General features: G+C 43.5%; 38 protein-coding genes. 23 read left to right on the top strand and 15 right to left on the bottom strand.

Translation table 11 applies throughout. The features are described 5' to 3' along the window. Nucleotides 1-204: 204 nt before the first annotated feature. Entirely contained in the window at nucleotides 205-1251 is a 1047-nt protein-coding gene (locus WR49_RS15245; RefSeq protein WP_046224577.1) for a lactonase family protein, read from the top strand. A 69-nt stretch (nucleotides 1252-1320) separates the two neighbouring features. On the opposite strand, the gene WR49_RS15240 is transcribed toward WR49_RS15245, so the two are convergent. Next, nucleotides 1321-2496 carry a 2-octaprenyl-3-methyl-6-methoxy-1,4-benzoquinol hydroxylase gene (locus tag WR49_RS15240; protein WP_046224576.1) on the bottom strand — a complete coding sequence of 392 codons (1176 nt, stop codon included), beginning with the start codon at nucleotides 2494-2496 and terminating at the stop codon, nucleotides 1321-1323. A gap of 308 nt (nucleotides 2497-2804) precedes the next feature. Between WR49_RS15240 and miaB the strand changes: the two genes are divergently transcribed. From miaB to lnt, 5 genes are all read left to right on the top strand, one after another. Beyond that, nucleotides 2805-4229, top strand: coding sequence for a tRNA (N6-isopentenyl adenosine(37)-C2)-methylthiotransferase MiaB (miaB, locus tag WR49_RS15235; protein WP_046224575.1), 1425 nt, complete (start codon nucleotides 2805-2807; stop codon nucleotides 4227-4229). Between the two features lie 163 nt (nucleotides 4230-4392). After that, nucleotides 4393-5514: a PhoH family protein gene (locus tag WR49_RS15230; protein WP_017056795.1), complete on the top strand. Its 1122-nt coding sequence runs from the start codon at nucleotides 4393-4395 to the stop codon at nucleotides 5512-5514. Then, nucleotides 5515-5976 carry an rRNA maturation RNase YbeY gene (gene ybeY / locus WR49_RS15225; protein WP_017056794.1) on the top strand — a complete coding sequence of 154 codons (462 nt, stop codon included), beginning with the start codon at nucleotides 5515-5517 and terminating at the stop codon, nucleotides 5974-5976. Nucleotides 5977-6096: 120 nt separating this feature from the next. Then, nucleotides 6097-6987: a CNNM family magnesium/cobalt transport protein CorC gene (corC, locus tag WR49_RS15220; protein WP_017056793.1), complete on the top strand. Its 891-nt coding sequence runs from the start codon at nucleotides 6097-6099 to the stop codon at nucleotides 6985-6987. A 32-nt stretch (nucleotides 6988-7019) separates the two neighbouring features. Next, complete coding sequence (gene lnt, locus WR49_RS15215; RefSeq protein WP_046224574.1) at nucleotides 7020-8537, top strand: apolipoprotein N-acyltransferase; 1518 nt, start codon at nucleotides 7020-7022, stop codon at nucleotides 8535-8537. Between the two features lie 79 nt (nucleotides 8538-8616). Here the strand turns inward: lnt and WR49_RS15210 are convergent, their stop codons facing one another. Beyond that, a complete protein-coding gene (locus WR49_RS15210; RefSeq protein ID WP_017056791.1) occupies nucleotides 8617-9087 on the bottom strand; it encodes a zinc ribbon-containing protein in 471 nt (156 codons plus the stop codon). Between the two features lie 266 nt (nucleotides 9088-9353). On the opposite strand from WR49_RS15210, the gene leuS reads away from it, so the two are divergent. From leuS to lipA, 12 genes are all read left to right on the top strand, one after another. Then, the gene (gene leuS / locus WR49_RS15205) at nucleotides 9354-11930 is read left to right on the top strand and encodes a leucine--tRNA ligase (RefSeq protein WP_046224573.1); all 2577 of its coding nucleotides are present in this window, start codon (nucleotides 9354-9356) and stop codon (nucleotides 11928-11930) included. A gap of 215 nt (nucleotides 11931-12145) precedes the next feature. Further along, entirely contained in the window at nucleotides 12146-12802 is a 657-nt protein-coding gene (locus WR49_RS15200) for an LPS-assembly lipoprotein LptE (protein ID WP_046224572.1), read from the top strand. Nucleotides 12803-12811: 9 nt separating this feature from the next. Next, nucleotides 12812-13837 carry a DNA polymerase III subunit delta gene (holA, locus tag WR49_RS15195; protein WP_046224571.1) on the top strand — a complete coding sequence of 342 codons (1026 nt, stop codon included), beginning with the start codon at nucleotides 12812-12814 and terminating at the stop codon, nucleotides 13835-13837. Nucleotides 13838-13903: 66 nt separating this feature from the next. Then, the gene (rsfS, locus tag WR49_RS15190) at nucleotides 13904-14221 is read left to right on the top strand and encodes a ribosome silencing factor (RefSeq protein WP_017056787.1); all 318 of its coding nucleotides are present in this window, start codon (nucleotides 13904-13906) and stop codon (nucleotides 14219-14221) included. A 3-nt stretch (nucleotides 14222-14224) separates the two neighbouring features. After that, on the top strand, nucleotides 14225-14695 hold the full coding sequence (gene rlmH / locus WR49_RS15185; protein WP_017068506.1) for a 23S rRNA (pseudouridine(1915)-N(3))-methyltransferase RlmH: 471 nt from the start codon (nucleotides 14225-14227) through the stop codon (nucleotides 14693-14695). A gap of 6 nt (nucleotides 14696-14701) precedes the next feature. After that, complete coding sequence (mrdA, locus tag WR49_RS15180) at nucleotides 14702-16594, top strand: penicillin-binding protein 2 (RefSeq protein ID WP_029627041.1); 1893 nt, start codon at nucleotides 14702-14704, stop codon at nucleotides 16592-16594. Beyond that, nucleotides 16594-17715 carry a rod shape-determining protein RodA gene (rodA, locus tag WR49_RS15175; protein ID WP_017056784.1) on the top strand — a complete coding sequence of 374 codons (1122 nt, stop codon included), beginning with the start codon at nucleotides 16594-16596 and terminating at the stop codon, nucleotides 17713-17715. Before mrdA ends, rodA begins: the two co-directional genes overlap by 1 nt. Before the next feature lie 3 nt (nucleotides 17716-17718). Next, complete coding sequence (locus tag WR49_RS15170; RefSeq protein ID WP_046224570.1) at nucleotides 17719-18558, top strand: septal ring lytic transglycosylase RlpA family protein; 840 nt, start codon at nucleotides 17719-17721, stop codon at nucleotides 18556-18558. A 93-nt stretch (nucleotides 18559-18651) separates the two neighbouring features. Continuing rightward, complete coding sequence (locus WR49_RS15165; protein WP_017056782.1) at nucleotides 18652-19833, top strand: serine hydrolase; 1182 nt, start codon at nucleotides 18652-18654, stop codon at nucleotides 19831-19833. Nucleotides 19834-20063: 230 nt separating this feature from the next. After that, entirely contained in the window at nucleotides 20064-20342 is a 279-nt protein-coding gene (gene ybeD / locus WR49_RS15160; protein WP_026084358.1) for a DUF493 family protein YbeD, read from the top strand. Between the two features lie 195 nt (nucleotides 20343-20537). Next, nucleotides 20538-21197, top strand: coding sequence for a lipoyl(octanoyl) transferase LipB (lipB, locus tag WR49_RS15155; protein WP_046224569.1), 660 nt, complete (start codon nucleotides 20538-20540; stop codon nucleotides 21195-21197). Nucleotides 21198-21201: 4 nt separating this feature from the next. Next, entirely contained in the window at nucleotides 21202-22167 is a 966-nt protein-coding gene (gene lipA / locus WR49_RS15150; protein ID WP_046224568.1) for a lipoyl synthase, read from the top strand. Between the two features lie 157 nt (nucleotides 22168-22324). On the opposite strand, the gene WR49_RS15145 is transcribed toward lipA, so the two are convergent. The 3 genes from WR49_RS15145 to WR49_RS15135 all read right to left on the bottom strand — a co-directional run bounded on the left by WR49_RS15145 (nucleotide 22325) and on the right by WR49_RS15135 (nucleotide 25283). Continuing rightward, a complete protein-coding gene (locus WR49_RS15145) occupies nucleotides 22325-23686 on the bottom strand; it encodes a sodium-dependent transporter (protein WP_046224567.1) in 1362 nt (453 codons plus the stop codon). Between the two features lie 281 nt (nucleotides 23687-23967). Next, on the bottom strand, nucleotides 23968-24726 hold the full coding sequence (locus WR49_RS15140) for a YggN family protein (protein ID WP_017056778.1): 759 nt from the start codon (nucleotides 24724-24726) through the stop codon (nucleotides 23968-23970). Between the two features lie 83 nt (nucleotides 24727-24809). After that, nucleotides 24810-25283, bottom strand: coding sequence for a GreA/GreB family elongation factor (locus WR49_RS15135; protein ID WP_017056777.1), 474 nt, complete (start codon nucleotides 25281-25283; stop codon nucleotides 24810-24812). 144 nt (nucleotides 25284-25427) lie between these two features. Here WR49_RS15135 and WR49_RS15130 point away from each other — a divergent pair, with 144 nt between their 5' ends. Beyond that, a complete protein-coding gene (locus WR49_RS15130; RefSeq protein ID WP_017056776.1) occupies nucleotides 25428-27362 on the top strand; it encodes a RecQ family ATP-dependent DNA helicase in 1935 nt (644 codons plus the stop codon). 96 nt (nucleotides 27363-27458) lie between these two features. On the opposite strand, the gene dinB is transcribed toward WR49_RS15130, so the two are convergent. The 10 genes from dinB to bolA all read right to left on the bottom strand — a co-directional run bounded on the left by dinB (nucleotide 27459) and on the right by bolA (nucleotide 36844). After that, on the bottom strand, nucleotides 27459-28535 hold the full coding sequence (gene dinB, locus WR49_RS15125; protein WP_046224566.1) for a DNA polymerase IV: 1077 nt from the start codon (nucleotides 28533-28535) through the stop codon (nucleotides 27459-27461). A 191-nt stretch (nucleotides 28536-28726) separates the two neighbouring features. Next, the gene (nqrM, locus tag WR49_RS15120) at nucleotides 28727-28981 is read right to left on the bottom strand and encodes a (Na+)-NQR maturation NqrM (RefSeq protein WP_004735214.1); all 255 of its coding nucleotides are present in this window, start codon (nucleotides 28979-28981) and stop codon (nucleotides 28727-28729) included. Nucleotides 28982-28997: 16 nt separating this feature from the next. Then, nucleotides 28998-30002, bottom strand: a complete 1005-nt coding sequence (locus tag WR49_RS15115; RefSeq protein WP_046224565.1) for an FAD:protein FMN transferase — start codon at nucleotides 30000-30002, stop codon at nucleotides 28998-29000. Between the two features lie 173 nt (nucleotides 30003-30175). Then, on the bottom strand, nucleotides 30176-31402 hold the full coding sequence (gene nqrF / locus WR49_RS15110; RefSeq protein ID WP_046224564.1) for an NADH:ubiquinone reductase (Na(+)-transporting) subunit F: 1227 nt from the start codon (nucleotides 31400-31402) through the stop codon (nucleotides 30176-30178). Between the two features lie 29 nt (nucleotides 31403-31431). Then, the gene (gene nqrE, locus WR49_RS15105) at nucleotides 31432-32028 is read right to left on the bottom strand and encodes an NADH:ubiquinone reductase (Na(+)-transporting) subunit E (protein WP_046224563.1); all 597 of its coding nucleotides are present in this window, start codon (nucleotides 32026-32028) and stop codon (nucleotides 31432-31434) included. Between the two features lie 7 nt (nucleotides 32029-32035). Beyond that, nucleotides 32036-32668, bottom strand: a complete 633-nt coding sequence (locus tag WR49_RS15100) for an NADH:ubiquinone reductase (Na(+)-transporting) subunit D (RefSeq protein WP_017056771.1) — start codon at nucleotides 32666-32668, stop codon at nucleotides 32036-32038. Beyond that, nucleotides 32668-33435, bottom strand: a complete 768-nt coding sequence (locus WR49_RS15095) for a Na(+)-translocating NADH-quinone reductase subunit C (RefSeq protein ID WP_046224562.1) — start codon at nucleotides 33433-33435, stop codon at nucleotides 32668-32670. Before WR49_RS15095 ends, WR49_RS15100 begins: the two co-directional genes overlap by 1 nt. Beyond that, nucleotides 33425-34669 carry an NADH:ubiquinone reductase (Na(+)-transporting) subunit B gene (locus WR49_RS15090; RefSeq protein WP_017056769.1) on the bottom strand — a complete coding sequence of 415 codons (1245 nt, stop codon included), beginning with the start codon at nucleotides 34667-34669 and terminating at the stop codon, nucleotides 33425-33427. The genes WR49_RS15095 and WR49_RS15090 overlap by 11 nt, the downstream gene beginning before the upstream one ends. A gap of 5 nt (nucleotides 34670-34674) precedes the next feature. Continuing rightward, on the bottom strand, nucleotides 34675-36015 hold the full coding sequence (locus WR49_RS15085) for a Na(+)-translocating NADH-quinone reductase subunit A (RefSeq protein WP_046224561.1): 1341 nt from the start codon (nucleotides 36013-36015) through the stop codon (nucleotides 34675-34677). Between the two features lie 517 nt (nucleotides 36016-36532). Next, nucleotides 36533-36844, bottom strand: a complete 312-nt coding sequence (bolA, locus tag WR49_RS15080) for a transcriptional regulator BolA (protein ID WP_017056767.1) — start codon at nucleotides 36842-36844, stop codon at nucleotides 36533-36535. A 173-nt stretch (nucleotides 36845-37017) separates the two neighbouring features. Between bolA and WR49_RS15075 the strand changes: the two genes are divergently transcribed. The 4 genes from WR49_RS15075 to WR49_RS15060 all read left to right on the top strand — a co-directional run bounded on the left by WR49_RS15075 (nucleotide 37018) and on the right by WR49_RS15060 (nucleotide 40766). Beyond that, nucleotides 37018-38169 (top strand): methyltransferase, encoded by a 1152-nt coding sequence (locus WR49_RS15075; protein WP_046224560.1) that lies wholly within the window; start codon nucleotides 37018-37020, stop codon nucleotides 38167-38169. Between the two features lie 66 nt (nucleotides 38170-38235). Further along, nucleotides 38236-38805, top strand: a complete 570-nt coding sequence (locus WR49_RS15070) for a YajG family lipoprotein (RefSeq protein ID WP_046224559.1) — start codon at nucleotides 38236-38238, stop codon at nucleotides 38803-38805. Further along, nucleotides 38805-39353, top strand: coding sequence for a peptidylprolyl isomerase (locus WR49_RS15065; protein WP_046224558.1), 549 nt, complete (start codon nucleotides 38805-38807; stop codon nucleotides 39351-39353). Before WR49_RS15070 ends, WR49_RS15065 begins: the two co-directional genes overlap by 1 nt. Nucleotides 39354-39407: 54 nt before the next feature. Beyond that, nucleotides 39408-40766, top strand: coding sequence for an AmpG family muropeptide MFS transporter (locus WR49_RS15060; protein WP_046224557.1), 1359 nt, complete (start codon nucleotides 39408-39410; stop codon nucleotides 40764-40766). Nucleotides 40767-41075: the final 309 nt, after the last annotated feature.

The raw sequence follows: 41075 nt of genomic DNA, 5'->3' as shown, positions 1-41075 counted from the left end.
GTTCTGGCGCCGAGAGGTGTGAGAGTTCAAGTCTCTCCGACCGCACCATCATTTATAAAACCCAGCTTTTTAGCTGGGTTTTGTTTTATCTGGAATATGAAAATCTGCTAACCAAATCACCAAATATTTCCCTCTCACTCCTCACTTTTTCGTTCTTTTTATAAGACAATGTCAGCTCCATTTTCTAACTGAGTCTGACTGCTAATGAAAATCCTCCCTTTAACGATCGGTTGCTACACGGACACACCAAGTAAAAGCCAAGGTGTTTATCAAACTCAGTTAGACTTAGGTACAGGAAAACTATTACCTTTTAAGCTTGTCGCCGAGTGTAATAACCCCTCTTTTGTCGTAGCGACAAAACTTGGAATTTATACCGCATCTGAAGTCGAACAACCAAAACAACCCCAGCTATTTCATATTCCTAATACATATTCAAAGACAACGACCAATTCAGGAGTTATCTCGGGCAGCCACCCCTGCCATGTCGCAATTGCTCCCAACAATAAATTTGCTATTACGTCGCAATACTCATCAGGCACATTCGATATTTTTAGTCTAAGTATCAATGGCAATATCGATAAGCGACTCAAAACAATCAAAATGGTCGGTTCGGGGCCGAACAAAGATCGACAAACTGGGCCTCATGCTCATCAGTGCCTGTTCTTACAAAACTCACCACAGCTTGTCACCGTCGATCTAGGAGCTGATAAAATCAATTTCTATTGCTTTGACGAAGAACAGGAAGAGTTTCTAGACGAACCAATGCAAGCCATTAAAGCGCCAGCAGGTAATGGGCCTCGCCATTTGGTTTTCAATAAGGCTGAAGATAAGGCCTACGTACTCTGTGAGCTCTCTGAAACGATACTCATGTTGGAAAAAGTTTTAGGTGTGTGGAGCATTGTGGAGGAAATAGATGCCCTTCCGAATATGGAGAAGGGAGAAGCCGCAGCTGCAATTAAGTTATCGCCAGATGAGCAATTCCTATATGTGTCTGGTCGATATCAATCAAGGATCAGTAGCTTCAAAATAGATTCTATGACTAAAATACCAATTTTTATTGATAGCTATAGCACTGAAGGTAACTTTCCTCGCGACTTTCATATCACTGACTGTGGACAATGGCTTATCGCCGCAAACCAGCACTCCAACAACATCACATCATTCAAGCGAGATAATGAGGACGGGTCTTTGGTTTATACAGGGTACTCTTTAGAGATCGATACACCTGTTTGTATTACACAGCAGTTATAGCATCCAACGCCATACAAAAAAGGAGATCATCAACTCTCCTTCTCTATGTAAATAACCTTATGTAACCGTTTAAAGGCCCAACGCGTATTTCAATACTTGAGCTTTAATCGGCCCTGAGTTTTCTGCTAGCTTTAGTGCAGCATTACGTACAAACTTTAGAGGGCCAATGTCGTTGCTGAATGTCTTGTAGAAGAAATCCATGCCACTCTGCATCATCAAGTTGTCGCCTCTTCTCATAACCTCATAGCGTCTTGCTACAGAATGATTCAGCTCACGTTTTTCTTTAGTCACATCCAATAGAGCGGCAACATCTTTAAAGCCTAAATTTACGCCCTGCCCTGCCAAAGGGTTAATCGTATGCGCAGAGTCCCCGACTAAAATACAGTTATTCTTCGAGTATGATTGAGCATGACGTCGTGTCAGAGGAAAAGAACCCGAATTCAAGACTTTGATATCACCTAACTCTTTAGGAAAGTGAGTAAGTACTTCATTTCGTAGTTTTTCAGGAGTCATTGCTGACAGTTGCTTAATACGCAGCGGAGAATCATACCAAACTAACGAGCCCTGCCCGACTTCTTGATCGTCAGAGGTTAGAGAACACAAAGGCAAAAATGAGCGAGGGCCACTTGGTAGAAATTGCTGCCAAGTAATATCTTGCTGAGGTTGTTCTGTTTCTACGTTGATAAGCATACAGTGTTGTCGATAATCCCAAGCCGTGATACCAATTCCAGCTTGTTGACGGACGGCTGAATTCGCCCCATCAGCACCAACCACCCACTTCGCTGATAACTCAGCTCCTGATTGAAGCTTAACGATATTGGTTTCACCAAACTCAATCTCATCCAGCTTTTCTGGGCATAACAGTTCGAGATTGTCGTAGGCATCGAATTGAGACCATAACCCTAGTTGAATGAGCCTATTCTCAACGATATAGCCTAGACGAGGTAAATCGAGAGAAGCAGCATCAAATCGAGTACGACACTCTGGGTGCTCCCACGTTTCTAAACGCTTGTAAGAACACACTCGCATCGCTGCAATACTTTGCCATGCACCAAGATCTTCAAGTAAATCGACCGATGCTTGAGAAATCGCTGACACACGAATGTCCATCGCTTGTGACTCATCAAAAGCTTGTGGGGCAAAACCTTCGATCACCGCAACACTCAGCCCTTGCTTTGCAAAGCCGACCGCTGTTGCGGCGCCAACCATGCCGCCACCGACTACCACAATATCGTAACTGTTCATATTTTGTACTTATCAGTTTGATTCTTTGACTGTTTTTGATTGTACTTTTTCATAACTAACTTGTAACCAAAAACCTTATTCGAAAAAAGGGTTATCCCTTATGGTATATGGCGTTAACAATAATAAAAACCACTACATAAGAGATTTGTTCAGACTACTAGTCAGTCGGTTTTGAAACCAGTACAATACGCCGCTTGCCGCTAGAGCCAGTCATAAAATTGAATACCTAATTATGACAAACAATGCTGGCGGATGAATAATGGGCGATTTGCTCCCTTAAATTAAACTAACGATCGAGCGAACATATAATGAGTAAGAAACTGCTAATTAAAACTTGGGGCTGTCAGATGAATGAATACGATTCATCAAAAATGGCCGACCTGCTTAACGCTGCAAATGGCTATGAGCTAACGGAAGTACCTGAGGAAGCAGACGTACTACTATTGAATACTTGTTCTATCCGCGAAAAAGCGCAAGAAAAAGTATTCCACCAGCTTGGTCGTTGGAAAACGCTTAAAGATAAAAAAGAAGGTGTGGTGATCGGTGTGGGTGGCTGTGTAGCAACTCAGGAAGGCGACCACATTCGTCAACGAGCACCGTACGTAGACGTTATCTTTGGCCCACAAACTCTACACCGTCTGCCAGAGATGATTAAGTCATCACTATCTAACGAGAAGCCTGTAATGGACATCTCGTTCCCTGAGATCGAAAAATTCGATAATCTTCCTGAGCCAAAAGCAGACGGTGCAACTGCATTCGTTTCAATTATGGAAGGCTGTTCTAAGTACTGTACTTACTGTGTTGTTCCATACACACGTGGTGAAGAAGTTAGCCGTCCAATGGATGATGTATTGTTCGAAGTTGCACAACTTGCAGAACAAGGTGTACGTGAAGTTAACCTACTTGGTCAGAACGTAAACGCATACCGTGGTCCAACACACGAAGGTGATATCTGTTCATTCGCAGAACTGCTTCGTCTTGTTGCTTCTATCGATGGTATCGATCGTATTCGTTTCACAACAAGCCACCCGCTTGAGTTTGGTGACGACATCATTGAAGTTTACAAAGATACCCCTGAACTAGTGAGCTTCCTTCACCTACCAGTACAAAGTGGTAGTGACCGTATTCTTACGATGATGAAGCGTCCACATACGGCTATCGAGTACAAATCTATTATCCGTAAACTGCGTAAAGCTCGTCCTGATATTCAAATCAGTTCTGACTTTATTGTTGGTTTCCCTGGTGAATCTAAGCAAGACTTCCAAGATACAATGAAGCTAATTAAAGAAGTTGATTTCGATATGAGCTTCAGCTTTGTTTTCTCTCCACGTCCAGGTACGCCAGCGGCAGATTACCCATGTGATGTACCAGCACAAGAGAAGAAAGATCGTCTGTACGAACTGCAACAAACGGTAAACACACAAGCTATGCGCTTCTCTCGTCTAATGCTAGGCACCGAGCAACGTATCCTTGTTGAAGGCCCATCAAGAAAGAACCTAATGGAACTGCGTGGCCGTACAGAAAACAGCCGTGTTGTGAACTTCGAAGGCTCTGCAGACCTAATCGGCCAGTTCGTAGATGTGAAGATCACTGAGGTTTACACCAACTCACTACGTGGCGAATTGGTTCGAACAGAAAAAGACATGGGTCTACGCGTTGTTATGACTCCAGCAGAAATGATGGAAAAAACAAAACGCGAAGACGAGCTAGGCGTAGCAACCTTTACGCCATAAGCAATACAACTGTTTGAGCACAAAGCACAAACACAAAGCTTGAAATTACCTAACTAAGTGACCATCTTAGAAATAGGGAATATCACCATCAGAAGCCCGGTCTATATCGGGCTTTTTGCTCTTTTTGTATTTAAGAGTGAGTGGCACAAAATGAGAGGCTAATTTGAGCAATAAAATCGTTACCTTAGAGATAAATCTAGAGCCAGCAGATAACAAGCGCTTGGCAAGCTTATGCGGACCATTTGACGACAACATCAAGCATCTTGAGCGTCGTCTGGGGGTTGAGATTAATTACCGTAGCAATTTTTTCACGATTGTCGGTAAGCCTCACACGACAGCCGCAGCTTTAGACATCATCAAACACCTCTATGTTGAAACGGCTCCAGTTAAAGGCAACATAATCGATATCGAACCAGAGCAAGTGCACCTGGCGATCACCGAGTCTGGTATTTTGGAACAACACGTCGAGTCTGAAATTGACTACGGCAAAGAAGTCACCATTAAGACTAAAAAAGGCGTCATCAAACCTCGTACGCCAAACCAAGCACAGTATCTAATGAATATGGTGACTCATGACATCACTTTTGGTATCGGTCCAGCAGGAACTGGTAAAACATATTTAGCCGTTGCGGCAGCTGTCGATGCACTCGAACGCCAAGAGGTTCGCCGTATTCTACTGACTCGCCCTGCTGTTGAAGCCGGTGAGAAACTTGGTTTCCTTCCTGGTGATTTAAGCCAGAAAGTCGATCCATATTTGCGTCCACTTTACGATGCACTCTTCGAAATGCTTGGCTTTGAACGTGTTGAAAAGTTGATTGAACGTAACGTGATTGAAGTTGCGCCACTGGCTTACATGCGTGGCCGTACACTGAATGATGCGTTTATCATTCTTGATGAGAGCCAAAACACCACGGTTGAACAGATGAAAATGTTCTTAACCCGTATCGGTTTTAACTCGCGCGCTGTGATCACGGGTGATATAACGCAAATCGATTTACCTCGTGGTGCAAAATCAGGCTTACGTCATGCAACCGAAGTGCTCAGTGAAGTTGATGACATTAGCTTTAACTTCTTCATGTCTGAGGACGTCGTTCGTCATCCAGTGGTTGCTCGTATCGTCAACGCATACGAGAAGTGGGAAGCGAAAGACCAGAAAGAACGCAAAGAGTTTGAAAAGCGTAAACGTGAAGAGCGCGAAGCCAAACTTCTTGAGGCTCAACAAGTAGCGACGACACAACTAGCAACACAAAATAGTTCAGCGGTTACAGGGCAAGGTGATAAATAGATGTCTATTGAACTAGACTTGCAATTAGCGGTCGAAAATGAGCAAGGTCTCCCAACCGAACAAGATATTCAGCTTTGGTTAGACAAGACAATTCCTCAGTTTCAAGAGAACGCCGAGTTGACAGTTCGTATCGTAGATACAGAAGAAAGCCACCAGCTCAATCATGAATACCGTGGAAAAGACAAACCGACTAACGTGTTGTCTTTTCCATTCGAGGCTCCTCCTGGGATCGAGTTAGATCTACTGGGCGACCTTATTATCTGCCGCCAAGTTGTCGAGAAAGAAGCAGAAGAGCAAAATAAGCCTCTGTTAGCACACTGGGCTCATATGGTTGTACATGGTAGCCTCCATCTGCTAGGTTATGATCATATCGAAGATGATGAAGCTGAAGAGATGGAGTCACTCGAGACAGAAATCATGCAAACTATGGGCTTTGAAGACCCTTACATTCTAGAAAAGTAAATTGATTCTAGTAAAGTAGATTGCAGAGAAACAAGAACTCATCGAACCTGTTGTTTTCACAGGAATCTGAGTTTTAATGTGTGCTATCACACTTCTGGTAGCGTTATTTTTTGAGAAATCATGAACGAAGGTAACCCCCCCACTTCTGAGGGAAGTAAAAAATCTGAAGGTCCGAGTAGAAAGTCCTTCTTTGAACGCCTAGGCCAACTATTTCAAGGCGAAATGAAAGACCGCCAAGAGCTCGTAGATATTATCCGCGACTCAGAAATTAATGACCTAATTGACCACGACACTCGCGACATGCTCGAAGGTGTTATGGAGATTTCAGAGATGCGAGTACGCGATATCATGCTGCCTCGCTCTCAAATGGTTACAGTTGAACGCACCGATGACTTAGATACATTGACTGCGCTTATTACTGATGCTCAACACTCTCGCTACCCAGTGATCAGTGAAGATAAAGACCATGTTGAAGGCATTCTATTAGCGAAGGACCTACTTAAGTATCTAGGTTCAGACAGTGCCCCATTTGATATCGAACAAGTGATTCGCCCTGTAGTGGTCGTTCCGGAAAGTAAGCGAGTTGATCGCCTACTTAAGGAGTTCCAAGAAGAGCGTTACCATATGTCTATCGTAGTCGATGAGTTTGGCGGTGTTTCAGGCCTAGTCACCATTGAAGATATCCTCGAAGAAATCGTTGGTGAAATAGAAGACGAGTTTGACGATGAAGAAGAGCTAGATATTCGCAAGCTGAGTAAGCATACCTATTCGGTTAAAGCTTTAACTACCATTGAAGAGTTTAACGAAACGTTTAACACAACCTTCAGTGATGATGAAGTGGATACTGTGGGTGGTATGGTGATGACAGCCCTCGGTCACCTGCCTGTTCGTGGAGAAGTAGTAGAAATCGACAACTACCATTTCAAAATAACATCAGCGGATAATCGTCGCGTGATCCAGCTACAGGTAACCGTTCCTGATGAGCAACCTCTTCCGACTACCGAAGAATAACAACCTCTCTCTAAAGAGATGACAGAAATTAGATGACTAAGACCTTTATTCATCGCCTATTACGGCCGCTTGCGGCCGTTTTTGTTGGCGCTATAACAACCTTTTCGTTTGCACCATACTCGATATGGTCTCTTGCTATTCTCAGCCCAGCCTTATTGCTTTTGCTGATCCACAACCGATCACCTAAAAGTGCGCTTTGGATTGGTTATGCATGGGGTTTAGGCCAATTTACAACAGGTATCAGTTGGGTATATGTCAGCATTGATGGCTTTGGTGGAATGCCACTGGCAGCCAACCTGTTTTTAATGGCATTGCTTGTTGGCTACCTAGCTGTTTATTCGGGTCTATTTACTTGGAGTCTAAACAAGTTTTTTCCTGCCAATAGTCTCAGTCGGTATTTCCTCGCGGCGCCAGCATTGTGGTTAATCAGTGATTGGCTGCGTGGATGGGTAATGACTGGTTTCCCTTGGTTATGGTTAGGCTACAGCCAAATCGATTCTCCGTTAGGCTCATTCGCACCTATTGGCGGTGTAGAGCTGGTCACTCTAGCGATCATTACTTCAGCCTCCGCACTTGCCTATACGGTTATCAACAAGGCATGGAGTGTCAGCATCATCCCTGCCATCGTGTTTAGTGCAGGTTTCGGTATTCGAAACATCGATTGGGTGACACCGAACCCAGAAAAAACAACATCAGTCGTATTAATCCAAGGTAACGTCGCTCAAGACAGTAAATGGCTACCCAGTCATCGCTGGCCAACTATGATGAAATACACCGACCTGAGCAGAGAAAACTGGGGAGCTGATATCATCATCTGGCCTGAAGCGGCGATCCCTGCATTTGAGGTTGAGATCCCTTCTTTCTTACGCAACTTAGACAGCGCAGCCAAGATGAACAACAGCTCAATCATCACCGGTGTGCTAAATCAGTCTGAAGATAAGAAGTACTACAACAGTATTCTGTCACTAGGAGTAAACCCATACGGCGAATATAGCTACGATCCAAACGAACGCTACCATAAACATCACCTATTACCATTTGGTGAGTTCGTTCCGTTTGAAGATATCCTTCGTCCATTGGCACCATTATTCAACTTACCAATGTCATCGTTCAGCCGCGGCGATTTCGTCCAGCCAAACATAGTGGCAAATGGTCGTCACCTTGCACCTGCGCTGTGTTATGAAATAATCTTTAATGAACAAGTAAGGCGAAATGTTACCGATGAGACAGACTTTATCTTAACGCTCTCTAACGATGCGTGGTTTGGTCGTTCAATTGGGCCTCTGCAACATATGGAAATCGCTCAAATGCGTGCTCTAGAGCTCGGCAAGCCTCTTATTCGCTCTACCAACAATGGCGTAACGGCTGTGACAGATCACAAAGGTAAGATCATCAAACAGATACCTCAGTTTGAAACCGCAGTACTAAAAGCTGAACTCGTTTCAACAGATGGTCAAACCCCCTATCGCGTGTTTGGTACTTGGCCATTGTATATCTGGGTTCTATTGAGCTTGGTGGTCGGTTGGCTAGTGAGAAGACAAAAAGACTAAAGACAAGATGCAGGTTGATGTGAGTGCATCAACCTGCATCTTTATTATATAAGCAGTTTAGAAGAGGCAGCAGCTAAAGCTAAGGTTTCAATGCCTTTCGGCTAAATCCAGTCGAACCGCACTTAATACAAGGGATGATGGTTGTTGGGTGGTTATATTCCGTTTGATTCCCACACTCATCACATACGAGTGTACCTAAACCAATAACTTCACCAGCTTGGTATAGACCTTGGTGCTCCAGGTCTTGGAACAGTTCAACCCACTCCACTTTAGTTCGATCAGTGATATCTAACAGACCTTGCCAAATAGAGTCTGCAATCATCAAATAAAATGGACCGCTTTTACTCTCTTCGTAACTTTCAGAAAACTCTTTCAAGTCCGACTTAACATACGCTGAAATCAATGATAACTCGTCTTTGGTCATATCATTGGCTGCTTTAGCAAACTTACCTGACGTTTCAATTTTATTGTTGAACTCTTCGGGGCTATGCTTCAGCGTTTCAATTACCTCTTCGACGACTTCTTCATAGAGTGCTTTTTTCTTCGGCATAAACAACCTCCTTAAGATTACAAACCTTTATCTTAGGTAACTGGTATACAGCTAAGCAAGCAATCCCTCACAAACAAATGCAATTCATCCCCTTAAGCATAGCTGTCTTAAGTAATACGGTTGAATTTACGCAATCAACCATGGTGCAACTGCAAGTATGAAGGGTATAACTATTGTTGTACTAAGCTCCTTTAGGTATTCTATGACGATCTGTAAGATTCTGTTCTAACCGAACTCACAAATTCCAAGATAACCGGATACCATCGATGCAAGAACAATATAACCCGCAAGAGATTGAACAAAAGGTTCAACAACACTGGGATGACAGCGAGACTTTCGTTGTAAGTGAAGACCCAAACAAAGAAAAATTCTACTGTCTGTCTATGTTCCCGTACCCAAGTGGCCGACTGCACATGGGTCACGTGCGTAACTACACCATCGGTGATGTGGTATCTCGTTTCCAACGTCTACAAGGCAAAAATGTAATGCAGCCAATCGGTTGGGATGCATTCGGCCTACCTGCAGAAAACGCAGCTGTAAAAAACAACACAGCGCCTGCACCATGGACTTACGAAAACATTGAGTACATGAAAAACCAACTTAAGCTTTTAGGCTTTGGTTACGACTGGAACCGTGAATTCGCAACGTGTACGCCTGAGTACTACCGCTGGGAACAAGAGTTCTTCACTAAGCTTTACGAAAAAGGCCTAGTTTACAAGAAGACTTCTTCTGTTAACTGGTGTCCGAACGACCAAACGGTACTAGCAAACGAGCAAGTAGAAGATGGCTGCTGCTGGCGTTGTGATACCCCAGTAGAGCAAAAGAAAATCCCACAGTGGTTCATTAAGATCACTGAGTACGCACAAGAGCTACTCGACGATCTAGACAACCTTGAAGGTTGGCCTGAAATGGTTAAGACCATGCAGCGCAACTGGATCGGCCGCTCTGAAGGTGTTGAGCTATCTTTCGCTGTTAACGGTGAAGAAGCGCCACTGGAAGTTTACACAACGCGTCCAGACACACTAATGGGTGTTTCTTACGTGGGTATCGCTGCAGGTCACCCTCTTGCAGAGAAAGCATCGCAAAACAACCCAGAGCTTGCTGCATTCGTTGAAGAGTGTCGTAACACTAAAGTGGCTGAAGCTGAACTCGCAACAATGGAAAAGAAAGGTATGGATACTGGCTTAACGGCTATCCACCCTCTTAACGGTCGTGTTGTTCCTGTATACGTAGCAAACTTCGTTCTTATGGATTACGGCACAGGTGCGGTAATGGCGGTTCCTGCTCACGATCAACGTGACTACGAATTCGCAACGAAGTACGGCATCGACATCATCCCAGTAATCAAGCCTGAAGATGGTTCTGAGCTAGACGTGTCTGAAGCAGCTTACACAGAGAAAGGTATTCTGTTCGATTCTGGTGAGTTCGATGGTCTTGCTTTCCAAGATGCATTCGATGCAATCGCTGCGAAGCTTGAAGCTGAAGGCAAAGGTAAGAAGACAGTAAACTTCCGTCTACGTGACTGGGGGGTATCTCGTCAACGTTACTGGGGTGCGCCAATCCCAATGGTAACCACTGAAGACGGTGAAGTTCACCCAGTACCAGCAGACCAACTACCCGTTATTCTTCCAGAAGACGTGGTAATGGATGGCGTAACTAGTCCAATCAAGGCAGACAAGTCTTGGGCAGAAACAACCTTCAACGGCGAACCTGCGCTACGTGAAACTGATACATTCGATACGTTCATGGAGTCTTCTTGGTACTACGCTCGTTACTGTTCACCACAAGCTGACGATATCTTAGATCCAGAGAAAGCAAACTACTGGCTACCAGTGGACCAATACATTGGTGGTATTGAGCACGCGTGTATGCACCTGCTTTACTCTCGCTTCTTCCATAAATTGCTACGTGACGCAGGTTACGTAACGTCTGATGAACCGTTCAAGCAACTTCTATGTCAAGGTATGGTTCTAGCTGACGCGTTCTTCCACACGAATGAGAAAGGCACGAAAGAGTGGATTGCTCCTACTGATGTGACTATCGATCGTGACGGTAAAGGTCGCATCGAAAAAGCAGTCGACAACCAAGGCCGCGACGTTGAACACTCAGGCATGATCAAGATGTCTAAGTCGAAAAACAACGGTATCGACCCACAAGAGATGGTAGACAAGTACGGCGCTGACACAGTACGTCTATTCATGATGTTTGCTTCTCCTGCAGATATGACACTTGAGTGGCAAGAATCTGGCGTTGAAGGCGCAAACCGCTTCCTTAAACGTGTTTGGAAGCTAGTTCACGCTCACTCTTCTAAGGGTACTGCTGAATCTGTTGATGCTTCTGCTCTGTCTGGTGACCAAAAAGCACTTCGTCGTGACATCCACAAGACTATCGCGAAAGTAACGGACGATATCGGCCGTCGCCAAACGTTCAACACAGCAATCGCTGCGATCATGGAACTGATGAACAAGCTAGCGAAAGCACCTCAAGAGTCGGTACAAGATCGTGCAATCCTTGATGAAGCGCTAAAAGCTGTCGTTCGCATGCTTTACCCAATGACGCCACACATCTCTTACGAAATGTGGGTTGCTCTGGGTGAATCAAACGTAGACTCAGCAACATGGCCAACTTTCGATGAGAAAGCGCTAGTGGAAGACGAGAAAACTATCGTTGTCATGATCAACGGTAAGCTACGTGCGAAACTGACTGTTGCTGCTGACGCGACTGAAGACCAAGTTCGTGAACTTGGACTAAACGATGAGAACGCTAAGAAGTTCCTAGATGGCCTAACTATCCGTAAGGTTATCTTCGTACCTGGTAAGCTTCTAAACATCGTAGCTAACTAATATTGGCAAACTAACAGTTGCAGGCTAAAACTGGCTAACTAGTTTTAGCCTGCATATATAACTGTTGTAACGAACTTACTTCGTTTTTAGTAGTCTCTAGACAGGGTGACAAATTACCCTGTCTACTTATTTAAGCGCTTTAGACTTGAGCCTAATGACTCAAACGAACTAAAGCCTTTAAATAAGTATTCTACCTTCATGAGAGCCATCAAATAATGCGCCTGATTTCACTATCTTCCTTGAAAGTTACTATTGTTGTTTTAACCGTTAGCCTACTGAGTGCGTGTGGCTTCCACCTGCGTGGTGATTACTCCGTACCAGAAGAACTCAACAAGATCTCTGTGACCAGTTACGACCAATACAGTACATTTACACGTATGATGAAAAGTCAGTTACGCATGAATGATGTAGAAATTGTGCCACCTGCGCAGAACACTCCTAACCTGCACATTATTCGCGAGAGTGTTGGCGAGCGCACTCTGTCTCTTTACCAAAATACACGTGCGGCAGAAAAAGAACTCACATTCCGCGCTTCTTATCGCGTAACCATCCCTGAGATTGGTTCAAAAACGTTCTCAACGAGCGTAACCCGTAGCTACCTAGATAACCCGTTAACAGCATTAGCAAAATCGGTTGAGCGAGAAATGATTGAAGATGAGATGCGTAAGCTTGCAACCAGTCAGATCCTTCGCCAAATGGCTCGCCTAAAAGCGACTATTGCAGCAGGTAGTATGGACCTAGAAGCCTTAGGTAATGTCCAAGTGAAAGAGCTTGAGAAACAGTACAACATCAAGAACATCGAAATTGACGACGTTGAGATCGACGCCAGTGCAGCTCCTGATGCTGAGCCCAGCGTAACTGTCGAGCAATAGGTTTATTTAATGCGTATTTTTGCTGATCGTTTACCTGAGCAACTTGCTAAGCAGTTAAGCAACGTTTACCTCATTTTTGGTAACGAGCCTTTGTTGCTGCAAGAAAGCCGAGAAGCGATTCAAAAGACAGCCAAAGAGCAAGGCTTCGAAGAACGTCACCGTTTTGTGATTGATAATAGCCTCGACTGGAATCAAGTCTATGACTGCACTCAGGCATTGAGCCTGTTCTCTAGCCGTCAAATCATCGAGCTGGAACTGCCAGAATCAGGTGTGAATGCTGCAATAGCGAAAGAACTGTTCGCCATCTCTGAGCATATTCACAGCGATATTCTGTTAATTTTAATTGGAACTAAGCTAACCAAAGCTCAAGAGAATGCTAAGTGGTTTAAAGCGCTCTCTAATCAAGGCCACTGGGTCAGCTGTTTAACTCCTGATATCAGCCGATTGCCTCAATTTGTTCAGGCTCGTTGTCGTCAAATCGGTTTATCGCCAGATCCTGAAGCCATTCAAATGCTGGCTCAGTGGCACGAGGGGAACCTTTTTGCACTGACTCAGAGCCTAGAAAAACTGGCACTGCAATACCCGGATGGAAAGCTCACTTTAGTACGCTTAGAAGAATCGCTGAGTCGACACAACCACTTTACTCCTTTCCACTGGAGTGATGCATTGCTGGCGGGTAAAGGCAATCGCGCACAACGAATCTTAAGGCAACTCGAAGCGGAAGGTGTTGAGCCAGTCATTTTACTGCGCAGCGTACAACGTGAACTTTCTTTATTGTTGCAAATGCAGCAACAAATGAAACAGATGCCGATTGGTCAGATCTTCGAAAAACACCGCATCTGGCAATCTAAAAAGCCGCTTTATAACGCCGCGCTAACAAGAGTTTCGATTTCTCAATTACACTCCCTGTTCGCGCTGCTCACTCAAGCTGAATTGATGACAAAAACCCAATATGAGCAATCGCCTTGGCCACTAATTCATCAGTTAAGCGTAGAGTTTTGTATCCCTTCAGCTTCAATACCATCTCACGCATAAAAGCGTGTTATATTCTAAGGTCAATAGACCCTAAGCAAAGCTACATTCAGATTAAAGGAACACCCTGTGTTACGTGAAGAACTAAAAGATTTTCTTGCAGACAAAGCCGACGACATGAAAGCAGAATCGATAGTGACTATCGATGTAGAAGGCAAATCAAGTGTGACTGATTACATGATTGTTTGTACTGGTACCTCTAAACGCCATGTTGCCTCCATTGCACAGCACGTTGCAGATGAAGTGCGTAAAGCAGGTATGCAACCACTCGGTATTAATGGTCAGCAAGAAGGTGAATGGGTCGTTCTCGATATGGGTACAAGTATGCTACACGTTATGCAAGAAGAGCATCGTGAGCTGTACCAACTAGAAAAACTTTGGGGCTAAGCTTTGAAGATCCAGTTAATCGCAGTTGGTACAAAAATGCCAAAGTGGGTTGAAGAAGGGTTTCAAGAATACAAACGCCGCTTCCCTCACGATATGCCATTAGAACTCATTGAAATCACTGCGGGGAAACGCGGTAAAAATGCGGATATTGCACGTATTCTTCAAAAGGAAGGCGAAGCGATGTTGGCTGCGGTTCCAAAAGGCAACCGCATTGTCACGCTCGATATCCCAGGACGAAAGTGGGATACCCCTCAACTAGCTGAGCAATTAGAAAGTTGGAAGCTGGATGGACGTGACGTTTCAATCTTAATTGGCGGGCCTGAAGGGTTAGCCCCTGCATGTAAAGCAGCTGCCGACCAAAGCTGGTCTTTGTCAGCACTTACTCTGCCTCACCCATTAGTACGCGTTATCATGGCTGAAAGCTTGTATCGAGCTTGGAGCATTACCGCTAACCATCCGTATCATCGAGAATAAGTGTTAATGTTACGTAAACGTAGCCAAATCCGTGATTACAAAGCAGAAGCACGACTATTTACTAGTCGTGCTTTTGTTGCGTTTATAGGGATCATCGTGATGATGTCGATGTTGGTTGTTAACCTGTATAACATTCAGGTCAACCAGTATCAGGACTATAAGACTCGCTCCAACGACAACCGTATCAAGGTCGTTCCAATCGCCCCCAATCGCGGTTTGATTTACGATCGCAATGGCATCCTCCTTGCTGAAAACCGTCCTGTTTTCAACTTAGAAGTTACACCAGAAAAAATTAAAAATATGGATGATACTATCGTCCGTTTACAAACTTTAATCGATATTCCGCCAGAGCGTATCGAGCGCTTTAATCGTGATCGCCGAAATTCACGACGTTTTAAATCCGTTCCAATTTTAAACCAACTGACTCAAGAGCAAGTGGCGGTTTTTTCCGTAAATCAGCACAAGTTTCCGGGCGTTGAAGTGACGGGTACACTAAAGCGTTTTTATCCGTATGGTGATGTACTGACCCACGTTATTGGCTACGTATCTCGTATCAATGACCGAGACATACAACGACTAGAGCGCGAAGAGAAATACGCCAACTATCAAGCGACTCGTGACATTGGTAAACTAGGTATTGAAAGGTACTACGAAGATACGCTGCATGGGACAGCAGGTTACCAAGAAGTCGAAGTTAACAGCCGTGGTCGAGTCATTCGCACATTAAAATTTGTTCCTTCCATTCCAGGTAAAGATATTGTTCTCAACCTCGATATCAACCTACAACTTTATGTGCATAAAATACTTGATGGTCGTCGTGGTTCAGCTGTTGTTCTCGATCCGAAAGATAACGGTGTACTGGCTATGGTTTCCAGCCCAAGCTATGACCCAAACGCCTTTGTTCATGGTATATCTTCAAAAGGTTATAACGCCTTATTACAAAACAAAGATAGGCCTTTGGTTAACCGTGCAACGCTAGGTATTTATCCACCAGCTTCTACTATCAAACCGTTCATTGCCGTTGCAGCTCTTCAAGAAGGCGTAATAACTCCGAATACAACGCGTAATGACCCCGGTTATTGGAAGATACCAAACTCGAAAACAAAACCGTTCCGTGATTGGCGTCGCTGGGGACACGGTGAAGTTGATATTGTCCAAGCCATTGAAGAATCTGTTGATACGTTTTTCTACCAAATATCCTTTGATCTAGGCATAGATCGTTTATCTAAGTGGATGATGCTATTTGGCTTTGGGGACTACACTGGAATCGATATTTACGAAGAAAGTAAAGCCAACATGCCTACTCGTGAATGGAAGATGGCAAGGCACCGTGTGCCTTGGTATCAAGGTGATACCATTCCTGTTGGTATTGGCCAAGGCTACTGGACAGCCACACCTATGCAAATCGCCAAGGCCACCTCTGTATTAGTCAACGAAGGTAAAGTGACAGCACCTCACTTGTTGCGCTCGACGATTGAGAATGCCCAGCCGTTCGATGAACAAACAATATCAGAGATCGTAACTTACCCCCCTATTAACGGTGTTAAACAAAAGTACTGGGATATAGCGCAAGAAGGTATGAGGTTGGTAAACCACGGGCGTAAAGGTACGGCAAGACGCTCATTCCGAAATATGTCTTACCAAACCGCGGGTAAGTCAGGAACAGCACAGGTCTTTGGCTTGAAGGAGAATGAAGAATACAACGCTGACGAGATTGCCGAGCACTTACGCGATCACGCTCTATTTACTGGTTACGCTCCTTTTGAAAACCCCGAAGCAGTAGTCACCATTGTTTTAGAAAATGCAGGCGGCGGTTCATCAAATGGTGGGCCAGTAGTAAGACAAATTCTAGACCATATTATCCTTGCAGAAGATGACGACAGTAAGGCAACAAAATAATGAAACTTGATCCTTCAACAGGGAGAAACAGAGCCTTATTTGAAAGGCTACATATCGACCTAACACTATTACTCGGTATCCTAGCTTTAATGGGCTTCGCCTTACTGATAATGTACAGCGCGAGTGGTCAAAGCCTCGCAATGATGGATCGCCAGGCCATGCGCATGGCACTCTCCTTGGGGGTTATGATTTTCTTAGCGCAAATTTCGCCTCGCACCTACGAAACCTTAGCTCCACTGCTGTTCGCTGTTGGTGTCATTCTGCTATTGGGTGTGTTATTTTTTGGTGAAGCTTCTAAAGGTGCACAGCGTTGGCTAAACTTCGGCTTTGTTCGATTCCAGCCTTCTGAACTATTGAAACTTGCGGTACCTTTGATGCTGGCACGGTTTATCGGTAAGCGCTCACTTCCGCCCACCTTACAGACCTTGACACTCTCTTTAGTCATGGTTCTTGTACCGACTATTTTAATCGCTAAGCAACCCGATTTAGGAACATCGATACTCATCGCTGCGTCAGGTATCTTCGTAATATTCCTTTCAGGTATTAGTTGGAAGATCATCGCCAGTGCCGCAATTGCTCTTGGCGCGTTCATTCCAATTCTGTGGTTCTTCTTGATGCGCGAATATCAAAAAGTACGGGTAAGAACCCTTTTTGATCCTGAATCCGATCCATTAGGTGCGGGTTACCACATCATTCAGAGTAAGATTGCGATAGGTTCTGGTGGGATATCAGGAAAAGGTTGGCTGCAAGGCACGCAGTCTCAACTGGAGTTTATCCCAGAACGACACACCGACTTCATTTTTGCAGTAATTGCCGAAGAGTGGGGCATGATTGGTATTTTGTTTTTGCTTGCTATTTACCTGTTTATTATTGGACGCGGATTAATACTTGCGAGCCAAGCTCAAACGGCATTTGGCCGAATGATGGGCGGCAGTATTGTATTGAGCTTCTTCGTCTATATTTTTGTAAACATTGGCATGGTAAGTGGCATCCTTCCAGTTGTAGGTGTACCCCTTCCTCTGGTTAGTTATGGCGGTACTTCAATGGTTACCCTTATGGCTGGTTTTGGTATTTTAATGTCTATCCATACACATAGAAAAGCATTCTCAAAGGCGACCTAATCGATGACTATTACAACGTTTCCAAAAAAAGCACCCTTGGTTGATGAACTGCCAATCAAAAAAATAGTCTCTATCTTAGGGCTAGCGATTTTAATTAATGGTTGTTCTTCACAGCAGCCAACAGGCCGCTACGATATTGATTCAGACATTGCACCAGACGCACCTATCTCGGTAGAGCATTTAGAGGACGCTCACCCTCAGTATGAACCGTACAGCTTAGGTGGTAACACGGATTACACTCTGCGTGGCGAAAACTACAAAATAGTACAAAAGACCCAAGGGTTTACTGAGAAAGGCAAAGCCTCTTGGTACGGTAAGAAATTTCATGGTCATTTAACGTCTAATGGCGAGATCTACGACATGTATTCGATGTCTGCAGCGCACAAAACATTACCCATTCCAAGTTATGTAAAAGTGACGAATACCGACAATAACAAAACCACGATTGTTCGTATCAATGACCGTGGCCCATTTCATGAAGGCCGAATCATTGACCTTAGTTATGCGGCGGCTTACAAGCTCGATGTTTTGAGAACGGGCACGGCTAATGTGGAGATTGAAGTCATCACAGTCGCTATGCCGACCGATGCGAATAAAAAAGCCACTTTACCGCAATTTATCATTCAGGTTGCCACATCTCGGCACAAAGACAGAACTGAGAACTTAGCCAAAGATCTAGGTGGAAAGCTTGCAGTAGCAACCTTCTTACAGTCAAATGATGATAACTACCGTCTGATGCTTGGGCCATTTCATGACTATGCGCTGACTCAAGAGAAATTAAAACAGGTTAAGCTTATGGGTTACCCGTCAGCTTATATAAAAAAACACACACTAACTCGCTAATTAATCTAACAGTTACTTCTGGTAATCAGCGCTCTGGTGTGACAGAGTGATTCTGTTAAGATATGAATAGTTAACCAAATAATTGCATTCAAAATGATTAAATCTAATAAACTTGTTAAATCGATTTTTGCTACTTCTGTTGCGCTTTCAGCAACAATAGCTACATCATCATTCGCCGCTCCTATTGTTGTTCCTGACGCACCCCAAATCGCCGCTAAAGGTTTTGTTCTAATGGATTACCATTCGGGCAAAGTACTAGCCGAGAAAGAGATGAACACTCAGCTTTCTCCAGCAAGTTTAACCAAGATGATGACGAGCTACGTGATCGGCCAAGAGCTTGATCGTGGTAACATCAACCTAAACGACGACGTTGTAATCAGCGAAAATGCTTGGGCTAAAAACTTCCCAGACTCATCTAAAATGTTCGTTGAGGTTGGTACAACGGTTAAAGTTGAAGAACTGAACCGCGGAATCATCATTCAATCAGGTAACGATGCTTGTGTTGCTATGGCCGAACACATTGCCGGATCTGAAGACGCATTTGTAGACCTCATGAACGCATGGGCAAGCTCTATCGGCATGAAAGACACCCACTTCGCTAACGTGCACGGTTTAGATAACCCGAATCTATACTCAACGCCTTATGATATGGCTCTACTTGGTCAGGCGCTGATTCGCGACGTTCCTGATGAGTATCGTATCTACTCAGAGAAAAAGTTCACTTACAATGGCATAACCCAATACAACCGTAACGGTCTGTTATGGGACAAGAGCATGAACGTTGATGGCATTAAAACTGGCCACACGAACAACGCAGGTTACAGCCTAGTAAGCTCAGCAACAGAAGGAAAAATGCGCTTAGTTGCTGTTGTTATGGGCACTAAGAATACAAACGCTCGTAAGACCGAAAGCAAAAAACTACTTAGCTACGGTTTCCGTTTCTTCGAAACAGTTGCACCACATACAGCTGGTGAAACCTTCGTAGAAGAGAAAATCTGGATGGGTAGCCAAGATACCGTTGCTTTAGGCGTAGACGAAGATACTTTCGTTACTCTTCCTCGTGGTCAAGCGAAGAACCTAAAGGCAAGCTTCGTTCTTGAAAAAGAGCTAGAAGCGCCAATCAGTAAAGGCGATGTTGTAGGTAAGCTGTTCTATCAAGTAGACGGTGAAGACGTTGCTGAATACCCACTGCTTGCACTTGAAAATGTAGAGCAGGGCAGCCTATTTAGCCGTCTGTGGGACTACTTGGTACTGCTTTTCAAAGGTTTCTTCTAACGAGTTAAAGGTTTGCTCTAAACAATACCTAAACTTCTTACAAAGCTAACCTAATGAGTAAATTCATAATTTACTCATTAACGAAAAAAAGCCGCTATGTGCGGCTTTTGTTGATCTTGAGTTCGATGATATTTACACGTAATATTCCGCCTTATTACTCGTGTCTATTAACCGAACACGCTTTTTATCGACATATCGCCAATTTGCGAGAGTCTAGCCTTTTGGAGCTAATCATGAACATCAATTCTGATGCAAAACTAAAAGACCTCTTAGAGTTCCCTTGTTCATTCACTTACAAGGTAATGGGCCACGCTAAGCCAGAACTGACTGAGCTAGTGCTAGAAGTGATCCAGCGTCATGCTCCTGGTGACTACAGCCCAACGCTAAAACCGAGTGCGAAAGGTAACTACCACTCTGTTTCTATCAATATTACTGCGACGTCAATCGAACAAGTAGAAACACTATATAAAGAACTGGGCGAGATCGAAATCGTTCGGATGGTTCTGTAGTTTTCGATTACGCATGAATAACAGCGGCTTATTGCCGCTGTTTTTATTTAAAGCTTTCTATCAATACCGAATTCATTCAACTTAATTTTAAATAAATACAAAGAAAGTTGAAAAACCTTGCAGTCCGTCTGTAGTTAGAATCATGTTTCGCGTTTATAATGCGTTCACTTTGTTAATCCTTGAGGGAGTGCTGATTTGCAAAATAAGCTAATTGTAAAAAAATTAGGTCGTCAGGATTACGAACCTGTATGGAAAGCCATGCATAAATTCACAGACGAACGCACAGAAGAAGATGTAGACCAAGTTTGGTTAGTTGAACACAACCCTGTCTTCACTCAAGGACAAGCAGGTAAAGCTGAGCATGTATTAAATGCTGGTGATATCCCTGTGGTACAAAGCGATCGCGGTGGCCAAGTGACTTATCACGGCCCGGGTCAGTTAGTCGCTTACTTTTTGATTAATATCCGCCGCAAGAAATTCGGAGTACGTGATTTGGTGACTCATATCGAGAACCTCGTAATCAATACTATGAAAGCTTACAATATAGATTCAGCTGCCCGACCTGACGCTCCTGGTGTTTATGTCGATGGCAAGAAGATCTGTTCACTCGGATTACGTATTCGACGCGGCTGCTCCTTCCACGGGCTAGCACTCAACGTTAATATGGATCTGTCTCCTTTCCTACGCATTAACCCATGTGGTTACCAAGGTATGGAAATGGCACAAGTAAGCCAACTCGGTGGACCAAGTGAACTAGAAAACGTTGAGCAACAGTTAATACAAGAGCTTGTAGAATTACTCGATTATGACCAAGTAGACATTCAAGCCATCAGTAACATTACAGCAGAAGCATAAAATCATGAGCAAACCAATCCAAATGGAAAAAGGCGTTAAATATCGTGACGCTGACAAAATGGCATTAATTCCCGTAAAGAATATGCCTGCTGAACAGAAAGAAGTTCTACGCAAGCCTGACTGGATGAAGATTAAACTGCCTTCAGACAGCCATCGTATCCAAGAAATCAAATCTGCAATGCGCAAAAACAACCTACATTCAGTTTGTGAAGAAGCGTCTTGTCCTAACCTAGCCGAGTGCTTTAACCACGGTACGGCAACGTTTATGATTCTTGGCGCTATCTGTACTCGCCGCTGCCCGTTCTGTGATGTTGCCCATGGTCGCCCGGTTGCTCCTGAAGCAGAAGAGCCGAAGAAACTGGCTAAGACGATTAAAGACATGAAACTGAAGTACGTAGTAATCACTTCAGTTGACCGCGATGATCTACGTGATGGTGGCGCTCAGCACTTTGCTGACTGTAACCGTGAAATTCGCGAGCAAAACCCAAATATTCGTATCGAAACACTGGTTCCAGACTTCCGTGGCCGTATGGACGTTGCACTTGATCTAATGAAAGACAACCCGCCAGATGTTTTCAACCACAACCTAGAGACAGCGCCACGCCTATACCGTAAAGCGCGTCCAGGTGCGAACTACAAGTGGTCTCTTGATCTACTGAAGAAATTCAAAGAGCAGCACCCTGATATTCCAACAAAGTCAGGTGTGATGATGGGTCTTGGTGAGACAAAAGAAGAGATCGTTCAAGTACTGAAAGACCTTCGTGAGCATGGTGTAACGATGCTGACACTAGGCCAATACCTAGCGCCAAGCCGTCACCACTTACCAGTAGAACGTTACGTGCCGCCTTCTGAGTTCGATGAACTAAAAGAGATTGCTCTTGAACTAGGCTTCACTCACGCCGCTTGTGGCCCATTTGTACGTTCTTCTTACCATGCAGACTTGCAAGCTCAAGGTATGGAAATTAAGTAATCACATTGCTTAATCCAAAATTGAAAAGGCGCTGAACTGTATGTTCAGCGCCTTTTTTCTATAGAGTAAAACAAGCTTGTTCGATATAAAACAACAAGGCTACTCAATAAGAGTGGCCTTGATCTGCAGGTCTAATACTCTAGGCAGTAAATGATTACTAACCGAAAGAAGCCCAAATAACCGTTGCCACTAAGATTGGGCATACGAACTTCACATACATTGGCCACACTTTACCAAACCAGCCAAGTTGAAAATCAGGACAGCCTTGCTCAAGCTCTTTCACTTTTGAAGATCGGCTCCACACCCAGCCGCCAAACAGGCAGAACATCAGTGCTGCAATCGGTTGAAGATATTGAGTCGCTATCATCGCAACCATGCCAAACATCGCAGCAAAATTGTAGACAATCACCACACTGAACAGTGCAATAGCACCACCAATAACCCAACTCGTTGCTGTTCGTCTGGTATTGAAACGCTCGCTCACTAGCGCTACAGGCCCTTCTAGCATCGAAATTGAAGAAGTAAGGGCAGCTATCGTTAGCAACAAGAAGAAGACAATTGCGAAGATCTGACCAAGTACACCTAAGCTATCAAACATCAAAGGCAAAACTGTAAACACTAAAGTATCAGAACTTAACAACGAGCCATCTTCCGCATAGATTTGAACGCCTTTTTGCATCGCAACAAACATCGCTGGCATCACGACCAAACCCGCAATAAAAGCAACCGCGGTATCAACCAAAGTAACGTTCATTGCCATTTTTGGCAGATTTTCTTTCTTGCTTAAGTAAGAACCATAAACCAACATTGAGCATCCACCAATGGTTAGTGAGAAGAACCCCTGCCCCATCGCTGCTAGAATCAGTTTTCTATCCCACACCTTTTCAAAGTCTGGTACTAAATAGTGCTTTAGGCCTTCCATCGCACCAGCTTGCGTCATGATGTAAACAAACAATAAACCAAACAACACAAACAGTGCTGGCATCAAACGCGTCGACCACTTCTCGATGCCTTGCTTAACACCACCCTGTACAATCAGAATAGTCAGTATATAGAACGCCACGGTACCAAATACATTGCGCTCAACACTGAAGCCTTTAAACCAATCCGCAATAGCCTCTAGGCCAATCAGATCAGCAACAGCACCAATCAGGAAACAGATCAACCAGCCGCCAACAATGCTATAGAAAGCTAATACTGCACTTGGGACACTTAAGCCAATCCAACCAACAAATTCACCGACTTTTTTGCCTAAAGGTTTTTTAGTCAAAGAACGCATGCTATCTACTGGATTGGCTTGGCCGTGACGCCCAATCGCCATCTCAACCACCAGCATTGGGAAAGCAACCACGAAGATCATGAACAAATAGACTAAGAGAAAAGCGCCACCACCGTTACTGGCAACTTGGGTTGGGAATCCCCAAATATTTCCCAAACCAACAGCGGCACCAGCCGCTGCTAAAATAAAACCCAAGCGAGAGCTAAAATGCTCTCTATAAGAGGAAGATTGTTGCTCCATATTTCTCACATTAAAATCAGCGAACTAGTTTGAAAGTACAATAATAAAAAGTAATGTTAGTCACAACCAATAAATGAAGAATTCGCTAACTTTTTTAACTCATTCACTATTTAGAACCACTAAACCAGCATAAATCCAGTTTTATTAATCACAATGCATCGATAAAACCAGATAGCCACCTACAATAAAGCCCACCAATACTAAAATAACCTTATCGACTCAATCCAATAGAAACAAAAAAAGCACCAACCGGTGCTCTTTTTATTCCTATCCACTTCAGGTTAGATCGTAAATACCTGATAACCTTTTAGGTTCGGAATGATTTCATGCAGCTCTTGCTCTTGTTCTACCATCTCATCTAGAGAATCACAAAACTCAGCCGTTTCTTCTTCTACTTGTTGAGCATGCTCTTTCATTCTCTCTTCTACTTTAAGCTTTAATTCAGCCATACTATCAGCCAACTCGGTAAGATTTAATCCACCCTCTTGCTTCATTTTCTCTGACATCGCATTAAAAGCGCTAGAGATAAACTCTTGGTTAAAGATTTTCTTAGCCTTATCGAAATCTTCAGACCAACCATTGGCCATCGAGTCGAAACTATTAGCTGGCAGCACTAACTCACCGTCTTTATAGTAACGAGCTTCTAGTTCAGTGAAGTACTCTTTCATTGACTCTTTTACATTATCAAAAGACTCAGGAGAATCGAGGCTAGCAGCAATATCATCAATAACGTCATTGGCTAGCGCTAGGCTATCGTTAGCCATTTGTTTCGCTCGTGGTAAATACTCATTCATGTTGTCACGGTATTTCTCTATCGCTGCTTGTTGATCAGCATCGAGTTCAACCTTTTCACCATGGATATAGAGATCATTATTGTTATCAAAGACAGCAGTATCACCATTCACTTGGTGGATTTCGACTTTTTGATCATCGATTCGTAATTCATTCTTCAAATCAACATGACACTGAGCAGCAAACGTTGGCAAGCTCACAACAGCTATTGCAGCTGTTAGTGATGCAATTAATACATTGTTTTTCATAACATCCTCTCATCAATCTTACAAAGAACTATACCCGTGATTTATAATTCTTTGTCAGAGAAACGTTTTATATCGAGCGTCATTCAATCGATAGACACGACTTCATAACAAAACAGTTTGTCAGCGACCTTAAACTCTATCTCATCACCAACTTCTTTGCCCATCAGAGCCTTACCAAAAGGTGCATTCACCGTCACGATAGCGATCTCATGATGATTCCACGTAACAGAAAGTCCTCCGACTCTCGGTCCAATGAAAAAGTGTTTATATTCATCATTTTCATCAATGACCACAACATAGCTGCTTACTGCAATCTTTTCACTGTCACGTAATACTAGATTCCGGTAGCACTGGATATCATCTTCGCATTCTTGCACTCGCAACGCTTGTCCATGAGCAAGATACGAGGCTTCTAATGCCAATGTATCATACTTATGCTCTGGCACAGTTTCTTCATCGGTCGCAGCGTCAATGGCTCGCTGAGTAGCAGATTGTGCGATACGTAATCGGGATTCGAGTTGCTCTAAGATTATTTGTCGAAGCTCGGACTTATTCATACTTTTGGGGTGCTTTTCTATAGGAGCTACAGAATAGAATTAGGTACAATCAGGTGCAAGACATTTGATTCATCAAGCGACGCTATCACCGATAAGCGCCGCTTTAGCATCAGTACGACACTTAATAACTCAGGTAGAGCATAAATGATTGAGCAGAAGCTAAAACAAGTATTCGGATTCGACTCACTGCGTAATGGACAAAAGCAAGTCATTGATAATGTTCTATCTGGTCACTCGACTGCCGCGATATTCCCGACAGGCTCTGGTAAATCTCTGTGCTATCAATTACCAGCATTAGAGTTACCGCACTTAACCTTGGTAATATCGCCGCTGTTAGCCTTGATGAAAGACCAACTCGCTTTCCTGCACAGTAAAGGTATTAGCGCAGCTGCAATCGAATCCAGCCAAGACAGACAAACCACACAACAGGTTATGCAGTCGGTACGTAACGGTGACACCAAGATACTGATGATCTCCGTTGAGCGCTTGAAGAACGAACGCTTTCGCCAGTTTATCTCCCAAGTGCCAATCTCACTGCTTGTGGTCGATGAAGCGCACTGTATTTCAGAATGGGGACACAACTTCAGACCCGATTACCTGAAGCTTCCTCAATACCAAAAGCAGCTCAATATTCCTCAGGTTCTACTACTGACAGCCACCGCAACCACCTCGGTTATTCAAGACATGAAGTCAAAGTTTGAAATTGATGAGGAGCGCGTGGTAGTGACGGGGTTCTATCGTCAAAACCTCGACCTGTCGATTCAACCTTGCGAACAAACCAGCAAGCTAGAAACCTTGTGCAATGTCGTTAACCAAGCTTCTCTCGCTCCGACTATTGTTTATGTCACCCTTCAACAAACAGCAGAGATGGTGGCTCAGCAACTTCGTAACGCTGGCGTTAATGCCGTGGCTTACCATGCGGGTCTTAAGCCTGAAAACCGAGATGCAATTCAACATCAATTCATGAATGATGAAGTGAGCTGTATCGTGGCAACCATTGCTTTTGGTATGGGCGTGGATAAGTCCAACATTCGCCGAGTGATTCACTTTGACTTACCAAAGTCGATAGAAAATTACTCGCAAGAGATCGGCAGAGCTGGCCGAGACGGGCAAGCGTCTGAATGTATTCTACTCGCTAACAAACATGGTTTAAGCACACTCGAGAACTTCGTTTTTGGTGATACGCCAGACAACATATCTATCCAAGCGGTATTAAAAGAGATCTACGAAAATCAAAACATTGGCGCTTCTGGCTCGAATCAATGGGAGATCATGCTTAACCAGCTATCACGTGAGTCCAACATTCGTCAGTTACCGCTAAAAACACTACTGGTGTATCTTGAAATTGAAGGCGTGATTGAGCCGAAGTACAGCTACTTTGCTGATTACAAATTTAAGTTCATTCGTCCGAAACAGCAGATCACAGAGCAATTTCAAAGTGAACGTCGTCAATTTGTCGAAGCGATCTTCCAATGTTCACCTCAAGCTAGAGTGTGGTGCCAAGTCGACTTCGATGCGCTTTGGACTCACTTCCAAGCAGATCGCCAGCGTGTGATTGCGGCTATCGACTACTTCAATGAACAAGGTTGGATTGAACTAGAAAGCAAGCAGATCACCGATGTCTACGCAATCCACAATACTTCTGAAGATATGATGCAACTGTCAGAGCGCCTTACTGAGTTGTTTAAAGCAAAAGAGCACAGCGAGATAAACCGCCTTAACCAAATGCTGAATTTCTTTGAGGCAGATACTTGCTTAAGCTCACGCCTTGCCAGTTACTTTGCCGATGACAAAGTCCCTACCAAATGTGGACACTGTTCAGTATGTCGAGATCAAGTCGCAATGTTACCCACTGTTGATGTTGAACCAATTGATGATGAGACGGTGATAAAATGGATTCATGAGTTTGTATCGAAGAGCCAACAATTGATTACCGACGAAGCCATTACTCGTTTTCTATGCGGAATCGCCACTCCGCTTTCAACCAAACTTAAAGCGAGCAAGATGATCGGTTACGGCAAGCTCGAACAACAACCATTCAGTGATACCTTAGCGCGAGTTAAACAGCTTCCTAGGTAACCCAAGTTTTTACTTATAGAAGAAACCGATTAGGCTGTAAAGTCTAGTCGGTATCAAACAACAACACTTCTAAAACTAAACTCTCAACTCCTTTCCCTAAAAGAAACTCAGCTGACGCATCTGGTCTTTCGGTTGTAACACCACACTCAAGCCAAGTAAGCGTATTTCTCTTCCTTGTTGCCTTTTCAGTATTTCACTTAGCAGTTCTTTGAAGTGTTCTCGATCAAGTGAAACATGTATGTGCTCAATCGTGGTTTGCTGAAAATCGGCGAATTTGAGCTTAATACCTTGCTTGATGATCGCTTTACTTGGGCTAGCCTTTTCTAAGCGAGTTTCGAGTTCAGGAAACAGCTTGTCTTCAATCACATGCCAACATTCTGCGTAGGTCGATATATTTTGAGTAAAGGTTCGCTCCACACCTACCGACTTTCTTTCACGCTCAGTAATCACTTCTCGGTCATCAATACCATGGCTGCGCTTCCAAAGTGATGCACCTTGACGGCCAAACTTGAGCAGTAAGTCGCGATAGTCAGATTCTTTGATATCTTTACAAGTAAAGAAGCCAGCTTGATGTAACTTTTCAATGCTCACCTTACCGACACCGGGAATGCTTTCGAGTGGTAACTGGTCGATCACCGCTTGCACGTCTTGCGGAGGGATAACAAACTGACCATTTGGCTTATTCATATCTGAAGCGACTTTCGCTAGGAACTTTATCGGAGCAATACCAGCAGAAGCCGTGAGGTTGAGTTCATTCCATATATCACGCCGAATCGATTCTGCGATCAGTGTTGCCGAACCATGACACTTTGTCGACTCTGTAACGTCAAGAAATGCTTCATCTAGAGAGAGAGGTTCAATCATCGAAGTGTATCGAGAAAAAATTTCTCGAATTTTTTTGGATATCTCGACATAAACCGACATCCTTCCAGGGACAACCAACAAGTTAGGGCAAAGCTGTAGCGCTTTCCCTGTGGGCATAGCAGAACGAACTCCAAACTTGCGAGCCTCATAGTTACACGTACTTAAAACGCCACGCTGCTTTTCATGACCACCTACTGCCAGTGGTCGATTTCGATAAACAGGGTTATCACGCATTTCTACAGCCGCGTAAAAACAATCCATATCAACATGGATTATCTTTCTTATTTTATCTTCGACCACACTAGACATCTAAGAATAGCTCAACCTTACAACTGTATCTATAAACAGTATAGTAAATTATTATCAGGTTTAAAACGACTGAAATCCCACCAAGAAAAAAGGTTCATCACAACAAAAAAAGCTCAAGACAGTCGTCTTGAGCTTTTCATTAAAAATTCTCTGGAGGCGAGATAACTCTACACCCTAATAACTATCATCAGTTAAGCGATACGATCTTTATTCCAAGACGCTTCTTTCTGTTGACGCTCTGCTAGTTTCTCTTCACGGTATGCTTCCCGTGCTTCACGCTTCTTACGTGCATCACAAGGTTCAGGGCAGTTACATACTTTATCAATACCAACAGCCCCCAAACCACCACAGCTACCTTTTACAACTTTCTTTTGGATAATATAACCAATTGACATCGCTGCGATTACTGCAAGAAAAACACCAAATGTAATCAGAAATGTATTCATAATTCTCTCGCTTACCTTATTTACTTAAGTATGGCTTAAATGCTTCAGAAGCAATCTCTTTAAAGCCATCTGCTGTTTTAACCACCATGAACACAGGAATGTTATGTTGGTTTGCGATTTCCATTCCCTTAACCTCACCTAAGACCATAAGGCCAGTAGATAAGCCGTCTGCAGTCATTGAAGACGGATCCAATACAGTTACAGAAACCACTTTATGATGAAGAGGCTTTCCTGTTTCTGGGTTGATGATGTGAGAGTAACGAACACCATCACGCTCATAATAATTACGGTAGTCACCAGACGTGGCGATCGCCATATCACCCGGCTCAATGATCTCTTGAATAGTGCGCTCTTCAACACTTGGTTTCTCTATCGCAATACGCCAACCGACACTTTCACGATTTAGACCTTTCAGACGGATTTCACCACCTACTTCTACCATGTAATTATGAATACCAATTGAATCAAGGTAATCTGCGACCACATCCACGCCCCAACCTTTTGCAATGGTTGAAAGGTCAACATACAGATTCGGTAAATCTTTAGTTAGCTTATTACCTTCAACGCTTAGATGATGTATTCCTACCTTTGCTTGACGAGCCGCTAATTCCTCATCTGTTGGGACGACTTCAGGTCGCGCTTCAGGGCCAAAGCCCCATAGATTAACTAATGGGCCAACCGTGACATCTAATGCTCCTTGAGTAACTCCGTTCAAACGAATCGCTTCTTTCACAACAGTTGCAGTCTGTTCGGAAACTTCGAATGCATCAGCAGCAAGGTGTTGATTAAAAAGGCTCAGTTCAGAGTCTTCACGGTAAGTCGACATTTGATCATTCACTTCTTCAAGTAGACGATCGATCTCAGTATGAACTTCATTAGACTCAGGAAATTCATCGCCATTGATGTATTTAATGTTGTAACTGGTACCCATTGTTGGGCCACTTAAATGCACTTGCTCTCTTGCCTGCTCACAGCCTGCAAGAAAAATCAAAGAAGTTAATGCAACAAGCCAAATTTTCACTTGCTTACTCCAATCTAATGTTGAGGATTTATATAAGGAAAAATAAGAGAACAAATAGGTATTTTTAACACCTTACTCTTTCTTATATAAGCCGTTGTATTGTCAAAAGCCACCTTAGAAAAACAAATGGCTGACTCGTTGGAGTCAGCCATAATATCAATCACTTGAATGGATTAACCACCAAAGTCATCTAGTAGGATGTTTTCATCTTCTACACCAAGATCTTTCAGCATGCCGATAACAGCCGCGTTCATCATTGGTGGACCACACATGTAGTACTCACAGTCTTCAGGAGCTTCATGATCCTTCAGGTAGTTTTCGTACAATACGTTATGGATGAAACCGGTATAACCGTCCCAGTTGTCCTCTGGTTGAGGATCAGACAGTGCACAGTGCCACACGAAGTTTTCATTCGCAGCCGCTAGGCCGTCGAAATCTTCAATGTAGAACATCTCACGCTTAGAACGCGCACCGTACCAGAAAGACATCTTACGAGTAGAGTGAAGACGCTTAAGCTGGTCGAAGATATGTGAACGCATTGGCGCCATACCTGCACCACCACCGATGAATACCATTTCGTTGTCTGTGTCTTTAGCGAAGAACTCACCAAATGGACCAGAAATAGTACATTTGTCGCCTTCTTTAAGAGACCAGATGTATGAAGACATCACACCAGGAGCTACGTCAGGGTTATTTGGCGGCGGAGTTGCGATACGAACGTTCAACTTGATGATGCCTTTCTCTTCTGGGTATGAAGCCATAGAGTAAGCGCGGATTGAATGCTCTTTAACGATAGACTCGTAACGGAATAGGTTGAACTTATCCCAGTCACCACGGTATTCCTCTGGAATATCGTAATCTGCGTATTTCACGTGATGTGGTTCAGCTTCAATCTGAATGTAACCACCCGCGCGGAACGGTACTTCTTCACCTTCAGGGATTGCTAGAGCAAGTTCTTTGATGAAAGTAGCTTCGTTGTTATTCGAGATAACAGTACATTCCCACTTTTTAACACCAAAGATATCTTCGTCTAGTTCAATCTCCATGTCAGTTTTCATAGCAACTTGACATGCAAGACGTTCGCCTTCGCGAGCTTCGCCTTTAGTGATGTGATCAAGTTCAGTTGGTAGGATGTCGCCACCGCCAGACTTAACTTTCACACGACACTGGCCACAAGAGCCACCGCCGCCACAAGCAGAAGATACGAAAATACCAGCGCCAGCTAAGGCACTAAGTAGCTTGCTACCTGGTTGAGTAACGATCGCCTTTTCAGGATCGTCATTTACTGAAATAGTGATGTCACCTGATGGTACTAACTTAGACTTAGCGAAAAGAATCACTAGTACTAGAGCCAGTACAATAATGGTAAACATCGCTACGCCAAGAATAATACTAAACATTTGTTATTCCTTATTACTGGGTGCTTACCCTACAGTTGAACACCAGAGAAAGACATAAAGCCTAACGCCATCAGACCAACAGTAATGAACGTGATACCAAGGCCACGTAGACCTGGAGGTACGTCAGAGTACTTCATCTTCTCACGGATACCCGCAAGAGCAACGATAGCTAACATCCAACCCACACCAGAACCGAAACCGTAAACAATAGATTCAGTAAAGTTGTAGTCACGAGTTACCATGAAAGATACACCACCAAAGATTGCACAGTTAACTGTGATCAATGGAAGGAAAATACCTAGTGCATTGTACAAAGGTGGGAAGAAACGGTCTAAAACCATCTCTAGAATTTGTACAAGCGCCGCGATAACACCGATGAACGCGATGAAGTTAAGGAAACTTAAATCGATACCTTCAACAAGCGCGTTTTCTTTTAGGATGTGTGTGTAAACAAGGTTGTTTACAGGAACAGCAATGGTAAGTACTACAACTACCGCCACACCAAGACCAAAAGAAGTTTTAACTTTCTTAGATACCGCTAGGAATGTACACATACCTAGGAAGAAAGAAAGCGCCATGTTTTCGATGAAAATCGATTTAACTAGCAGACTAATATAATGTTCCATGATTACCTTACCCCTTCGCTTCTACTTGTTCAGGTTTGAACACACGAATTGTCCAAATCAAGAAACCAATTAGGAAGAACGCAGAAGGTGCTAGAAGCATCAAGCCATTCGGCTGATACCAACCACCGTTACTCACTAGAGGTAGTACTTCCATACCAAATAGTTTGCCAGAGCCTAGAAGCTCACGGAAGAAACCTACAGTGATAAGAACGAAACCGTAACCAAGACCGTTGCCAAGACCATCGATTAAAGATGGGATTGGTGCAGACTTCATTGCGAATGCTTCAGCACGACCCATTACAATACAGTTCGTAATGATTAGGCCTACGAATACAGATAGCTGCTTAGAGATATCGTATAGGTATGCTTTAAGCACTTGGTCAACCACGATTACTAGTGATGCGATAATTGCCATCTGAACGATGATACGTACACTGTTAGGAATGTGGTTACGGATCAAAGAAACGAAGAAGTTAGACAAAGCAGTAACAAACATTACCGCGATAGTCATAACAAATGCTGTTTCTAGTTTAGTGGTTACCGCAAGAGCAGAACACACACCAAGAACCTGTAGCGCGATTGGGTTGTTGTCCAACACAGGCGCTAATACGCTTTTTTTAATTTCTTTTGCACTAGACATTAGTTCAGACCTCCGTCACGAACTTTTGCTAGGAAAGGACCAAAGCCCATTTCACCTAACCAGAAGTCAAATGTATGTTGAACACCAACACTAGTTAGTGTTGCACCAGAAAGTCCATCTACACCGTGCTCTGAACCTTGAGGAGCGCCGCCTTTAACTACCTTAATCGCTGGTTTGTGGTTTTCGTCGAATAATTTCTTACCAACGAACTGATCACGCCAAGTTGGGTTCTCAACTTCACCACCAAGTCCAGGAGTTTCACCTTGCTCGTAGTATGTGATGCCAGCCACAGTGTTACCATCTGTTTCTACCGCAACGAATGCGTACATCATTGACCAAAGGCCATTACCGTGAATAGGAATGATAACTTTAGAAGTTTCAGTGCCATCTTTCACTAGGTACACTGTAGCAGTGTTCGCACGGCGAATAATCTTCGCGATGTCATCGTCAGCTGAAAGCTTGATTGATTGAGCTGGATCTTTTGCTGCTTTACGTTGATTGTATTCAGCAGCATCGCCTTCAACAAAGTCGCCAGTAGCCAAATCAACTAAACGAGGTTCAATATTATCGGCGTACAGTGCTGGAATATCACCCGCAAGTTCAATGCCTGCAACTTCCAGGATCTTAGTTTGCTTATCCAGAACTGCGTTAGCTTCTTGTTTAGGTTTAAGAACAACTGCAGCTGTTGAAACGATGATTGAGCACACAAGGCTCAATGCGATAACAACAAACAGCGTCTTTTTAATGCTATCGTTATTACTTGCCATAGCGCGCTAGTCTCCGCTTAATGTTCTTCTCGATTACAACGTGGTCAAACAGAGGGGCAAATAGGTTTGCGAATAGAATCGCAAGCATCATGCCTTCTGGGTATGCAGGGTTAACTACACGGATCATTACACAAATTGCGCCGATTAAGATGCCGTACCACCACTTACCTTTGTTGGTAAATGAAGCTGATACTGGGTCTGTCGCCATGAAGAACATACCAAACGCGAAGCCACCTAGAACTAAGTGCCAGTGCCAAGGCATGCTAAACATTGCATTTGTCTCAGAACCAAGCACGTTGAACAGAGTAGAAACAGCGATCATACCGATCATTACACCAGCAATGATACGCCATGAAGCGATACGCATGTAAACGATCATCGCAGCACCAATCATAAGCGCTAGAGTCGATACTTCACCGATAGAACCTGGAATGTTACCAATGAATGCATCCATCCAAGTGATTGCTTCACCAGATGTTACGTTCATTAGTGCGCTACCACCGCCTTGAGCCCATTGGCTAAGCGCAGTTGCACCAGAGAAACCGTCTGCAGCAGTCCAAACTACGTCACCTGAAATCTGTGCAGGGTATGCAAAGAATAGGAACGCACGGCCAGCAAGTGCAGGGTTCAGGAAGTTACGACCCGTACCACCGAAGATCTCTTTCGCTACCACAACACCAAAGGTAATACCTAGTGCAGCTTGCCATAGAGGAAGTGTTGGCGGAACGATAAGCGCGAACAAGATAGAAGTGACAAAGAAACCTTCGTTAACTTCGTGCTTACGCACCATACAGAACAGAACTTCCCAGAAGCCACCAACGATAAATACCGTCGCATAGATAGGCAGGAAGTATGTCGCACCAAGTAGCATCTTACTGCCAACACCTGCGTCGGCTCCTAAGGAGGCGCCAAGCATTTCGGTTAGCCAGTAGTGCCAGTTACCATCGATAACAGAAACTAATTCAGCGCCTGCGTACATATGGTTAAGTGCTGCGATAGCTTGACCACCCGCGTTGTACATACCCCAGAACATTGCTGGGAATACTGCGAACCAAACCATGATCATGATACGTTTTAAATCAACGCTATCACGAACGTGCGAGCTTTTCTTTGTAATAAGACCTGGTGTGTAGAACACTGTCGCTGCTGCTTCATAAAGCGCAAACCACTTTTCGTGTTTACCACCTGGCTCAAAATGATGCTCGATGTCTTCAAGAAACTTTTTAAGGCCCATGAAAATTACCCTTCCTTCTCAATCGTATCTAGGCATTCACGAAGTAGTTGACCGTACTCGTACTTGCCTGGACATACAAAGGTACACAATGCTACATCTTCTTCGTCTAGCTCTAGCGCACCTAGTGCTTGAGCACTATCAATATCGCCTGCACATAGATCACGAAGTAGCAATGTAGGTTCCATATCTAGAGGCATTACGCGCTCATAGTTACCAATTGGAACCATCGAACGATCACTGCCATTTGTTGTCGTTGTCATATTGAACAACTGACCTGTAAACAGGTGACCAAGGAATGCACGAGTAACAGAGAACTTGTTCTTACCAGGCATAGCCCAGCCGAATAGCTCTTTATCACGACCTTCACGTAGAACAGAAACTTGCTGATGGTAACGACCAAGGAAAGCATGCGGACCTGTTGCTTTAGTACCCGTGAGTACAGAACCAGAAATCACACGAACTTCGCCAGGCATTAACTCACTGTCTGTTAACTCTTCAAGGCTAGCACCAATTAGAGTACGAACTAGACGTGGGTTGTTAACCACTGGGCCAGCCAGAGCAACAACACGCTCAGAATGAATCTCACCAGTAAGGAAAAGATTACCGAATGCGATAACATCTTGGTAGTTAATGCTCCACGCTACATTTTGTGCATTTACCGGGTAAAGGTAATGCATATGCGTGCCTGCAAGACCTGCAGGATGTGGGCCATCAAAAACATGTTCTTCAACGTTAGACTGAGCAGAACGAGGCAAGCTAGTGCCTTTTTTACAAACGTACACTTTGCCGTTAGTCAATGTTGAAAGAAGATCTAAACCAGCAACGAAAGCATCAGACTGCTCGTTAATGATTAATTCTGGCTCAGCTGCTAACGGATTCGTATCCATAGCAGTTACAAAAATAGCCTGAGTTTCAGAATCAATGGCTGGAACCTTGCTGAACGGACGAGTTCGCAAAGCGGTCCATGCGCCAGACTCAACTAACTGAGTTTTAACCGTTTCACGGTCAAGACCTGCTAGTTGGTTGGCTTCATAGTTATTGAACGTGATTTGCTCATTGCCTGCTATTTCAATCACTACTGATTGAAGAACACGCTTAGCACCACGGTTCACTTCAATAACTTTACCGCTTGCTGGAGAAGTAAATACAACACCTGGGTTCTTTTTATCTGCAAAAAGAATTTGGCCTTTCTTCACTTCATCACCAACGCGAGCATGCATCGTAGGACGCATACCAACGTACTCTTCGCCAAGCAAGGCGACTTTAGTGATGGACTTACCATCATTAATCACCTGGGATGGAGTTCCTGCAATAGGAAGGTCCAAACCCTTATTTATTGTAATCATACGCACTTGCACTACTTTATCGGGAAAAAGATTCTTTTAATTGCGTAAATTCGGGACGTTTTAAATCGCCCTTAGACACGACATTACTGTGTCCGGTTTTGGTAAATTTGAGGCACCAAAATCGCAACATTATCTTAATAAACTCATCACATAAATCATGTGAGATTTATCAGGTGCCGTATACTAGCATTTTTTGATAACTTGATGCCATGACCAATAACTTGAATACGGCCTTTATTTGGTGAGATTTGAAGCATATGGACTCTCAAATATGTATAAATTTGACGGGCCGCACAGATAAAATGGCTTTTGAATCATGTTTTAAACAAGAGATTAATACTCTGTCACAAACTCATATTTTACGAACTATGTTGAAACACTGTTAATAAAAACATTACTCATTGTAGGTATTTTTAGCCGTTCGATTTACCATCAATTTGAGTGATATAACAACGAAAAACAGAGATATTTGGCAACAAAAAAGGCGGTATTGCCGCCTCTTTTTTATAGCTAAGTTCTATGACTTACCACCACCCATGCACATTGGGCTATCTGGCACGTTATCTAGCTGCTTCATCCATTCATCTTTTGTATAAGTGTGAATGGACAGGGCGTGAATATTATTCGCTAGCTCTTCTGAAAGTACTTTATTGACCGCTCGATGACGAGCAATAAGACGCAAACCTTCAAACACATCGCTGACAACAATCACTTTAAAATGACTTTCAGAACCAGCCGGAACATTGTGCATATAGCTCTCATTCACCACGTTTAAATGACTTGGTGAAAACTCATTGTGCAATTTTGTTTCGATAACTTCTTGGATCATTGTGATTCCTTAGTAACGTATTGGCATTATATGTTGCTGAGTATAAACCTTAACGGGTCGACTGTCTGAGTATTTCATTGCGAACCACTCCGGTTTAATGGAGTTTTTTCTATCTTGTTTAGCCTGCATTTGAGACAATATCTTTGTTATTTCTTATATAAGCACCTCAAGCAATGAAAACCGAACTTACCCTTCACGATAGAACTTTGACCTTACATCGTTTCCCTAAACGTTCAAATGAAACCCTTCAAGCTTGGGATGCGGGCGACGAATACCTGCTCAGTCATGTTGAAGAGATGAACCTTGAACCTGGCAAACACATACTGATCATGAACGACAGCTTTGGTGCTCTATCTGCTTGGTTCTCGAAAGATCATGATGTCACCATGATGAGCGACTCATTTATCTCTCATCGCGGTGCGCTAAAAAACTTACAGCGAAATCAATGTAATCGAGTCAACTTTTTAAACACAATGGATGCTATCCCACACGGTATAGACCTTGTGATCATGCAGCTACCAAAAACCAACCGCCACCTTGTATGGCAGTTAAGTCAGCTACGCCAAGCATTGCCTGAAGGCTGCCAAGTGATCGGCGTCAACAAGGTAAAAGAGATTCACACCTCTACGCTTAACCTGTTCGAAAAATACCTAGGCGAAACCAAAACATCACTAGCGAAGAAAAAACACCGCTTAGTCTTCTCATCTCCAAACTGCCAGCCAATTCAAACGGTAGAGCCTTTTGTTGAATGGGATGTAGACGGTGAAGATATCCGATTGAAAAATTTACCGAATGTTTACTCAGGGGAAGCACTCGATCAAGGCGCTCGCTATATGCTAGAGCACATACCTCAAGATCCTGAGCTACGTCATATTATCGACCTAGGCTGTGGCAACGGTGTATTGAGTGTAAAAGCAGGACAATTGAATCCCAAAGCTCGTATCACCTGTGTGGATGAGAGTTTTATGGCCGTTGAATCAGCACGACAAAACGTCAAGGATAACCTTGGTGAAGAAGGTAACTTCCAATTCATTGCTAACAACTGTTTAGATGGCTTTAAGAAAAACAGCACATACTTAGTGATGTGTAACCCTCCGTTCCATCAACAACAAGCGATTACTGATCACATTGCATGGCAAATGTTCTGTGATGCGAAGCATGTTCTTAGCAATGGCGGAAAATTAATTGTTATTGGTAACCGACACCTCGGATACGATGTAAAACTCGCAAGATTATTTGGTGAAGCGAACGTTGAAACGCTTGAACTAAACCAAAAATTTGAGATATTACAGGCAACAAGAGAACCTGCGAATTTTAATAAATAAGCAGAAACGACTTCACAAAAATTTAAAATACCGAGCTTCTGGTGTGAATTTAGAAAGGATAAAGGAATGAAAAAACTGATTTTGGCTGCTTCTATTATGGCTTTGACGGCATGTTCAGCCCCTCAGCAAGAACAGATCAACATAATGCCAGAAGCTTCACTAAGCTCAAGCAACCTTGTACAAGGCAAAACATACACGCTCACAAGTAAAGATGTCCGTGCTGCTCAATATGTAGCATTGGTTGATAGCGGCCGTTCAAATATTCAGCCAATTCACGCTAAGCAAAACATGCGTATTTCTCTAGAAAACGCGCTAGCAAAACAGCTGGACTCTCAAGGTTTCCGTGCAAGCGTAAACAGTGAAAACTCGATTGTTTTAGAGATTCAAGAAGCACTCGTTACCGTAGAACACACCATTATGGAAAACCAAATGGACGGTAAAGTGACACTTGAAGTAACCGCTGAGACACCTGAAGGAAAACTGGTTAAGACATTCAATGGTACAGCCGTTCGAACTGGTGCGTTAAGCGCTTCAAACGACGACATCTCAATGGTCCTTAATGATGTGCTCAACTTAGTACTTACTGAGATTGCTAACGACCAAGAGCTACAAACTTACATGAAGGAACGTTTCTAATGAGCCGTATCCTTACTTCTATCGCATTAATTCTGGTGAGCGTGAGCGTTTGGGCTGGTCCTAAGGTGAACGTGAAAACAACGTTAGGGAACTTCACTATTGAGCTTAACCAAGAACAAGCACCGATTAGCGCTGAGAACTTCCTAAAATACGTTGAAGACGGCAGCTATGAAGGCACTATCTTCCACCGAGTTATTCCTGGCTTTATGGCTCAAGGTGGTGGCTTCGATCAAGATATGAATCAACAAGCGACTTATACCCCTATCAAAAACGAAGGCAGTAACGGTCTAAAGAATGATACAGCAACGATCGCTATGGCTCGCACTAATGCGCCTGATTCTGCGACTCGTCAGTTCTTCATTAACTTTGCTGACAATGATTTCTTAAACGCGAAAGGCGCTAATCCTGGTTACGCTGTATTTGGTAAAGTGACTGAGGGATTTGATGTTGTACAAAAGATGGCTACCATTCCGACTAAGCGAATGGGCCGTATGTCAGACATCCCAATAGACCCTATCATCATCAACAAAGTAACACTTCTTAAGTAATCTCATACAGCGCCCTTAACCTCTTAAGGGCGTTTTTCTATACAAGGACGCCCCATGTCATCAGGCTCTCCCTCTCTTTCTTGGATGCAGACTTTTCGCAGCTACCTAGATAAACGTCTACTTTGGGTGTTTATGTTAGGCTGTTCAAGTGGCTTCCCATGGGTTCTTATTGGCTCCAATATGTCCGGTTGGCTAAAAGATGCAGGTTTAACAAGAGCTGCTATTGGCTATTTTGGTAGCGTATTTGCCGTCTATGCCATTAACTTTCTATGGGCTCCCCTGGTAGACCGAGTCAAACTACCAATCCTACATGCGATATTAGGCCAGCGGCGTAGTTGGATATTTTTGTGTCAAAGCGCTGTATTGATCTGCACGCTCTTCATTGCTGGAGTAAACCCAGCCGATGATCTTGTTCTAGCTTCGATGTTAGCTTTAGGCATAGCGATTGCTTCATCGACTCAAGATATTGCGATCGATGCCTTTCGAATTGATACATTTCCAAAGTCAGAGTCATCTAAACTGCCTCAAGCTTCTGCTATGACAGTTATAGGTTGGTGGACAGGCTATTCGCTACCCGGTTATCTTGCCTTCATAAATGCTGATTCAGTTGGCTGGAATGGTGTTTACTATGGTATGGCTGGTATTGTCGCAATTCTAATGTTGTTCACATTACTCGTTGGCGAACCAAAAACGAAACGAGATAGCTTACAAGCAGAAGCCGAACGCCGTCATCGTCAAATAGTAGGTAACCCTATTGCTGTCTGGCTTACCGTGACAGTCGCAGAACCCTTCCTAGACTTCTTCAAACGCAATGGATTTAGAGTCGCTCTAACTTTGTTACTTTTCGTCTTTCTATTTAAGATAGGCGAAGCCTTCTTGGGAAGAATGTCGATCACATTCTATAAAGAAATTGGCTTCTCTAACGAGCAAATCGGTTACTACTCTAAATTAATCGGTTGGGGATTAACTATGTTATTCACCTTAATTGGCAGTATGGTCAATGTTAAATTTGGTATAGTTCGCGGGTTAATGATCGGCGGTATCGCAATGGCAGCCAGTAATCTAATGTTCGCATGGATCGCCCAAGTTGGTCCAAATGAGCATCTGTTCTTAGCCACGCTGATGGTTGATAACTTCACATCTGCCTTCTCAACCGTTGCATTTGTTTCTTTCCTGACAACGGTAACTGGCCAAGCATTCTCTGCAACCCAATACGCTCTGCTTGCATCATTGGGAAATTTAGGTCGGACAACACTGGCATCATTCAGCGGTGAAGTCGTTGATTACCTCAATGACTGGTCGACTTTCTTCATACTGACAGCATTAATGGTGATTCCGAGTTTGATCATGCTCTATTCATTACGCCACTTTTTCACTGATTTATTAGAAAAAGCCAAAAACCATCAAGAATAGTAAAAAAAGGGTAGCGTCAAACTACCCTTTTTTACTTTCTGATGGCAGAGACGAAACCGCAAATCTATTGTACCAGTCACGGTTAAGTGGAACTCAGTTCCCACCAAATCATCAATTGCAAACTCTCAAAAATTCTTTCCATGTTTAGAGCAAAGAACAATCTCTTTCTATAAATAAACAACAAAGCTCGATTACCCCAATTACCTCTCCATGAAAACTCTTCATCAAATGATTCTAACTTCAGTACAACGTCGATCAAAAATAGCTCAAAGCAAAGAAAACGAGACGGACGATTTACCTCATTTTGAG

The organism is Vibrio sp. ECSMB14106 (assembly GCF_000972265.1).
GTDB lineage: Bacteria > Pseudomonadota > Gammaproteobacteria > Enterobacterales > Vibrionaceae > Vibrio > Vibrio kanaloae.
The sequence above is the reverse complement of the archived record's forward strand: the minus strand, read 5'-3'. Positions and strand labels throughout refer to the sequence as shown.

What these genes read in the sequence shown, in the direction of transcription:
- WR49_RS15245 (WP_046224577.1), top strand. Translation starts at nt 205, where the DNA reads ATGAAAATCCTCCCTTTAACGATCGGTTGCTACACGGACACACCAAGT.
- WR49_RS15240 (WP_046224576.1), bottom strand. Translation starts at nt 2,496, where the DNA reads ATGAACAGTTACGATATTGTGGTAGTCGGTGGCGGCATGGTTGGCGCC.
- miaB (WP_046224575.1), top strand. Translation starts at nt 2,805, where the DNA reads ATGAGTAAGAAACTGCTAATTAAAACTTGGGGCTGTCAGATGAATGAA.
- ybeY (WP_017056794.1), top strand. Translation starts at nt 5,515, where the DNA reads ATGTCTATTGAACTAGACTTGCAATTAGCGGTCGAAAATGAGCAAGGT.
- corC (WP_017056793.1), top strand. Translation starts at nt 6,097, where the DNA reads ATGAACGAAGGTAACCCCCCCACTTCTGAGGGAAGTAAAAAATCTGAA.
- lnt (WP_046224574.1), top strand. Translation starts at nt 7,020, where the DNA reads ATGACTAAGACCTTTATTCATCGCCTATTACGGCCGCTTGCGGCCGTT.
- WR49_RS15210 (WP_017056791.1), bottom strand. Translation starts at nt 9,087, where the DNA reads ATGCCGAAGAAAAAAGCACTCTATGAAGAAGTCGTCGAAGAGGTAATT.
- leuS (WP_046224573.1), top strand. Translation starts at nt 9,354, where the DNA reads ATGCAAGAACAATATAACCCGCAAGAGATTGAACAAAAGGTTCAACAA.
- WR49_RS15200 (WP_046224572.1), top strand. Translation starts at nt 12,146, where the DNA reads ATGCGCCTGATTTCACTATCTTCCTTGAAAGTTACTATTGTTGTTTTA.
- holA (WP_046224571.1), top strand. Translation starts at nt 12,812, where the DNA reads ATGCGTATTTTTGCTGATCGTTTACCTGAGCAACTTGCTAAGCAGTTA.
- mrdA (WP_029627041.1), top strand. Translation starts at nt 14,702, where the DNA reads ATGTTACGTAAACGTAGCCAAATCCGTGATTACAAAGCAGAAGCACGA.
- rodA (WP_017056784.1), top strand. Translation starts at nt 16,594, where the DNA reads ATGAAACTTGATCCTTCAACAGGGAGAAACAGAGCCTTATTTGAAAGG.
- WR49_RS15170 (WP_046224570.1), top strand. Translation starts at nt 17,719, where the DNA reads ATGACTATTACAACGTTTCCAAAAAAAGCACCCTTGGTTGATGAACTG.
- WR49_RS15165 (WP_017056782.1), top strand. Translation starts at nt 18,652, where the DNA reads ATGATTAAATCTAATAAACTTGTTAAATCGATTTTTGCTACTTCTGTT.
- lipA (WP_046224568.1), top strand. Translation starts at nt 21,202, where the DNA reads ATGAGCAAACCAATCCAAATGGAAAAAGGCGTTAAATATCGTGACGCT.
- WR49_RS15145 (WP_046224567.1), bottom strand. Translation starts at nt 23,686, where the DNA reads ATGGAGCAACAATCTTCCTCTTATAGAGAGCATTTTAGCTCTCGCTTG.
- WR49_RS15140 (WP_017056778.1), bottom strand. Translation starts at nt 24,726, where the DNA reads ATGAAAAACAATGTATTAATTGCATCACTAACAGCTGCAATAGCTGTT.
- WR49_RS15135 (WP_017056777.1), bottom strand. Translation starts at nt 25,283, where the DNA reads ATGAATAAGTCCGAGCTTCGACAAATAATCTTAGAGCAACTCGAATCC.
- WR49_RS15130 (WP_017056776.1), top strand. Translation starts at nt 25,428, where the DNA reads ATGATTGAGCAGAAGCTAAAACAAGTATTCGGATTCGACTCACTGCGT.
- dinB (WP_046224566.1), bottom strand. Translation starts at nt 28,535, where the DNA reads ATGTCTAGTGTGGTCGAAGATAAAATAAGAAAGATAATCCATGTTGAT.
- nqrM (WP_004735214.1), bottom strand. Translation starts at nt 28,981, where the DNA reads ATGAATACATTTCTGATTACATTTGGTGTTTTTCTTGCAGTAATCGCA.
- nqrF (WP_046224564.1), bottom strand. Translation starts at nt 31,402, where the DNA reads ATGTTTAGTATTATTCTTGGCGTAGCGATGTTTACCATTATTGTACTG.
- nqrE (WP_046224563.1), bottom strand. Translation starts at nt 32,028, where the DNA reads ATGGAACATTATATTAGTCTGCTAGTTAAATCGATTTTCATCGAAAAC.
- WR49_RS15100 (WP_017056771.1), bottom strand. Translation starts at nt 32,668, where the DNA reads ATGTCTAGTGCAAAAGAAATTAAAAAAAGCGTATTAGCGCCTGTGTTG.
- WR49_RS15095 (WP_046224562.1), bottom strand. Translation starts at nt 33,435, where the DNA reads ATGGCAAGTAATAACGATAGCATTAAAAAGACGCTGTTTGTTGTTATC.
- WR49_RS15090 (WP_017056769.1), bottom strand. Translation starts at nt 34,669, where the DNA reads ATGGGCCTTAAAAAGTTTCTTGAAGACATCGAGCATCATTTTGAGCCA.
- WR49_RS15085 (WP_046224561.1), bottom strand. Translation starts at nt 36,015, where the DNA reads ATGATTACAATAAATAAGGGTTTGGACCTTCCTATTGCAGGAACTCCA.
- bolA (WP_017056767.1), bottom strand. Translation starts at nt 36,844, where the DNA reads ATGATCCAAGAAGTTATCGAAACAAAATTGCACAATGAGTTTTCACCA.
- WR49_RS15075 (WP_046224560.1), top strand. Translation starts at nt 37,018, where the DNA reads ATGAAAACCGAACTTACCCTTCACGATAGAACTTTGACCTTACATCGT.
- WR49_RS15070 (WP_046224559.1), top strand. Translation starts at nt 38,236, where the DNA reads ATGAAAAAACTGATTTTGGCTGCTTCTATTATGGCTTTGACGGCATGT.
- WR49_RS15065 (WP_046224558.1), top strand. Translation starts at nt 38,805, where the DNA reads ATGAGCCGTATCCTTACTTCTATCGCATTAATTCTGGTGAGCGTGAGC.
- WR49_RS15060 (WP_046224557.1), top strand. Translation starts at nt 39,408, where the DNA reads ATGTCATCAGGCTCTCCCTCTCTTTCTTGGATGCAGACTTTTCGCAGC.